The 56472-nt window shown below is 70.9% G+C and carries 54 protein-coding genes and 4 pseudogenes (1 of these 58 only partly in view); 27 read left to right on the top strand and 31 right to left on the bottom strand.

Annotated features, from left to right (window positions below; translation table 11 throughout):
* The 4 genes from DIZ27_RS12890 to DIZ27_RS12875 form a co-directional block, all read right to left on the bottom strand.
* Positions 1 to 58: the 5' end (the start) of an ABC transporter permease gene (locus tag DIZ27_RS12890; RefSeq protein ID WP_109378511.1), read on the bottom strand. Its footprint begins 908 nt before the window's first position; only the first 58 of its 966 coding nucleotides appear in the window; it begins with the start codon at positions 56 to 58; the stop codon falls past the left edge of the window.
* A complete protein-coding gene (locus DIZ27_RS12885) occupies positions 58 to 1578 on the bottom strand; it encodes an ABC transporter substrate-binding protein (RefSeq protein WP_109378510.1) in 1521 nt (506 codons plus the stop codon). The genes DIZ27_RS12890 and DIZ27_RS12885 overlap by 1 nt, the downstream gene beginning before the upstream one ends.
* Before the next feature lie 55 nt (positions 1579 to 1633).
* Positions 1634 to 2380 (bottom strand): DUF1684 domain-containing protein, encoded by a 747-nt coding sequence (locus tag DIZ27_RS12880; RefSeq protein WP_109378509.1) that lies wholly within the window; start codon positions 2378 to 2380, stop codon positions 1634 to 1636.
* A 249-nt stretch (positions 2381 to 2629) separates the two neighbouring features.
* Positions 2630 to 3025: a helix-turn-helix transcriptional regulator gene (locus tag DIZ27_RS12875; RefSeq protein WP_109378508.1), complete on the bottom strand. Its 396-nt coding sequence runs from the start codon at positions 3023 to 3025 to the stop codon at positions 2630 to 2632.
* Positions 3026 to 3212: 187 nt separating this feature from the next.
* Between DIZ27_RS12875 and DIZ27_RS12870 the strand changes: the two genes are divergently transcribed.
* Positions 3213 to 4337, top strand: a complete 1125-nt coding sequence (locus tag DIZ27_RS12870; protein ID WP_219933616.1) for an NADH:flavin oxidoreductase — start codon at positions 3213 to 3215, stop codon at positions 4335 to 4337.
* 60 nt (positions 4338 to 4397) lie between these two features.
* On the opposite strand, the gene DIZ27_RS12865 is transcribed toward DIZ27_RS12870, so the two are convergent.
* Complete coding sequence (locus DIZ27_RS12865; protein WP_109378506.1) at positions 4398 to 5324, bottom strand: LysR family transcriptional regulator; 927 nt, start codon at positions 5322 to 5324, stop codon at positions 4398 to 4400.
* 49 nt (positions 5325 to 5373) lie between these two features.
* Between DIZ27_RS12865 and DIZ27_RS12860 the strand changes: the two genes are divergently transcribed.
* Positions 5374 to 6333, top strand: coding sequence for a nitrilase-related carbon-nitrogen hydrolase (locus tag DIZ27_RS12860; RefSeq protein WP_109378745.1), 960 nt, complete (start codon positions 5374 to 5376; stop codon positions 6331 to 6333).
* A 142-nt stretch (positions 6334 to 6475) separates the two neighbouring features.
* Positions 6476 to 7681 (top strand): cysteine desulfurase-like protein, encoded by a 1206-nt coding sequence (locus DIZ27_RS12855; protein WP_109378505.1) that lies wholly within the window; start codon positions 6476 to 6478, stop codon positions 7679 to 7681.
* A gap of 161 nt (positions 7682 to 7842) precedes the next feature.
* Here the strand turns inward: DIZ27_RS12855 and DIZ27_RS48735 are convergent, their stop codons facing one another.
* The gene (locus tag DIZ27_RS48735) at positions 7843 to 8040 is read right to left on the bottom strand and encodes an ABATE domain-containing protein (protein ID WP_109378504.1); all 198 of its coding nucleotides are present in this window, start codon (positions 8038 to 8040) and stop codon (positions 7843 to 7845) included.
* On the opposite strand from DIZ27_RS48735, the gene DIZ27_RS48730 reads away from it, so the two are divergent.
* The 9 genes from DIZ27_RS48730 (at position 8004) to DIZ27_RS12800 (ending at position 17855) form a co-directional block, all read left to right on the top strand.
* Entirely contained in the window at positions 8004 to 8978 is a 975-nt protein-coding gene (locus DIZ27_RS48730) for a hypothetical protein (protein WP_375231964.1), read from the top strand. The two genes, DIZ27_RS48735 and DIZ27_RS48730, sit on opposite strands and share 37 nt — an antisense overlap.
* 141 nt (positions 8979 to 9119) lie before the next feature.
* Positions 9120 to 10121: a zinc-binding dehydrogenase gene (locus DIZ27_RS12835; RefSeq protein WP_109378743.1), complete on the top strand. Its 1002-nt coding sequence runs from the start codon at positions 9120 to 9122 to the stop codon at positions 10119 to 10121.
* A 220-nt stretch (positions 10122 to 10341) separates the two neighbouring features.
* On the top strand, positions 10342 to 11100 hold the full coding sequence (locus tag DIZ27_RS12830) for an ABC transporter ATP-binding protein (RefSeq protein ID WP_109378503.1): 759 nt from the start codon (positions 10342 to 10344) through the stop codon (positions 11098 to 11100).
* 1 nt (position 11101) lies between these two features.
* A complete protein-coding gene (locus tag DIZ27_RS12825; RefSeq protein ID WP_219933615.1) occupies positions 11102 to 11785 on the top strand; it encodes an ABC transporter ATP-binding protein in 684 nt (227 codons plus the stop codon).
* A gap of 113 nt (positions 11786 to 11898) precedes the next feature.
* Positions 11899 to 13146, top strand: a complete 1248-nt coding sequence (locus tag DIZ27_RS12820; protein ID WP_109378501.1) for an ABC transporter substrate-binding protein — start codon at positions 11899 to 11901, stop codon at positions 13144 to 13146.
* A 72-nt stretch (positions 13147 to 13218) separates the two neighbouring features.
* Positions 13219 to 14085 (top strand): branched-chain amino acid ABC transporter permease, encoded by an 867-nt coding sequence (locus DIZ27_RS12815; protein WP_109378500.1) that lies wholly within the window; start codon positions 13219 to 13221, stop codon positions 14083 to 14085.
* Complete coding sequence (locus tag DIZ27_RS12810; RefSeq protein ID WP_109378499.1) at positions 14082 to 15158, top strand: branched-chain amino acid ABC transporter permease; 1077 nt, start codon at positions 14082 to 14084, stop codon at positions 15156 to 15158. Before DIZ27_RS12815 ends, DIZ27_RS12810 begins: the two co-directional genes overlap by 4 nt.
* A 121-nt stretch (positions 15159 to 15279) precedes the next feature.
* Positions 15280 to 16767, top strand: coding sequence for an MFS transporter (locus DIZ27_RS12805; protein WP_375231963.1), 1488 nt, complete (start codon positions 15280 to 15282; stop codon positions 16765 to 16767).
* Positions 16768 to 16778: 11 nt separating this feature from the next.
* The gene (locus tag DIZ27_RS12800; protein ID WP_109378498.1) at positions 16779 to 17855 is read left to right on the top strand and encodes a P1 family peptidase; all 1077 of its coding nucleotides are present in this window, start codon (positions 16779 to 16781) and stop codon (positions 17853 to 17855) included.
* A gap of 72 nt (positions 17856 to 17927) precedes the next feature.
* On the opposite strand, the gene DIZ27_RS12795 is transcribed toward DIZ27_RS12800, so the two are convergent.
* The 4 genes from DIZ27_RS12795 to DIZ27_RS12780 all read right to left on the bottom strand — a co-directional run bounded on the left by DIZ27_RS12795 (position 17928) and on the right by DIZ27_RS12780 (position 20958).
* The gene (locus DIZ27_RS12795) at positions 17928 to 18212 is read right to left on the bottom strand and encodes an MGMT family protein (protein ID WP_109378497.1); all 285 of its coding nucleotides are present in this window, start codon (positions 18210 to 18212) and stop codon (positions 17928 to 17930) included.
* Positions 18213 to 18219: 7 nt separating this feature from the next.
* Positions 18220 to 18747 carry a DUF488 family protein gene (locus tag DIZ27_RS12790; protein WP_109378496.1) on the bottom strand — a complete coding sequence of 176 codons (528 nt, stop codon included), beginning with the start codon at positions 18745 to 18747 and terminating at the stop codon, positions 18220 to 18222.
* Between the two features lie 80 nt (positions 18748 to 18827).
* Positions 18828 to 19037 (bottom strand): DUF2945 domain-containing protein, encoded by a 210-nt coding sequence (locus tag DIZ27_RS12785; RefSeq protein WP_109378495.1) that lies wholly within the window; start codon positions 19035 to 19037, stop codon positions 18828 to 18830.
* 49 nt (positions 19038 to 19086) lie between these two features.
* Complete coding sequence (locus DIZ27_RS12780) at positions 19087 to 20958, bottom strand: SpoIIE family protein phosphatase (protein ID WP_109378494.1); 1872 nt, start codon at positions 20956 to 20958, stop codon at positions 19087 to 19089.
* Positions 20959 to 21234: 276 nt separating this feature from the next.
* On the opposite strand from DIZ27_RS12780, the gene DIZ27_RS12775 reads away from it, so the two are divergent.
* The gene (locus DIZ27_RS12775; protein WP_109378493.1) at positions 21235 to 21483 is read left to right on the top strand and encodes an STAS domain-containing protein; all 249 of its coding nucleotides are present in this window, start codon (positions 21235 to 21237) and stop codon (positions 21481 to 21483) included.
* Positions 21484 to 21832: 349 nt separating this feature from the next.
* Here DIZ27_RS12775 and DIZ27_RS12770 read toward each other — a convergent pair whose 3' ends face one another.
* The 3 genes and pseudogenes from DIZ27_RS12770 to DIZ27_RS12750 form a co-directional block, all read right to left on the bottom strand.
* Positions 21833 to 22306, bottom strand: coding sequence for an Asp23/Gls24 family envelope stress response protein (locus DIZ27_RS12770; RefSeq protein ID WP_109378741.1), 474 nt, complete (start codon positions 22304 to 22306; stop codon positions 21833 to 21835).
* Between the two features lie 450 nt (positions 22307 to 22756).
* Positions 22757 to 23113: pseudogene (locus DIZ27_RS12765) on the bottom strand (2-phosphosulfolactate phosphatase); the annotation flags it as partial.
* 830 nt (positions 23114 to 23943) lie between these two features.
* Positions 23944 to 25185: a SpoIIE family protein phosphatase gene (locus tag DIZ27_RS12750; protein ID WP_109378492.1), complete on the bottom strand. Its 1242-nt coding sequence runs from the start codon at positions 25183 to 25185 to the stop codon at positions 23944 to 23946.
* A 301-nt stretch (positions 25186 to 25486) separates the two neighbouring features.
* Here DIZ27_RS12750 and DIZ27_RS12745 point away from each other — a divergent pair, with 301 nt between their 5' ends.
* The 6 genes from DIZ27_RS12745 to DIZ27_RS12720 all read left to right on the top strand — a co-directional run bounded on the left by DIZ27_RS12745 (position 25487) and on the right by DIZ27_RS12720 (position 32465).
* Complete coding sequence (locus tag DIZ27_RS12745; RefSeq protein ID WP_109378491.1) at positions 25487 to 26581, top strand: glutamate--cysteine ligase; 1095 nt, start codon at positions 25487 to 25489, stop codon at positions 26579 to 26581.
* A 312-nt stretch (positions 26582 to 26893) separates the two neighbouring features.
* Positions 26894 to 28141 (top strand): NAD(P)/FAD-dependent oxidoreductase, encoded by a 1248-nt coding sequence (locus tag DIZ27_RS12740; protein ID WP_109378490.1) that lies wholly within the window; start codon positions 26894 to 26896, stop codon positions 28139 to 28141.
* 82 nt (positions 28142 to 28223) lie between these two features.
* Positions 28224 to 28949, top strand: coding sequence for an SDR family oxidoreductase (locus DIZ27_RS12735; protein WP_258308345.1), 726 nt, complete (start codon positions 28224 to 28226; stop codon positions 28947 to 28949).
* Positions 28946 to 30172 (top strand): lycopene cyclase family protein, encoded by a 1227-nt coding sequence (locus tag DIZ27_RS12730; RefSeq protein ID WP_109378489.1) that lies wholly within the window; start codon positions 28946 to 28948, stop codon positions 30170 to 30172. The genes DIZ27_RS12735 and DIZ27_RS12730 overlap by 4 nt, the downstream gene beginning before the upstream one ends.
* A complete protein-coding gene (locus DIZ27_RS12725) occupies positions 30169 to 30900 on the top strand; it encodes a methyltransferase domain-containing protein (protein WP_109378488.1) in 732 nt (243 codons plus the stop codon). Before DIZ27_RS12730 ends, DIZ27_RS12725 begins: the two co-directional genes overlap by 4 nt.
* A 56-nt stretch (positions 30901 to 30956) precedes the next feature.
* Positions 30957 to 32465, top strand: a complete 1509-nt coding sequence (locus DIZ27_RS12720) for an FAD-dependent oxidoreductase (RefSeq protein WP_109378739.1) — start codon at positions 30957 to 30959, stop codon at positions 32463 to 32465.
* Between the two features lie 9 nt (positions 32466 to 32474).
* On the opposite strand, the gene DIZ27_RS12715 is transcribed toward DIZ27_RS12720, so the two are convergent.
* The 5 genes from DIZ27_RS12715 to DIZ27_RS45680 all read right to left on the bottom strand — a co-directional run bounded on the left by DIZ27_RS12715 (position 32475) and on the right by DIZ27_RS45680 (position 37482).
* Entirely contained in the window at positions 32475 to 33479 is a 1005-nt protein-coding gene (locus tag DIZ27_RS12715) for a DUF5914 domain-containing protein (RefSeq protein ID WP_109378487.1), read from the bottom strand.
* Entirely contained in the window at positions 33472 to 34470 is a 999-nt protein-coding gene (locus DIZ27_RS12710) for a phytoene/squalene synthase family protein (protein WP_109378486.1), read from the bottom strand. The genes DIZ27_RS12715 and DIZ27_RS12710 overlap by 8 nt, the downstream gene beginning before the upstream one ends.
* Entirely contained in the window at positions 34457 to 36037 is a 1581-nt protein-coding gene (locus DIZ27_RS12705) for a phytoene desaturase (RefSeq protein WP_109378485.1), read from the bottom strand. Before DIZ27_RS12705 ends, DIZ27_RS12710 begins: the two co-directional genes overlap by 14 nt.
* The gene (locus tag DIZ27_RS12700) at positions 36034 to 37176 is read right to left on the bottom strand and encodes a polyprenyl synthetase family protein (protein WP_109378484.1); all 1143 of its coding nucleotides are present in this window, start codon (positions 37174 to 37176) and stop codon (positions 36034 to 36036) included. The genes DIZ27_RS12705 and DIZ27_RS12700 overlap by 4 nt, the downstream gene beginning before the upstream one ends.
* Before the next feature lie 138 nt (positions 37177 to 37314).
* Positions 37315 to 37482: a hypothetical protein gene (locus tag DIZ27_RS45680; RefSeq protein WP_181383504.1), complete on the bottom strand. Its 168-nt coding sequence runs from the start codon at positions 37480 to 37482 to the stop codon at positions 37315 to 37317.
* Positions 37483 to 37544: 62 nt separating this feature from the next.
* On the opposite strand from DIZ27_RS45680, the gene DIZ27_RS12695 reads away from it, so the two are divergent.
* From DIZ27_RS12695 to DIZ27_RS12685, 4 genes are all read left to right on the top strand, one after another.
* On the top strand, positions 37545 to 38960 hold the full coding sequence (locus DIZ27_RS12695) for an FAD-binding oxidoreductase (RefSeq protein WP_109378483.1): 1416 nt from the start codon (positions 37545 to 37547) through the stop codon (positions 38958 to 38960).
* Positions 38961 to 39053: 93 nt separating this feature from the next.
* Positions 39054 to 40466 carry an MFS transporter gene (locus tag DIZ27_RS12690; protein ID WP_109378482.1) on the top strand — a complete coding sequence of 471 codons (1413 nt, stop codon included), beginning with the start codon at positions 39054 to 39056 and terminating at the stop codon, positions 40464 to 40466.
* A 580-nt stretch (positions 40467 to 41046) separates the two neighbouring features.
* Positions 41047 to 41199 (top strand): hypothetical protein, encoded by a 153-nt coding sequence (locus DIZ27_RS45675; protein WP_181383503.1) that lies wholly within the window; start codon positions 41047 to 41049, stop codon positions 41197 to 41199.
* 40 nt (positions 41200 to 41239) lie between these two features.
* Positions 41240 to 41737, top strand: a complete 498-nt coding sequence (locus tag DIZ27_RS12685; protein ID WP_109378481.1) for an erythromycin esterase family protein — start codon at positions 41240 to 41242, stop codon at positions 41735 to 41737.
* Positions 41738 to 42010: 273 nt separating this feature from the next.
* On the opposite strand, the gene DIZ27_RS12680 is transcribed toward DIZ27_RS12685, so the two are convergent.
* The 4 genes and pseudogenes from DIZ27_RS12680 to DIZ27_RS12665 all read right to left on the bottom strand — a co-directional run bounded on the left by DIZ27_RS12680 (position 42011) and on the right by DIZ27_RS12665 (position 44437).
* On the bottom strand, positions 42011 to 42352 hold the full coding sequence (locus tag DIZ27_RS12680) for a hypothetical protein (protein WP_258308344.1): 342 nt from the start codon (positions 42350 to 42352) through the stop codon (positions 42011 to 42013).
* A gap of 246 nt (positions 42353 to 42598) precedes the next feature.
* Positions 42599 to 43216: pseudogene (locus tag DIZ27_RS12675) on the bottom strand (N-acetylmuramoyl-L-alanine amidase); the annotation flags it as partial.
* 160 nt (positions 43217 to 43376) lie between these two features.
* Positions 43377 to 43580, bottom strand: coding sequence for a hypothetical protein (locus DIZ27_RS12670; RefSeq protein WP_109378478.1), 204 nt, complete (start codon positions 43578 to 43580; stop codon positions 43377 to 43379).
* A 5-nt stretch (positions 43581 to 43585) separates the two neighbouring features.
* Positions 43586 to 44437, bottom strand: a complete 852-nt coding sequence (locus tag DIZ27_RS12665) for a BTAD domain-containing putative transcriptional regulator (protein WP_258308343.1) — start codon at positions 44435 to 44437, stop codon at positions 43586 to 43588.
* 875 nt (positions 44438 to 45312) lie between these two features.
* Between DIZ27_RS12665 and DIZ27_RS12660 the strand changes: the two genes are divergently transcribed.
* Positions 45313 to 46743 (top strand): hypothetical protein, encoded by a 1431-nt coding sequence (locus tag DIZ27_RS12660; protein ID WP_258308342.1) that lies wholly within the window; start codon positions 45313 to 45315, stop codon positions 46741 to 46743.
* A gap of 4 nt (positions 46744 to 46747) precedes the next feature.
* On the opposite strand, the gene DIZ27_RS12655 is transcribed toward DIZ27_RS12660, so the two are convergent.
* Positions 46748 to 46960, bottom strand: coding sequence for a hypothetical protein (locus DIZ27_RS12655; protein ID WP_109378477.1), 213 nt, complete (start codon positions 46958 to 46960; stop codon positions 46748 to 46750).
* 127 nt (positions 46961 to 47087) lie between these two features.
* A pseudogene (locus tag DIZ27_RS47000) lies at positions 47088 to 47378 on the bottom strand (transposase family protein); the annotation flags it as partial.
* Between the two features lie 172 nt (positions 47379 to 47550).
* Between DIZ27_RS47000 and DIZ27_RS12650 the strand changes: the two are divergent.
* A complete protein-coding gene (locus DIZ27_RS12650) occupies positions 47551 to 48792 on the top strand; it encodes an IS256 family transposase (RefSeq protein WP_109378404.1) in 1242 nt (413 codons plus the stop codon).
* Positions 48793 to 49438: 646 nt separating this feature from the next.
* Here DIZ27_RS12650 and DIZ27_RS12645 read toward each other — a convergent pair.
* From DIZ27_RS12645 to DIZ27_RS48725, 3 genes are all read right to left on the bottom strand, one after another.
* Positions 49439 to 49645, bottom strand: a complete 207-nt coding sequence (locus DIZ27_RS12645) for a cold-shock protein (protein WP_109378476.1) — start codon at positions 49643 to 49645, stop codon at positions 49439 to 49441.
* A 440-nt stretch (positions 49646 to 50085) separates the two neighbouring features.
* Positions 50086 to 50400: a hypothetical protein gene (locus tag DIZ27_RS12640; protein WP_109378475.1), complete on the bottom strand. Its 315-nt coding sequence runs from the start codon at positions 50398 to 50400 to the stop codon at positions 50086 to 50088.
* A gap of 127 nt (positions 50401 to 50527) precedes the next feature.
* A complete protein-coding gene (locus tag DIZ27_RS48725) occupies positions 50528 to 51190 on the bottom strand; it encodes a S8 family serine peptidase (protein ID WP_375231968.1) in 663 nt (220 codons plus the stop codon).
* Between DIZ27_RS48725 and DIZ27_RS45670 the strand changes: the two genes are divergently transcribed.
* Positions 51152 to 51421, top strand: coding sequence for a hypothetical protein (locus tag DIZ27_RS45670; protein ID WP_181383520.1), 270 nt, complete (start codon positions 51152 to 51154; stop codon positions 51419 to 51421). The genes DIZ27_RS48725 and DIZ27_RS45670 overlap by 39 nt on opposite strands.
* A gap of 430 nt (positions 51422 to 51851) precedes the next feature.
* Here the strand turns inward: DIZ27_RS45670 and DIZ27_RS12630 are convergent, their stop codons facing one another.
* Positions 51852 to 52907: a hypothetical protein gene (locus DIZ27_RS12630; RefSeq protein ID WP_109378473.1), complete on the bottom strand. Its 1056-nt coding sequence runs from the start codon at positions 52905 to 52907 to the stop codon at positions 51852 to 51854.
* 1090 nt (positions 52908 to 53997) lie between these two features.
* Here DIZ27_RS12630 and DIZ27_RS12625 point away from each other — a divergent pair.
* Complete coding sequence (locus DIZ27_RS12625; RefSeq protein ID WP_109378472.1) at positions 53998 to 54525, top strand: DUF6328 family protein; 528 nt, start codon at positions 53998 to 54000, stop codon at positions 54523 to 54525.
* A gap of 104 nt (positions 54526 to 54629) precedes the next feature.
* Here DIZ27_RS12625 and DIZ27_RS12620 read toward each other — a convergent pair.
* The 3 genes and pseudogenes from DIZ27_RS12620 to DIZ27_RS12610 form a co-directional block, all read right to left on the bottom strand.
* Positions 54630 to 54809, bottom strand: a pseudogene (locus DIZ27_RS12620) (XRE family transcriptional regulator); the annotation flags it as partial.
* A gap of 337 nt (positions 54810 to 55146) precedes the next feature.
* The gene (locus DIZ27_RS12615) at positions 55147 to 55716 is read right to left on the bottom strand and encodes a hypothetical protein (protein WP_109378471.1); all 570 of its coding nucleotides are present in this window, start codon (positions 55714 to 55716) and stop codon (positions 55147 to 55149) included.
* 138 nt (positions 55717 to 55854) lie between these two features.
* On the bottom strand, positions 55855 to 56472 hold a 618-nt coding region (locus DIZ27_RS12610), incomplete at its 5' end, for a transposase (protein ID WP_258308341.1).

Raw genomic sequence — 56472 nt, 5'->3', positions numbered from 1 at the left:
TCGCGAGCGCCAGCGACACCAGCAGGAAGCCGAAGCGACGCAGGAGGTACCGCGTCATCAGCTCTTCTTCTTGATGTCGTAGGCGAAGAACTGCGAGTTGAGACCGTTGAGCGGGTAGCCGGACAGCTTGGTGTTCGCCACGACGATCTGCGGGTAGAGGTAGAGCCAGTCGCTGGCCGCGTCCTCGGCGGTCTTGCGGTTGACCTTCTTCAGCAGCTCGGTCTGCTCCGCCTCGGTGGCGGCCGCCTCGGCCTCCTCGACCCAGCGGGTGACCTGCTTGTCGTCGTAGCCCCAGTAGAAGTCGGGGTTGCCGTACCAGACCAGGTCGCGGTCGTTGACGTGCTCCTGGAGCGTGGCCGTGAAATCGCGGTTCTGGTAGACCTTCGTGTACCACTCGTCCGACGTGATCGTGTTGATCTTGACGGTGATGCCGACCTTGGCCAGCTCCGACTTGATGAACGTCGCGGCGGTCGGGTGCGGGTCGTAGTTGGGGGTGTCGAGGGTGAAGCTGAAGCCGTCCGCGTGACCGGCCTCCTTCAGCAGCTTCTTGGCCCGTGCGGGGTCGTGGGTGTCGACGTCGGTGAGGTCCTCGTACCACGGGTCGGTGGGCGGCACCATCGAGCCGATGAGCTTGCCGTAGCCGCCCCAGACGGATTCCAGCAGCTTCTTGTCGTCGATCGCGGCGGAGACGGCCTGCCGCACCTTGACGTCGGTGAAGGGCTCGGCCTTGTCGTTGAAGGCGAGCAGCAGCTTGGTGGTGGAGTTGCCGTCGTTGACCTTGTAGTTCGGGTTCGACGTGAACTGGTCGAGGGCGTCGGGCGACTGCTCGCTGGTGACGATGTCGACGGCGTTGGTCAGGAGCGCGTTGTTCAGCGCGGTCGCGTCCTTGTAGTAGTGGAAGACGACCTGCTTGTTGGCCGCCGCCTCACCCCAGTACTCGGCGAACCGGTCCAGGCTCAGGGCCGATCCGCGCGTCCACTTCTTCAGCCGGTACGGCCCCGTGCCGTCCTCGCTCGTCTTCAGGTCCTTCGCCTCGGAGTTGATGATCCAGACGTAGGAGAGGTTGTAGACGAAGGAGATCGACCGCTTCGACAGCGTGACCTTCACCGTCCGGGCGTCGGGGGTGGCGATGTCCTCGATCACTTCGAGGTTGCTCTTGCGGGCGGACTGCGAGTCCTCGGCGAGCACCCGCTCCAGGCTGTACTTGACGTCCTTGCTGCTGAGCTGCTTGCCGCTGTGGAACGTCACACCCTCCTGGAGGGTGAAGGTGTAGGTGAGGCCGTCCTCGCTGACCTTGTGGTCCTCGGCGAGCAGCGGCTCGACCTCGCCGTCGTCGGCGAGCTTGAACAGCCCCTCGTAGACGTTGCCGTTGAGGGCCTCGGTGACGCCCTGGCCGCCGCCCGCGGTGTTGTCCAGGTTCTGCGGCTCGTAGAGGGAGCCGATGTTGACGGTGGCGTCCTTGTCGTACGTGCCGCCCGCCGCGCCACCGCCCCCCGAACCGCCGCCGCACGCGGAGAGGGCCAGGGCGAGCGTGACCGCGGTGGCGGTGCCGTACAGGGAGGACTTCTTGATGCTCATGACAGGGTGTGCCTTCGTGCTGCGAGGAGGGGGGGAGGAAAGACGGCGGAGACGATCAGCGCTGCGCCGGGAAGCCGTCGCGGAAGACGGGAAGCTTCTCGCCGGCCTCGACGGGCAGGTGGAAGCGGTTCTGCCGCGGCGGCATCGGACAGTTGTACTGGTCGGAGAAGCCGCAGGGCGGGACGAAGGCGCGGTTGAAGTCGAGCACGACCCGGCGGTCGTCGTCCGCCGCTCGCCGCACGAACAGGAAACGCCCCGCCCCGTAGGTGGTGGCGCCGTTGGTCGGGTCGCCGAAGACCAGCAGCAGGGTGCCGTCGTCGTCGAAGGCGCTGAGCGTGTACGTGTGTCCGTCCAGCGTGAGCTCGATGTCCCCCGGGACCACCAGGTCACGGGTGCCGCCGTTGTCGCGGATGTGCTCGAAGGGAACATGCCGGGCACCCGGCACCGGTGTGTAGGAGGCCTCCAGGACCCATGCCGGGTCGTGGGGAAAGGCGTCGGTGCCCTCGAAGTGGCGGAGGGCCGGTGCCGCGGAGTCCCAGAACCGGAGCCCGTACTCGGGCGCGCCGGTGACGCGGTCGGTGCGCTCCAGTGTGGTGACGGTCACCGTGTCCGGCTGTCCCGCCCGGGCCGCCTCGACGTCGGGACGCTCACCGGCCGGCAGCCAGCGGGTCTCGACGAGGGCGAGGTTTCCCGTCGGCGAGGTGAGCGCGCGGCGGCGTTCGGCACGCCAGGTGTCCCACTCCGCCGCGGAATCGGCGGCGGGCGCGGTGGGGACGGCGGGATGGGACACGGTCTGGCTCATTCACGTCGAGGTCGGGGGGCGATCACACCGCGTACGGCACGCCGTGTGAATAGATGCCCAAAGCATGGACTATATGATCCATAAGTCGACCTAATGTCAAATTCCAGCCAGGGGTGTGCGGTTTCCGGCCAGGAGTGTGCGGGCTGCTCGACGGCGGTTCATGCGCGGGGCGGTGCCGGTGGTGACGGTGCGGCGGCCGACGACCGGAGTTGTTCGATCACGTAGTCCAGGTGCGCGGCGGCGGTCCGCTCACCGGGCGGGCCGTGCCCCCGGCTGTGCCCGTTCCGGCCCGGGAGGTTCCGTGGTGGCGGGCTCCTCCGCGGTCAGGATGGCGGTCAGCAGTCCGGGGAAGCGCTGCTCCAGCTCCGTTTCGCGCAGTTCGCTGTAGCGCGAGGTGCCTTCCTCGAACTGCGAGATGACGCCGCTCTCCCGCAGGACCTTGAAGTGGTACGTCGAGGTCGACTTGGACACCGACAACCCGAACGCGCTGCAGTTCATGGGGTGGCCGGCCCGCGCGAGGGAGCGTGCGATGCCCAGCCGCAGCGGCTCGCCGAGGGCGCGCAGCACCAGGTCCACCGGGACCTCGCGCAGGTCGGGGTGGGGGAGGGCCTTCTTGGCGGGCGCACGCCTGACATGAGTGGACACATGAGGAGTCTACGCCCCGTGGTACGTTGAATCTCGTAGTACGAAAAAGTTCCGACAAAGGTCCGCCGACGGTCCGTCGATGATCCGCCGGCGGTCCATGGTCGTGCGACCCGCGCGCCCGTGTGCCGTACGAACCGGGCCGAGTCGAGAACTTCCGCACAGGACCCCAGGCGTAACGGAGAGATCCTTGACCGACCCCACCCCGCAGCACGGCGCGACCGACGACCTGCTGTACACGCCCGTCGACCTCGGCGGAGTCCGCCTGGACAACCGCACCGCCCTGGCCCCCATGACGCGGATCAGCGCCACCGAGGACGGCATGGTCACCGACCGCAACGCGCGCTACTACGCCGGATTCGCCCGCGGCGGTTTCGCACTGCTCATCACCGAGGGCATCTACACCGACACGGAGCACAGCCAGGGCTATCTGTACCAGCCGGGGCTCGCGACAGAGGCCCAGGGCGAGGCATGGCGACCGGTGGTCGAGGCCGTGCACGCGGCGGGCAGCGCCGTGTTCGCCCAGCTCATGCACGCAGGCGCACAGTCCCAGGGGAACAGCCTCCGCCAGGGGACGGTCGGCCCCTCCGCCGTGGCCCCACGCGGCGAGCAGCTCGCCTTCTACCGGGGCAGCGGCCCCTACGCCACGCCGAAGGCCCTGGACGCCCGTGAACTCGCGGACATCCGCCGGGGCTTCGCGGACGCGGCCCGCCGCGCGGCCGCAGCGGGCTTCGACGGCGTGGAGGTGCACGGCGCGAACGGCTATCTGCTCGACCAGTTCCTCACCGACTACCTCAACCGGCGCGAGGACGAATACGGCGGCAGCGTCGAGAACCGCGTGCGCCTGGCGGCCGAGGTCGTGGACGAGGTGCTCCAGGCCGTGGGATCCGAGATCGCGGTCGGCATCCGCATCTCCCAGTCCAAGGTCAGCGACTTCCACCACCGCTGGGCCGGCGGAGCCGAGGAGGCCGAGATCATCTTCACCACCCTGGCCCGTACCGGCGCGCACTTCCTGCACACCACCGAGCACAAGGCGCTCGAGCCCGCCTTCCCCACCGGTACGGAGACCCTGGCCGAGCTCGCGAAGAAGTACAGCGGGCTGCCGGTGATCGCCAACGGCGGTCTGGGAGACCCGGAGGCCGCCCGTGCCGTACTGGGTTCCGGGGCCGCCGACGTCGTCGCGCTCGGCAAGGGCGCCCTCGCACAGCGGGACTGGCCCCACCGGGTGCGTGACGGCCTCGAGTTCGCGACCGAGATGCGCCCCGACACCCTCGGGCCGCTCGCCGACGTCAAGGACTGGGAACTGGCCCCGTGAACACACCGGCCTGACCGTCGCCGTGGTCGTCGCGGCCCGCCCGTCATGACGGCACCCGGCTCAGGACTGCCGGTTCCCGCGGGCCGCGTCCTCGACGAGGCGGCGGAGCCACAGATGGGCGGGATCGTCGGTGAGGGTGCCGTGCCAGATCGAGCTGACCGTGTAGGTGGGCATCGGCAGGGGCGGCGGGGAGGTGGTCAGGCCCAGGGCCTCGGCGTAGACGGTGGCCGCGTGGGTGGGGAGCGTGACCAGGGCGGGCAGGGCGGGGAGGTGGAGAGCGGCTCCGGCGAAGTGGGTGGTGGAGGCGATCACCCGGCGCTCCAGTCCCCGTGCCTCCAGGATGTCGTCGACGATGCCGCGCCGGCCGTCGTAGGAGATCAGCAGGTGCGGGTGGGTCAGATAGTCGTCCAGGGTGATCGGGGTCCCAAGAGGCAGCAGGCGGTGGTCGAACAGGCAGGTGTAGCCGGAGTCGAACAGGCCGTGGCTGCGGTGATCGGCCCCGTGGGCGGGGGCGGCGGACACCCCGAGGTCGATCTCGCCCCGGTCGATCATGCCGGTGACGGTGTTCCGGTTGGCCTGCCGTACGGCGAGCCGGACGTCCCGCAGTCCGGCGGTCGCGGCCAGCAGCCGGGGCATGAGCGCCGCCTCCAGATCGTCGGACATGCCCAGGGTGAAGACGCGCCGGGCCGTGCGGGGGTCGAAGCGGTCCCGGTCGGTGACCACGCCGTGGATCAGCCCGAGGGCCGGCTCGATACGGCGGGCCAGTGCGACGGCGCGCGGTGTGGGCTCGACACCGCCACCGGTGCGGGTGAACAACTCGTCGTCGAACAGCCCGCGGAGCCGGCCCAGGGCGGCGCTGGTGGCGCTCTGGCTCAGATGCAGGGCTGCGGCGGCCCGGGTGACGCTGCGCTCCCGCATCAGAGCGGAGAAGACGACCAGCAGGTTCAGGTCGGCCTTCCGGAATTCGGTCTCATAGATGTCGATCATCGCAAAGATGAGTTTGCCGGACGAGGGCGAGGGTTCCTACGGTCGACGCATGATTGCTGCCGCCCCCGCCGCGCCTGCTCAGCCCCGTCGCACCGTGACCGTCGCCGTCGTCCAGGCGGCGGCCCCGCTGTTCGACACGCCGACCGCGCTGACCCGGGCGGAGGAACTCATCCGTGAGGCAGCCGGCCGGGGCGCCCGGGTGGTCGTGCTGCCCGAGGCGTACCTCGGCGGCTACCCCAAGGGGCTGGACTTCGGCATCACGGTCGGCAGCCGCACCCCGGAGGGCCGCGACCTCTTCCGCCGCTACCACGCCGCGGCCATCGAGGTTCCCGGCCCGGAGGCCGAGACACTGGCCGCCGTCACCCGGGAACTCGACTGCCACGCCGTGGTCGGCGCTGTCGAGCGCAGCGGCGGCACCCTCTACTGCGTCGCGCTCTTCTTCGGACCCGACGGCTACCTGGGCCTGCACCGCAAGCTGATGCCCACGGCGGGCGAACGCTACCTGTGGGGGCAGGGAGACGGCTCCACCCTCCCCGTCGTCGACACCGGCACGGCCCGCCTCGGTGCGGCCATCTGCTGGGAGAACTACATGCCGCTCCTGCGCACCGCCATGTACGCCAAGGGCGTCGACCTGTGGTGCGCGCCGACGGTGGACGACCGCGAGGCATGGCAGTCCACCATGCGGCATGTCGCCCTGGAGGGCCGCTGCTTCGTCCTCAGCGCCTGTCAGTACCTGCGTCGCGACGCCCTGCCGGCCGACCTCCACCCCGTCCAGGGCGACGCACCGGACACGGTCCTGATCGGTGGCGGCTCGGTCATCGTCTCCCCGCTCGGCGACGTCCTGGCCGGGCCGCTCCGCGACGGCGAGGGCATCCTGACGGCCGAACTCGACCTCGACGACCTCGCCCGGGCACGCTTCGACTTCGACCCCGTCGGCCACTACGCCCGCCCCGACGTCTTCACGCTCCACGTCGACGAGTCGCCCCGCCCGACCGTGACCGGAAGCTGATCGCGTCCGGCAGCCGCCGGATGAGACCCTCGTCAGCGTCCAAGAGGCTCTGACCCATCGATCCATCGATCCGTCGGTTCGTCGATCCGTCGACCACCGACGGCCGCACCACCTTCGCGCAAGTGACCGAACGGGAGTTCTCGTGACGTACGACATCGACGCCATCCGCGCGCAGTTCCCCGCGCTGGCCGCCGGGATCGCCCACTTCGACGGCCCCGGTGGTTCACAGACCCCCCGGCCCGTCATCCGGGCCATCACCGACGCCCTGTCCCTCCCGCTGTCGAACCGCGGCCACCGCGTGGCGGGGGAGTGCAACGCCGAGACCATCGTCACCGAAAGCCGCCGGGCCATGGCCGACCTGCTGGCCGCCGACCCGGCGGGGATCGTCTTCGGGCGCAGCGCCACACAGCTCGCCTACGACTTCTCCCGCGTCCTCGCCAGGACCTGGTCACCGGGGGACGAGGTGGTCGTGACCCGGCTGGACCACGACTCGAACATCCGGCCCTGGGTCCAGGCGGCAGCCCGGGCGGGTGTCACCGTCCGCTGGGCCGACTTCGACCCGGCCACCGGGGAACTGACCCCCGCCGACATCGCGGCCGTCCTGTCGGAGCGGACGCGGCTGGTCGCCGTGACCGCGGCCTCCAACCTGATCGGTACACGTCCCCGGATCGCGGAGATCTCCCGTCTGGCGCACGACGTCGGTGCGCTGACGTACGTCGACGGCGTGCACTACACGGCCCATTCCCTGGTCGACGTCGCGCAGTTGGGCGCGGACTTCTTCACCTGCTCGCCCTACAAGTTCCTGGGCCCGCACCACGGCGTTCTCGCCGCCCGCCCCGAACTGCTGGAGACCCTGCGTCCCGACAAGCTCCTGCCCTCCACGGACGCGGTGCCGGAACGCTTCGAACTCGGCACGCTGCCTTATGAGTTCCTCGCCGGCACGCGCGCCGCCGTCGACTTCCTCGCCGGATTCGACACGGACGCCGAGGGAACCCGGCGCGAGCGACTGGCCGCGGGGTTCGCGGCGCTGGAGGAGCACGAGGAAGCCCTGCGGGCCCGGATGGACAAGGCGCTGAGCACCCTCGACGGCATCACGGTCCACTCCAACGCCGCCGACCGCACCCCCACCCTGCTGCTGACCTTCGACGGCCGCAGCACGACGGACGCCTACGCGTTCCTGGCGGACCGCGGCGTCCACGCGCCGTCCGGCTCCTTCTACGCCCTCGAGGCCTCCCGGTGGCTGGGCCTGGGCGACGCCGGCGGCCTTCGCGTCGGCCTCGCGCCCTACACCCACGCCGGAGACGTCGACAGGCTGGTGGAGGGCCTGGCGGACTTCCTGCGCTCCTGAAGGCCGTCCCCGACGTGCTGACAGGGTCTGAAGTGACTCCGGGGTGGGTTCCGGAGTGAGCTGTCGCGAGGGATCAGCCACGGCCGGTCCGGTGCGGGGCGCGCAGGGTGTGTGGCGCAGGGCGGGATGATTTCGGGCCGGAACAGAACCCTTCGGCGGTGTCATGCGGGCGCGGTCGCCGCAACGGACGGAGCGCCGGCGGCGGTGAGGAGGCCCGGTACGTGCTCGCGCAGGGAGCGACTCCGTGCCGCGCAGATCTTCTGCGGTCCTGTGTCCGCCGGGGCCGAGCCGTGGTCGACCAGCCGCTGGGTCGCTGCGGACGGTGCGCCGAGGAGGTCGGCGGCGTGCCCGCCCGGCACGGCTCGGAGCGCGCGAGGACCTCGAACCGATCGTCGAGGAGGCCGTCGGCCTGGTCCTGACCGGTGACGGCCTGCCCACGGTCCACGTCAGCGGAGACAACGCCCGGCTCGGTCCGGTCCAGGAGACCGCCGACCGCTTCGGCCCCGTGGACACCGCCGTCCACCTCGGCAGCCAGGCCCACTTCACCGAGGGCCGCGAGCAGCTGGTGGACGCCTTCACCACCGCCGGACTGATGGATCGTGTCCAACTCACCTGGCGACACCGCCGCGGTGTACGAGCGAAACGTGACGGCTCCCCGGTGTTCTCCCGCGCCGGGGGCGATGTCAGTGGTGTGGGGGAAACTTGGCGCTCATGTCCTTCAGACAGGAGCCGCCAGATGCCGATCCGTGTTGCCGGCCGTCGCCGTGCGATGGCGTCGCTGACCGCCGCGTTCCCCGGTGCGGAGATCATCGATGTGACCTCCAGGGCGCCGCAGCCGTGGGTGCGGCTGAGTCCGTTCTACCCGCACGGCGGCATCCCGGTCCCCTTCAGCGACGGCGTGACCGGCCAGTCGGTGGAGGGGATCTGGCAGGCCCTCAAGGTTTTCCGGCAGTCCGACGTCGACCCGGCGAAGCTCGAGATCACGGCGATGAAGGGACTGAAGCGGACGGTGCGCCGGTACGGCCCCGTCCAGGGGCACCGCACCGGTCTGCACGGCGACCGGCTGCTGCCCTATGAGACGGCCCGGCGCCGGATCTACCTGCCGGCCTACCGATGGGTCCTCGAGCACCGCGTGGCGGATCTGGTCGAGCGACTCCGAGCCAAGCAGGATGTCGTACTGCTGGACTACACCACCAACGGCGACGTCGCCGATCCCGCCACCCCGCTCTCCCACGCCGCGCTCATCCAACTGCACATAGAGGGCCGCTGGCCCCGGGAAGCCACACCCGGACACTGAGGACAAGGAGGGCGAGACGGGACACCCGACATCGGCGACGAATGCCCACCGGGGGCTCGCCCCCCTCCTGCTGTCTCCGGAAATCCGGCAGGCGGCGTGGCCCGGACCGGCCCGCGGCCTCCGATCCGTAGCATGTGGGCCGTGATCGGCACAGTCCCCGACGCGATGCAGGCCGCATACATCGACTCCGTCGGCCCGGCCGACGCCATCCACTACGGCGACATCCCCGTCCCGCCGCTGGGCCCCACGGACGTGCTCGTCCGTGTCCGGGCCGTGGCCGTCAACCCGGTCGACACCTTCGTGCGGTCCGGTGCCTACGCCACGCCGCTCCCGTTCCCGTTCGTCCTCGGCCGTGACCTGGTGGGCGAGGTCGCCTCGGCCGGGACCGGCGCGGTGGGTTTCACCCTGGGGCAACGGGTGTGGTGCAACAGCCTGGGCCACGCCGGCCGGCAGGGAGCCGCCGCGCAGTACGCGACGGTCGCCGCCGAACGGCTCTACCCGGCACCCTCCGACATCACCACGGAACACCTCGTTGCCGCCGCCCACCCTGCGGCGTCGGCCTGGCTGGCGCTCTTCCGGCACGGGCGGCTGCGGCCCGGGGAGACCGTGTACATCGGCGGCGGAGCCGGCAATGTGGGCGGGGCCGCCGTGGCTCTGGCCGCCGCGGCCGGGACGCGTGTGGTCTGCACGGCGCGCGCCGAGGACGCCGCGGCGGCGCGCGCTCTGGGCGCCACCGAGGTTCTCGACTATCGGGCGTCCGACCTCGGCGAGCACCTGTGCCGGGTGGCGCCCGACGGCTACGACGTGCACCTGGACACGTCCGGACACGGAGCGCTCGCCGATGCCGTGGACCTGCTGGCTCGGGGCGGGCGCCTGGTCGCGATGGTCGGACGCGGCAGCGGTCCCGGCACGCTGCCGCTGGGCCGGTTGTACACCAAGGACGCGAGCATCGTGGGCTTCGCCATCAGCAATGCCACGGTGAGCGACCTCGTGGAGGCTGCAGAGGGGGTCGTGGGCCTCTTGCGCAGAACGCCATGGCGCCCGCGCATCGCCGACCGCCTGCCGCTGTCGATGACGGCGGAGGCCCACCGGAGGCTGGAGGCCGGCGAGGTGCGCGGCCGGCTGATCCTCTCGCCTCCCTGACTTTCCCCGATGCGGATCCGCAGGGTCTCGGCGACATCGGTGACGCAGGGAGTGGCCGCCGAGCGGCCGGTTGGCTGAAACGCGGTAGAGCGAGTGTGGATCGCCCACACTTGGCAAGGCCCCCTTATGGGGCGCCCCTACGTAGTCCGCTCTGCCGCGTCGACCCTACGGTCTGCCCACACCGACACTCGTCGGCCCCTCCACCACATCCGAGGTCGGCATGAGTCAACCACAGGTCATATTGTCCACGCAGGACCTGACCAAGGAGTTCCAGGGGTTCCGCGCCGTGGACGGGGTCGCGTTGAGCGTGACCGAGGGTACAGTACACGCCCTGGTCGGTCCCAACGGGGCCGGGAAAACCACCCTGTTCAACCTGCTCACCGGGTTCCTCGCCCCGACCGCCGGGCGGATCGTCGTGAACGGGCATGACGTCACGGGCCGGCCGCCGGAGTGGATCGCCGGGCGCGGAGTCGCCCGCTCCTTCCAGGTCACCAGCCTGTTCGCCGGGGTCTCCGCCCGCGAGCACGTGGAGTTGGCGCTCCAGGCGGGCACCGGCCTCGGCCGCCGCTTCTGGCGATCCGAGAAGCTGATGCGGAGGTTCTCCACCCGCGCGGAAGAACTCCTGGACGAAGTGGGACTCGGACCGCTCGCGAACCGCCCCGCCGGAAGCCTCCCCTACGGCCAGAAGCGTGCCCTGGAACTGGCCCTGGCGCTCGCGCTCGACCCGCGGATCCTGCTGCTCGACGAACCGACCGCCGGAATGGGTCTGGAGGACGTGGACCGCACGGTCGCACTCGTCAACCGGATTCGCGCCGGGCGCACCGTGGTGATGGTCGAGCACAACATGAGCGTCGTCGGCTCCCTCGCCGACGCCGTGACCGTGCTCCAGCGAGGCCGGGTACTGGTCGAGGGGCCCTACGACAGCGTCCGCAGCGACCCGAGGGTCGTCGAGGCCTATCTGGGGGCCGACGTTGCTTGAGGTGAAGGGCGTCAGCGCCCACTACGACGAGGCCAGGGTACTGACCGACGTGTCCCTGCGAGTCGGCGAGGGAGAGGTGGTCACCCTGGTGGGGCGCAACGGAGCGGGAAAGACGACGCTGCTGCGCTGCGTGATGGGACTGCACCGCCGGATGGCCGGCACCGTCACCGTCGCGGGACGTGATGTGTCCGCTGCGGCGCCGCACCACCGGGCACGGCTGGGGCTCGGGTTCGTCCCCGACGACCGCGGGATCTACGCGAGCCTGAACGTCGAGGAGAATCTGACGCTCCCCCCGGTCAAAAGCTCCTCCGCATGGCCGCTCAGCCGGATCTACGACACGTTCCCGGTGCTGGCGGACCGCCGCCGGGCTCCCGGGGCCAAGCTCTCCGGCGGCGAACAGCAGATGCTCGCGCTGGCCCGTGTCCTGCGTACCGGCGCACGGGTGCTGCTCTGCGACGAGCCGACGGAAGGGCTCGCGCCCCTCATCGTCCAGCAGATCGGCGAGATCCTGCTGGAGGCCAAGAAACACGGCGTCGGGGTGCTGCTGGTGGAGCAGAACCTGCGCTTCGCCACCCAGGTCGCCGACCGGCACTACCTCCTGGCCCAGGGCCGCATCGTCGAGACACTGGCCAACGCCGACGTACGCAGGCGTGAAGACGAACTCCTCCAGTACCTCGGCCTGTGACCGTCCGGTCCGCCGGACATTCCGCGGACCGCGGACGACGCACATCCCGTGCCCGCCGCTCGCACGACAAGCACCGCCTCCTCCTTCCCACGGCACCGAACCGAGGACTCCCGATGAGACGACGTATCCGGCCCACCGTCACCACCGGAATAGCCATCAGCGCACTGCTCGCCGGATGCGGCGGCGGCCCCTCCGCCGGCGGAGGGAAGATCAGCGACGACAGGATCACCCTCGGAGTGCTCACCGACCTGTCCGGTGTCTACGCGGACCTCGCGGGCGAGAACGCCGTGGAGGCCGTGAAGATGGCCGTCGACGACTTCGAGAAGAAGCACGGGGACAAGGCGGTCACCGAGAACATCGAGGTGGTGTCGGCGGACCACCAGAACAAGCCGGAGATCGCCAACACCCAGGCCCGGGAGATGTACGACCGCAAGAAAGTGGACGCGATCTTCGATGTGCCCACGTCCTCGGCCGCGCTCGCCGTGGCCACCGTCGCGCAGCAGTCCAAGCGGCTCTACTTCAACGTCGGTGCCGCCACGACCGAACTGTCGGGCAAGAACTGCAACAAGTACACCTACGCGTGGGCCTACGACAGCCACATGCTGGCCAACGGCACCGGCCGGAACGTGACCGCCCAGGGCGGCAAGAACTGGTACCTCCTCTACCCCGACTACGCGTTCGGCCAGGACATGCAGGCGAAGTTCGAGACGGCCATCACCGGCGCGGGCGGCACCGTGGTCGCCAAGGACCCCACCCCGTTCCCCAGCGACAACTTCTCCACCTTCCTGCTCAAGGCGCCCACGCTCAAGCCCAAGCCGCAGGTGCTCGGAGCCCTCCAGGCGGGCGGAGACCTGGTGAACGTCGCGAAGCAGTACCAGCAGTTCAAGCTCAGGGACAAGGACATCACGCTGGCCATCGGCTTGATGTTCGACACCGACATCAAGTCCATCGGCGCGAAGAACCTCGCCGGGACCCTGTTCACCTCGGCCTGGTTCTGGAACCTCGACGACACGTCCCGCGCCTGGGCCGACCGCTTCAAGGAACGCACCGGAGTCCGGCCGACCTTCGACCACGCGGCCAACTACTCGGCGGCCACGCAGTACCTGGAAGCCGCCCAGCGGGCCGGCACGGACAAGGCCGAAGCCGTGTCCGAGGAACTCGACGGGATGAAGTTCGACGACCCCTTCGCCCGCAACGCCGAGGTCCGGGCGGCCGACCACAGGGTCACCCATGACGCCTACCTCGTGAAGGTCAAGGACCCGGCCAAGGCCACGGAGGCCGAGGACTTCACCGAACCGGTCGAGACCATCCCCGCCGCGGAGGCCTTCGGAAAGCCCTCCGCCGACTGCCGGATGAGCTGACCAGGCGGTGCGGCGGCGCCGCACCGGCGGGCCGCCGCACCGCACCGCACGGCACAGACAGACGGGACCCCCATGACCTCGTTCCTCCAACAAGCGTTCAACGGCCTGGTCGGCGGCAGCTTCTACGCGCTCCTCGCACTCGGCCTCGCGGTGATCTTCGGCATGCTGCGGGTCGTGAACTTCGCCCACGGCGCGATCTACACCCTCGGAGCGTTCGGCGCGGTCATCCTCGCCGACACCTCGGGCCTCGGCTTCTGGTGGGCGCTGCTGCTGGTGCCGATCGTCCTCGCGGCCCTCGGCGTCGTCGTCGAGCGGCTGCTCGTACACCGGCTCATGGCCCTCGACCCGCTGTACAACTTCCTGCTGACCTTCGGCATCGCCCTGGTCTGCCAGGACCTGCTGCGAGCGCGGTACGGTTCGCACTCCCTGGAGTACGAGGGCACTCCGTTCACCGGCTCGCTCGACCTGGGCCTGTTCACCTTCCCCGCCTACCAGGTCTTCGTCCTCGCCGCGTCCGTCGTCCTGTGTCTCGCCGTCTGGCTGCTGCTCACCCGCACCCGCATCGGCACCGTGGTCCGGGCCGCGACCGAACGCCCCGAACTGACCCGGGCGTTCGGTATCGACACCGGACGGTGGGTCACTCCCGTCTTCGGTTTCGGCGTCGGCCTGGCCGGGCTCGCCGGTGTGCTGGCCGCCCCCATGCGGGCGGTCAACCCCGGCATGGGCGGCGACCTCATCGTCACCGTGTTCGCCGTCGTCGTCATCGGCGGCCTGGGGTCCATCACCGGCGCCGTCGCCGCCGGATTCACCACCGGCATGCTTCAGGCGCTCGGCAACCTGTACGTCCCCGTCCTCTCGCAGACCTCGGTCTACCTGCTCATGGCCGTCGTCCTGCTGGTACGCCCCGCCGGCCTGTTCGGCACAGAGGAGCAAGCGTGATCCTCACCGTTCTCGACCGACTGAGCGGCCGACCCGCCTGGCTCCGCCGGTTCCTGCTCGCCGTGGGACTGACCGCGGCCTTCGCCCTGCCCTGGATCCTGTACCCGCCGGTGGCCGCGGACATCCTGTGCTGGGGGCTGTTCGCCGTGGCGTTCGACCTGCTGCTCGGTCACGCCGGACTGCTCTCGTTCGGTCATGCCGCGTTCTGGGGCACCTCCGCCTATGCCACCGGCCTGATCGCCATCCACAGCGGGCTGCCCTTCCACGTCGCGGTACTCGGCGGAGGACTGGCCGCGGCCCTGATCGCCCTGCCCATCGGCTATCTCTCCGTGCGGTGCAGCGGAATCTACTTCGCCATGGTCACCCTGGCGTTCGCGCAGATGGTGTACTTCATCGCCAACCAGTGGGGCGATGTGACGGGCGGTGAGAACGGTCTGCAGGGCATTCCGCGCAGTATGCCGGGCATCGACCTGTCGGACTCGTTCGTCTTCTACTACGCGGCACTGCCCGTCGTGCTGCTCGGCCTCGCCGTCGCCTGGCGGATCGTCCACTCACCGTTCGGCCGCGTCGTCGGCGCCGTCCGGGACAACCCGGCCCGCGCCCGCGCACTCGGTTACCCCACCCACCGTTACAATCTCACCGTCTTCGTCATCTCCGCGTTCCTGGCCGGGATCGCGGGCGGGCTCTACGCCGTCAACCACGGATTCGCCTCGCTCCAGGAGGTCTACTGGACGACATCGGGCAAGGTCGTCGTGATGACCGTCCTCGGAGGCATCGGCACCCTGTGGGGCAGCCTCATCGGGGCCACGGCCATCGTGCGCCTGGAGGACTGGCTGGCCACATCGGGCTTCGAGGAGGTCGGACTGGTCACCGGAACGGTGTTCATCCTCGTCGTACTGCTCTTCCGCCGCGGTGTCTGGGGCACGGTCGCGTACGCCCTGAACAGCCGCGAACCCCGACCTTCCCCGGACCCCGCACCATCCGGGAAGACCGGCACACCGGGTGCGCCCGGGGCCGCGCCCGCCGAACCCCGAGCCGCAGGCGTCTCCTCCCACGGGGACACGGCACAGTGAGGGAGACCCTTACACCCCCGGGCCGGCCCGGTGAACTGCACGCTGTCACGGGCGCCGGAGGATAGCGCCACTTTTCCAGGGTATTCGGCGGAGACTGATTCGCTTCGCCGAGGAGACGCCCGTGCCCATTGCCCATCCCGAGACCGCCGGACGCACGATCACCACAGACGTCCCGGCGCGCCTGGACCGTCTCCCGTGGTCGCGGTGGCACTGGAGCGTCGTCATCGGCCTGGGCACGGTCTGGATCCTCGACGGTATGGAAGTCACGATCGTCGGCAACATCGCTGGCCGCCTGTCGGAGTCCGGCAGCGGTCTGCCCATCACCTCAGGTGAGGTCACCGGTGTCGCCGCCGCCCTCTATGTGGCCGGTGCCTGCTCGGGCGCTCTGTTCTGGGGCCGTCTGACCGACATCCACGGCCGCAAGAAGCTCTTCCTGATCACCCTCGCGGTCTATCTCGGCGCCACCGCCCTGACCTCGCTGGCCTTCGACACCTGGTGGTTCTTCCTCTTCCGCTTCCTCACCGGTTTCGGTATCGGCGGCGAGTACGCGGCCATCAACTCCGCGATCGATGAGCTGATCCCGGCGCACTACCGCGGACGCGTCAACCTGGTGATCAACGGCAGCTACTGGCTGGGTGCCGTCGGCGGCGCGCTGCTGTCGATCGTGGCGCTGAACACGTCGATCTTCCCGGCGAACGTCGGATGGCGGCTGACCTTCGCCCTGGGCGCCGTCCTCGCCCTGGTGATCCTCCTCGTACGCCGTCACGTCCCCGAAAGTCCCCGCTGGCTGCTGATCCACGGCCGTGACGCGGAGGCCGAACGGCTCGTGCGCGGCATCGAGCAACGAGTCGAGGCCGAGACCGGCAAGCCGCTGCCCCGCGCGGGGGACGAGATGACCATCCGTCAGCGCAGGCGGACCACCTTCACCGAGATCGCCCGAACGGTCTTCGCCGAGTACCGCAAGCGGTCGGCCCTCGGCTTCTCCCTCTTCATCGGCCAGGCGTTCCTCTACAACGCCATCACCTTCGGCTACGGCGCGATCCTCACACAGTTCTTCGACGTCCCGTCCGGCAGCACCGGCTATTACTTCGCCGTCATCGCCGTCGGCAACTTCCTGGGCCCGCTGCTGCTCGGCAAACTGTTCGACACCGTCGGCCGCCGGATCATGATCTCCGGGACGTATCTGCTCTCCGGTCTGCTGCTGTTCGGCACGGCCCGGCTGTTCGACCAGGGCTCGCTCAGCGCGACCACCCTTACGGCCTGCTGGTCCGCGGTCCTGTTCTTCGCCTCGGCCGGCGCCTCCAGCGCCTACCTCACGGTCTCCGAGGTCTTCCCGATGGAGACCCGTGCGATGGCCATCGCCTTCTTCTACGCCATCGGCACCGCCGCCGGAGGCATCACCGGCCCCCTGATCTTCGCCGGCCTCACGGGCAGCGGCAAGGTCGGCGACGCGGTCCTCGCCTTCCAGATCGGCGCCGGCCTGATGTGCGCGGCGGGCATCGTGGCTGTCTTCCTCGCGGTGAACGCGGAACGCCGCTCCCTGGAGGACATCGCCGCCCCGCTCTCCGCCGCGGCTTCCCGCGTACCCCTCGGCGGGCGGGACGCGTAGCGTCCGGCCGTATGGAACCATCGGCTCACCCACAGCCCGCGCCCGGCGCCCGGCACCGGGCCCGTGACCTCGGCATCGTCATCGGACGCGCCGCCACCGGGCCCTTCAACGCGATCACCGATGTGCCGGGCGTCCGCGTCGGTCACACCACCGTCCGCCGGCAGCCCGACGTGCACAGCGGGGTCACCGCCGTCGTCCCCGACACCGTCGGCCCCCGCACACCGCTGCCGGCAGGAGTGTTCACCGGCAACGGCTACGGCAAACTCATCGGTACGACCCAGCTCACCGAGCTCGGCACGCTGGAGACCCCGGTGCTGCTCACCTCCACCCTGTCGGCCTTCCGCGTCGCCGACGCCCTCGTCGGCTGGATGCTGCGGCGGCCCGGATGCGAAGAGGTGCAGAGCCTCAATCCCGTCGTGGGGGAGTGCAACGACGGCCTCCTGTCCGACATCCGCGCCCGGCCCGTCCACGAGGAGCACGTCCGGGCCGCCCTCGACGAAGCGTCCGGCGGGCCGGTGGCCGAGGGCTGTGTCGGTGCGGGAACCGGCACGGTCGCACCGGGCTTCAAGGCCGGCATCGACACCGCCTCGCGCACACCGGACGTGGGAGACCGACGCTTCACCGCGGGCGTCCTGGTGCAGGCGAACTTCGGCGGCACCCTGAGGGTGCTCGACCGCATCGTCACCCCGCGGTCCACGGGCATCGACGCCGACGGCCCGACGCTGGCCGAGGAGACCGGCTCCTGCATGATCGTGGTGGCCACCGACGCCCCCCTCGACGCCCGGCAGCTCACCCGTGTCGCACGACGTGCGGTGTTCGCCCTGGCCCGTACGGGCGCGGCCTACAGCCATGGCAGTGGCGACTACGCCGTGGCGTTCGGTACGCGGCCCGGCGCCGGCGCCCCAGTGGCGGACGCCGAACCGGGCCCGCTGTTCGAAGCGGTCCTCGACGGGGTCGAGGAGGCGGTACTCAACTCCCTGCTCGCCGCGACGACGACCACCGGCTTCAACGGCCGGACGGTACCGGCGCTCCCGGCGGACCGCCTGCTCACCGCCCTCGCGGCCCCCGCGCCACCGCGGGCGCGCTGACGACGGACAGCGGCCAGCGGGACGCGGCGCGGGACGGCGGCCCGGGACCTGCCGGGTACACGCATGAAGGCGTCACGCGGGCCGACGGTACCGTGCCCGCCGCATGTCCACGCGCCTCCCCCGCATCGGCGTTCCCTCGTCGCTGAGCAGTTCCGGTGCCGCCCCGTCATGGCAGGAGGCGGGTGTCCCGTCCGAGTGGACGACGCGCCACCACGGCACATTCTCGTCGAGCAGGCTCATGGCGTGCCCCACCTGACGTGGGCCGACCCCGATCCTCCTGCCGATGTCCCCGTAGGAGGCGACGGAGCCGGCCGGGATGGCAAGGACCGCCTCCCGGACGTCGTCGACGAAGCTCATGGCGGCCTCAGTCCGTCGGGGGGTAGATCAGGTGCCCGTCGCGGACCCGCGCATGCTCGTTCAGGACGGCCGGCCTCGACGTCGTGCCCGACAGGATGTGCACCACCTCCGCGCCGGCGACGATCAGCGCGTCGGAGACCAGCCTGCGGTGGCACCGCCAAGGCACCGCCTCGCTGCACATGATGGCCGGCCGTTCGTGTTCAGCCAGCTCGAGCAGTTCGCTCAGGCCTTCCGCGAATTCATCACCGGCCATATGGTCGGCGTAATCACGGAATGCTTTCGCTTGCCATGCACCGTTCTCGCTCGGTACGCCCTTGGGTGTGTACCGTCGGCCGCCGAGCCCGGCGATCCAGCGGTATGCGATATCGGACGGCAGAGCTTCGACGATCGCCGCCTGATTCCACTGCGGATACTTCCTCGAGGACGGGTACGAGCGAACATCGACCAAGCAGGTGACGCCGTTGTCACGCAGCATCTTCAGCACTTCGTCGAAGTCGCGTGTCGAGTGCCCGACCGTATGGATGCGGTTCGTCATCTCGAAATCTCACCCGGATCGCACAATTCTCCGATCGCTCCGCTGACTGTAGTGCGTCTCGAAGGCACGAACACCATTCCTTACCGCTTCGTCAGTGCTCCCCCCTTGTGCATGGCGACGTGGCCGGTTTTGTCGCTCTTGATCTCGTATTGCGGATCGTCTTCCGAGCAACGGCGCGTATGTCCCTTGTACTCCACGTCGTGCGTGTGTTTCTTGACGATGACGCCTTCCACGTGCCCGGCTTCCGAGTTCCACCGCACATGGTCTCCGACGTCGAACTGCTCGGCCATTCCGGTTCCCTTCGCTTCGTTCCTCTCCCTGCCGTCGGCGTCGACGCCCTCATTCCGTGGGGGAGTCATTCGGGAACTCCTCCCGGGCGCCGCGCGTGGGGTCCTCCACCGAGGCGTCCGACTGGACGGATCCGGGGGCGGCCCGGCTCGGTGCGGCGGGGCTGTACGGGGACTGCGGCGGCGGTGACGGTCGGCTGTCGCCGGGCGCGCCCGCACCGGCCGGAGGCAGCCGCAGGGCGAGCAGGGCGACGTCGTCGCCGCTCGGGTCGATGCGGGCCAACAGTTCGTCGCAGAAGCCGTCCACGGTGCGCCCGGTCAGCATGGAGGCGTGGTGGCGGAGCTTGGCCATGCCGAGATCGATCGGGCGGCCCCTGCTCTCCACGAGGCCGTCGGTGTAGAGCAGCAGTGTGGAGCCGGGGGGAAGTGCCGCATACGTGTCCGGCCACTCCAGCCCCAGGTGCAGGGCGGCGCTCATGCCGATCAGCGGTCCGTGGCTGGTCAGAAAGCGGGTGTCTCCCTCATCGGTGACCAGCAGCGGAGGCGGATGCCCCGCGTTGGCCCAGTGCAGTTGCCAGGGGCCGCCCTTCGGGCCTTCGACACGGGCGAAGACGAGCGTGGCCATGGGTGCGTCGCTGGTGTTCGTCACTGCCTCGTCCAGGTTCTGCACGATCGCGCTGGGCGGCTCCTGGTGGTTCCAGGCCAGGGCGCGCAGCATGTTGCGGACCTCGGCCATGTGGGAGGCCGCCTCGAGGTCGTGGCCGACCACGTCCCCGATCACCAGCGCCATGGCGCCGTCGGAGAGCAGGAAGGCGTCGTACCAGTCGCCGCCGATCTCCATGGCGCGCTGCGCCGGCAGATAGCGGGCGGCCATGCGCAGGTGGTCGACCTGGGGGAGCGGGGCGAGCAGTTGGCGCTGCATGGTCTCGGCGACGTTCCGTTGCTCGTGGTAGAGGCGGGCGTTGTCCAGCACCAGGGCCAGGCGCCGGCCGATGTCGGTGAGCAGCAGGATCTCGTTGTCCGTGAGGTCGGGGGAGTCCCCGGCGCGGGCCACGGTCAGCATTCCGTAGTGGCGCCGCCGGGCACGGAGTGGCACCACGAGGGCCGAGTGGCCCCCGAGCCGATCGAACAGCGGTCGGTGGGTGGCGGCGAGCGGGGCGCCCGGGTCGCCGAACAACTCGGCGGCGCTCAGCAGCACGGGATCGTCACCGCCCCTGGCGTGTGCCCCTGCCGGACGGGACCCGGACGGCAGCGGCGGCAGGGGACCCTCCAATCGCCGCGCCCGTCGAGGATGGGTGTGACTGCGCACGGCGACCCGCTCCAGCGCCCCGGCGGCTCTGTCCCGCTCGGGGCGCAGATCCACCGCGGCCCAGTCGCCGAACGCGGGGACCAGCAACCGCAGCAACTGGGCGATCCGGCGGGAAGCCGCCATGGTGGACATCAACACCGACGAGACGTCCGCCACCAGGTTCAGCCGGGTGGTCAGGGCCTCCAGAGCCGCGGTGTGCGCCGCCGCCTGCTCCTCCGCGTCGCGATGCAGGCTGAAGTCGTTGAAGACGATCACCAGCCCGGCTCGGCGGCCCGCCAGCAGCAGGGGAGTGGTCGCCCAGATGATCGGCACGGTCGTGCCGTCGTCCCGCAGGAAGTACTCGTCGCTGCCCTCCTCGGCGGACCGGTCACCGCGCAGAAGGGCCATGATCGAGCACTGGTCACGCGGCACCGGGCCACCGTCGGGGCGGCGGTGCAGCAGATCGTGCGCGTCCTGGCCGATCATCTGGGCCGCAGGCCGACCCAGCAGCCGCTCGGCCCATGGGTTGACGAACGTGATGCGTCCCGAGGCGTCCACGGTGAAGACGCCGGTGCCCAGGGCCTGCAGGACCGCGTGGGGGAAGCCCGGCACCAGAGCCTCATCAGGCGTGCTCATGACCTCTCCCTCGTCGTCCGGGCAGTTGTCCGAGGTGCGTCCACGGCGATCACCATTCCCCAAGCCGTCCCACACCTGGGTACCCCGTCATCCGGAACCGTGCGTTCTGAGCGGTTCCGGATGACGGGGAGCACGCGCCGTCGCAGCTCCGCGCCGACTCCCCACCGGCATGATCCATACGGTGACGCCGTGGCCGGTCGTTCGCACATGTGCAGAACGCGCGTGCGGCAGACACCGCCCGAAACCTCTCCCCAGGGCATGGCCGTTAGGTGAGCCATGCAGCCCGAATTCCACACCAGCCACCGTGAAGAGGACGACTGGACCGTCGTGGAGATCCACGGCGAGATCGACATCCCCACGGTGCCGCGCATCAGGGGCTACGTGGTCCACCGGCTTGAGGCAGGCCGCCGACGCCTCATCGTCGACCTGGCCGGGGTGACGCTCATGGACTCGACGGGCCCGGGGTTACTCGTCGGAATCCGGGAACGGATCCGGGGCTCAGTGGAATCCGCGATGACGGAGTGACATGAGAGGTGACCAGCACAGACGCCCGGAACCCTTCCCGCCACCCCTGGCTGCCCCCTGGCTGAACAGCTCTGACACCGACTGCCCGTGGTGCCGGCAACTCCTCGTGGCGGTCCCTGACCGTGCCGCGCACGACACGCACACCCCGGTGCCGAGCAAAATCGATTCCTCATGCCGAGGGTGCCGGACGGCGTCCTGGCTCGACCGGATTCGCGTGGTGATGGTGCCGGTGGCGGCGGTGGTCGCGGTGGTGGCCGCAGTCGTGACCGTGTGCTCGATCTGACCTGGTCCCCGGCGCGCGAGACGAGCGGCGACACGGCGTCTGCGTCCCTCCCACCCGCAGACCGCGTCACGCAACGCGCCGCTCGGGTTCTTCCTCCTCGTCCGGCAGCCGTACGTCGTCGACGGCGATGTTGACTTCCACGACCTCCAGACCGGTCATGCGTTCGATCGCGGTGATGACGTTGGTGCGCACGTCTGCGGCGGTGTCCGCGATGGCTGCGCCGTAATGGACGACGAGGTCCAGGTCCACGGCGGCCTGGCGCTCACCGACCTCCACCTTCACGCCTTGGGTGATGCTGCTCCCGCCGGGCACGCGTTCACGCATCGCTCCGAACGCTCGGGCCATACCCGCGCCGAGGTTGTAGACCTCGGGCACCTCCCGGGCGGCCATGCTCGCGATCTTCGCCACGACGGTGTCCGCGATGGTGGTGCTGCCGCGGTTCTCCGCGGGGACGTCGGTGCCCCTGCGGCCTTGCCGTGTTGTCTTCTCCTGCTCGTCCGGTGTGGCAGCGGTGCTGCTGTGCTGTGCGCTGACTGACATGACCGTCACCTCGATCAGTGCGGGACTCGACGAGCTGCCTCACATCCAACGTAGAGCAATGAGACCAATGGGGTGAAATGAAACAATTGGGATGAGGGTCTGTGATCGATCGGCCGACAAGATCACCACCAGTCGGCCGACTCACGCGCCCACCGGGATGCGGCAGGGTGCACCTCGTCGCGCGCACCGGGCCCGTGGCAGCCAGGGGTGCGCTGATCAGGATGCGGACCGCGCAGTCGAGTGCCCGCCGGGAGGCGCAGCCTGACCGTGTTCCTGTGGACTCCGGTGACGGGTCGGCCGGCCGGGACTCCGCTGCTGCTCGCCCCGGGGCCGGGACCCACCGGTCCGAGGACCCGGCCGGCCCGGATGTTCTCCACTGCCGCATCAGGCCAGCGAACATCGGGTGAGTTGTCGGACACCGCAACGGGACGCAGCACTGCCGGAGAGTCTTCCTGACGAAGTCGCCATCGCGAGGAGAACCTGCGGTGCGCTCGCGACGGCCGGCGCGCCGACTGCTCCCGCCGCCTTCTTCTGCGCCACCGTGCGACCCGCCAGATCGAACGACCTGATCGGAGCAGGTGAGTTCACCGCGTCGAAGCCTGCTTCCGGAGCGCCGTCCTTCAGTGCCGGCCAACCCGGAGGACTTTCCTTCAAAGCCAGTGCCTCATCCTCCGGCGCGGCCAGGACGATTCTCTCGGTGCCACGCGAGAAGGCCCAAGCGGCCACGGTGAAGGCGCGCATCACGTCGACGACTGCAACACGTGGAACGTCGGTCAGTTCCGGAATGCCGACGAAGCGATTGCTCATCTCGCCCTTCTTGCTGAGGCTCGCAACGCTCATGCCAAGGCAAGGAGTGATCCCAGCACCTGAGCCTGCTGCGTCGCGGCGGACTGGTCCTCTCCCGCAAGGAGAGCAAGCAGGTCTTCGGAGACGAACGTCAACCGACGACTCGTGATCGTCGAGCACGGCTGTGCGGTGGGGAGCGCGAAGCGTGCAGCGATCCTCGGCGACCGCAGGATCACCGGGCTGCCGGCCGAGTTGGTTGCTGAACTCGTGGCCGAGACAGGCTCGTTGTGGCACGAACGGCACCAAGCCGGGCTTGTGTCCCGCCCACGGTGCTGCGCGGTATCGCCTGTGACCGTCAGAAGTCCCTGGGCGCGTTCCTCGAGCGACTGGACATGACCCTGCACGCCCTTCACCCCGGCTCGACGGCCTCCTGTCTCTCCTGCGTTCCCAACCGGCCCGAGGGGTAAGCGGAAGTGGTGCTACTCCGCCGCGGGACACCTGCCGCTCCTGCCGATCAGCCCGGAGGGTGACATCCGTTTCATCGGAGACGACCGTGGCGTTCGCGATCGGGCCCTCACCTCCGTGGCCCGCCGTCCTGCTGCACACCGACGGGCTGATCGAACGCCGCGGGGCGAACGGTGGGTGCCTCGCCCGAGGATCCGCAGTACCGGGTTCGCAGCGAAGGGGCGGAACGGTGCGTGCGGCTCGGCAGCGCGGGTCAGCGCTGTGGACACAGAACTCGGGGGCGGCGGGCACTGCCCCGGTCGGGTGAGCGGGCTGTCGTGACCCTCTTCAGGGCGTGGCCTGAGCCGTCTCGATCACTGGATGGCATGTACCGGCCAGAGGGCCGGCTACAGGCGGATGACGATCAAGGCGACGTCGTCGCATCCGCCGTGGGCCACGCCGAGGCGGGTGAGCAGGGCGTCGGCCAGTCGGTCGGGGCTCAGATGGGCGTGGCGGGCGAGGGCGTCGGTGAGGCGGTGCAGCCCGGCGTCGATGTCCTCGCCGCGACGTTCGGTGAGCCCGTCGGTGTAGAGCACGAGGGTGTCGCCCGGGGTGTAGGCAACCGTGGCCTGGGCGCGCGGGTTCTGGCCGACCGGGACCCCCAACGGTGGTTCGGTGGCCTGGTCGAGCAGGACGATCGTGCCGTCCGTACGGGAGAGGACGGGCGGGGGGTGGCCGGCGCTGGTGTAGGTGATGTGCTGCCGGCGGGTGTCGATGACGGCTTTGACCGCGGTCGTCGCCAGTGCGCCTTCGAAGGTGCGGGCGTACCGGCTCAGGACGTCCATGGCTGCGCCGGGTTCGTGGATGGCACGCACGGCTGCGGACAGGGCGCTCCGGAGCATGCCCATGACGGCGGCGGCCTCCAGGCCGTGGCCGACCACGTCACCGACCGCCACGGTGTACGTGTCGTCGGACAGGTCCACCACGTCGTACCAGTCGCCGCAGACGTTGAGGGAGCGGGCGGCGGGCAGGTAGCGCACGGCGATCTCCCGGTGAGCGGCCAGGTCCGGGGAGTGCAGCATGGCCTCTTGCAGGGTGAGGGCGATGTGACGTTCCCGGGCATGTGCGTTGCGGAGTTCCTCGTTGAGGCGCTGGAGTTCCTGCGCCCGTGTGTACAGTTCGAACTCCAGTGCCTTGTGTTCACCCTCCGGATCCCCCGGGCGCGAGCGAAGGGGATGGGTCAGTACGAACTCGGTCATGTCCTCCACCCGGTGGAGGAGCCATTCCACCTGCCCGTCAGGTCCGAGGAGGGGTGTGTTGACGGACGACCACCACTTCTCCTGGAACACTCCGGGGTGTCCGGGCACCGGGACGTCGTACTTCTGCACCGCCATCGTGTCCGGTTCCTTCGACCGCAGGACCCGCTGCAGGGAAGCGTTCAGATTGCGCACCCCGTCGGAGTCCGGATCCGCCGGATTGTAGGGGTGAACCTCGAAGAGGTACCGACCGATCATCTCCTCGCGGGTCCGGCCTGTGACCCGAAGGTACGCCTCGTTGACGTCGGCGACCACCAGATCGGGATCCACTACCAGGTAGGGGCTGGGCGTTGCGGCGAACAGCGCCTGGTAATCGATCCGTGGTGTGGTCACACGTGCTCTCCTGTCACGTCCACCGGTCTCCGCCCCTCAGCTATCAACTATGCCTCGGGCCTGAAGCGGCGGCCTGTCGCCTCAGGGAGGCGGCGTCACCGATGGTTCTGCCCCGGCGGCACCCGGGAGGCGAGTCACCCGGAGCGGCAGGGCGGCACAGTCGTGTTTGGCGCGCGGCTTTCGTGGCACTTGGTACGGGCATCCTTCGGTGGATCGGGGCGTCGTCGGGCGAGGTGGACGAGGGCTGCAGCATGGGCCTTCCCTGCCGAAGCGGTTGGTGGTGGGAACGGAAGGATCGGCGATGGCGACCGTCGGCATCGAAGAGGAGTACCTGCTGGTCGACCCGATCACCGGTCGGCTGGCTCCGTACGCGGAAAGGGTCAGGGCCGCTGCAGGGCTGCAGCCCTTCGTCGCCGGGGAAGAGATCCAGTTGGAGATCTCGCAGGCGCAGATCGAGGTGGCGACGCCCGTATGCGCCACGCTGGAGGAGGTCGGTGGCCACCTCCTGCGGCTGCGGCATGCCGTGGCCGGTGCGGCGGAGAAGAGCGGCTCCCGCGTCATGGCCAGCGGCACGCCGCCCTTCCGCGAGGACACACCAGTGCCGATCACCGACCAGACCCGTTACAAAGCGATGCAGCGGCAGGCTCCGCAGCTGGTGGCGGAGCAGATGGTCAACGGCATGCATGTGCACGTGGGCGTCCCCAGCCGAGGTGTGGGGACGGAGGTCTTGAACCGGATCCGGGTGTGGTTGCCGTCCCTGACCGCCATGGCGGCGAACTCACCGCTGTGGGAGGGGCAGGACACCGGCTTCGCCAGCTGGCGCACCGTCGTCTTCGACCGATGGCCGGTCAGCGGCATCCCGCCGCGCTTCGCCGACGCGGCGGACTACGACGCACGAGTGCGTCGACTGCTGTCGACCGGGGTGATCAACGACACCGGTCAGTTGTACTGGCAGATCCGGCTGTCCGAGAGCTATCCCACGGTCGAGGTCCGTTGCCTGGACGTGCAGCTGCGCACGGAGGACGCGGTCATGCTCGCCGGCCTGACACGGGCGCTGGCCGATACCGCGCTGCGCGAAGTGGAGTCGGGCCGTCCGCCGGCGGAGCCCGCTCCGGAGATGATGCAGGCGGCGATGTGGCAAGCAGCACGTCACGGGCTGAACGGAGACCTGATCGACCCGACCGGCCGGCGGCGGCGCGCGGGCGACGTGGTGTACGGGCTGCTGGACCATGTGGGTCCTGCGCTGGACGCGGCCGGTGACACTCGCGAGGTGACCTCACTCGTCCACCGTCTGCTGCAACAGGGCACAGGCGCGGACAGGCAGCGCCAGGCCTTCGCCGAAGGCGGTCTCGACGCCGTCGTCGAGATGATCGTGGAAGTCGGCGGCACGCCATGACGGGCACTTCCGGTGCGCATGTCCGGTGCCGCCCTGCCCGTCGAGTCGCTCGTCGCGGCGGTGGTGTCGGAGTGACGTACCGCTGTCGTTGGCGCACTCGGCCGTGGTGGCGCCTGGCATCCGCCGACGCGACGTGATCCGCTGGACGCACGACCCCTTCGCCGGGACCGGCAACCGGTGCGTGGCGGACTGCGTGAGGCACCTGCGCGCTGCTCCACGAAGCCGTGCTCCGGGTACTGGCGTACGCGAGAGAGCCGGAGGACGAGTCCGGCCTCCCCGCCCGACCGGTGTCGGCATCGACAGAGGAGAACCATGAGCGACCGTCACCGCGGGGCACCGGACACCGTCGTGGTCGGTGCCGGCCTCGCCGGTCTCGCCTGCGCATCGGACCTGTGCCGTGTCGGACGCCGCGTGGTTCTGCTGGAGGCTTCCGACGGGCCGGGCGGCCGAATGCGAACAGACCGGCGGGACGGCTTCCTCCTGGATCGCGGCTTCCAGGTGTTCAACACTTCCTATCCTCAGGTGAAGCGGCGCCTGGACCTTCGGAGTCTTCGGCTGCGGCCGTTCACCCCCGGATTCGTGGCACACACCCCGACCGGGCCGGTTCGCCTGGCCGATCCGACCCGGAGGCCGAGCGCGGCGGGGGCCCTGCTGCCCGGGCGGGCCCTCACGGCTCGCGACCTGGCCGCGTCGGCGGCGCTCACCGCGCGGGACGCTCTGCTGCCCGTGGCCCTGCTCAAAAGACGTCCGGACCGCGCCACCTCGGCCGCCCTGTCCCGCGCGGGGCTGTCGGACGCGGCGGTGAACCACATTCTGCGGCCGTTCCTGTCCGGCGTGTTCCTGGAGGACGGTTTGGAGACCTCCGCCCGCTTCTTCCACCTGGTCTGGCGGAGCCTGGTCCGGGGCACCCTTTGCCTGCCCGCCGACGGCATCGGCGCGGTACCCGCGCAACTGGCCGGCGGTCTGCCCGACCACGTCCTACGGCTGGAGACGCCGGTTGCCGAGGTCACCGCTTCGGGAGTGCTGCTGACGGACGGCAGCGAGGTGTCGGCCACGACCGTAGTGGTCGCGACCGACGCCGTCACGGCGGCCCGACTGCTGCCGGGCCTGCCCGTGCCGGGCGGACGTGCGGTCACCACGTACTACCACGCGGTCGACAGCACGCCGATGCCGGAACCGACGCTGATGGTGGACAGCACCGGAACAGTCCTGAACACCTGTGTACTGACCGAAGTCGCAGCCACCTACGCACCACCCGGGACCGCGCTGGTCTCCAGCTCCGTGCTGGGCACGGACGAGCCCGGTACGAGCGACGTCGTGCTGCGACGCCTGGCCGATCTGTACGGCACCGACACGAGCGGCTGGCAGCAGATCACCGCGTACACCGTCGAGGGGGCGCTGCCCGCGATGCCTCCGCCCTGGCCGCTCAGTCTCACGACCCGCTTCGGACCGGGGAGGTACGTGTGCGGTGACCACCGCGCGACCGGCTCGGTCCAGGGGGCCCTGGCGTCGGGTACGCGAGCCGCCCGGGAGGTACTGGCCGACTCGGCGCCCGGTTGATGCCACACCGGCCGACAGCGACCGCGTCCAGGGGCAGTCGGAGCCCTGAAGAGATGCCGACCGGAAGAGACTCGTCGACCTGGTGCTCGGGGTGAACATGGACGTCAACGGTGCGCGTGTTCTGGTGGCCGGGGCCACCGGTGTTCTCGGTGGTGCGATCACCGTCGAACTGGCCGGCCGAGGGGCACGTCCGGCCCTCGCCGGGCGCGACCCGGCCCGGCTGGTCCGAGTCGCCCAGGCGTACTCCAGTGCTCCGACCATCCTGTTCGACGCCTACGACGCCGATTCCTGCGCCCGCGCCGTGCTGGATGCCTCGGCTGCCCTCGGCGGCCTGGACGCCGTGGTGACGGCGTTCGGCTCGGTGGCCTTCGGCCGGGCGTACGAGGTCGGTGACGAGGTCACGGAGTACCTGATGGCGGTCAACTTCCTCGCACCCGTCGCGTTCTGCCGGGCCGCGCTCGGCGTCATGCGACCCGGTTCGGTGCTCGCCGCCGTCACCGGAGCCGTTGCGGAGCGCCCACAGGCGGGAATGGCCGACTACAGCGCCTCCAAGGCCGCGCTGAGTGCCTGGCTCGACGCCGTACGCCGCGAGGCACGGGGCGCGGGCATCAAGGTGCTGGACATCCGGCCGGGGCACCTGGACACCGGTTTCGCCGACCGGCCCGTGGCAGGTGATGCGCCGCCGATGCCTGCGGGAGGGGACCCGCGCCAGATCGCCGTAGCCGTCGCGGAAGCGCTGGAGACAGAGGCCGAGCTCCTGCGCACGACGTCGGACGGCACCGCCGTCGTCGAACGGCGGGCCCGATGAGCCGGCACCCCGTACTTCCTGCCGGCACATCCGATGTGCTCATCGTCGGCGGCGGCGCGGCCGGCCTCAGCCTCGCGTACCGGCTGACCGAGGCCGGCACCACCACCGTGACCGTCGTCGAACCGCCGGACGGACCGATGCGCCCGCCCGAGCGGACCTGGTGCTACTGGGGCCAGGGCACCGGCGACTTCGACGAAGTGATCACCGCTTCCTGGTCTCGGCTGCGCGTCCGCGGTGCCGACGGCAGCGAGGTCACCGTCGACCCGGCCCCACTGCGCTATCGCATGCTGCGGTCCGCACCGTTCGAGCGTTGGGTGCACTCCCGACTTGCTCGCTCTCCCGGTGTGCACCTGCTGCGCGCGACGGCGGACACGGTGCACGAGGCGTCCGACGGGGCGGAAGTCCGGTGCACGGCACCCGACGGACGGACACTGACGCTACGCGCCCGCCAGGTGTTCGACTCCCGCCCGTTGCACACTCTGCCGCCGGCCCGGACGCACCTGCTGCAGCACTTCCGCGGTTGGTTCGTACGCACCGACGACAACCGGTTCGATCCCGAGGTCGCCGACCTGATGGACTTCCGGTTGCCGCAACCGCGTCACGGCCTCGCCTTCGGCTACGTCCTCCCGCTGGCGCCGGACCAGGCGCTCGTCGAGTACACCGAGTTCTCCCGGGCGCCGCTGTCCACCGCGGGGTACGAGGCGGCGCTCGACCACTACGGCCGCGAGATCCTGAAGCTCGGCGCGTTCACGGTGGACGCGGCGGAGCAGGGAGCGATCCCCATGACCGACGCGCGCTTCCCCCGGCGCGTCGGATCCGCCGTCTTCCGTATCGGGGCGGCGGGCGGCGCCACCCGCCCCGCCACGGGCTACACCTTCGCCGCGGTGCAGCGGCAGAGCAGGGCCATCGCCGCGGCCCTGCGTGACGGGCGCACGGCAGCAGTGCCCGCACCTCATGGACGCCGTGCGCTGGCCATGGACGCGGTCCTGCTGCGTGCCCTGGACACCGGACGCATCGACGGCCCCGACTTCTTCACCACCCTGTTCCGCCGTACGCCCCCGGAACGACTGCTGCGCTTCCTCGACGGTGCCACCTCACCCCTGGAGGAGTGGGGCATCGGACTGCGGACCCCGGTCGGCCCGATGCTCCGGACCGCCGTCGAACTGCCCTTCCTGCCGCGCCGCGCCCGCCCCGCCCCACGATCCGAAGAGAGCCACCGATGACACTGCTGCGCGACCACGACCTGGCACGCGCCTTCGACCACGCGTCGCACACCTACGACCGCCTCACGACTCTCAACCCCGGCTACCGCACCGATCTGCTCCGCTCGGCCCGGCGGCTCCGGCTGCCGGACGGCGGAGCGGGACTGCACGTCCTCGACCTCGGATGCGGCACCGGTACGTCCACCCGGGCCCTGCTGCGGGCCGCGCCCCGGGCCCGGATCACGGCCGTCGACGCCTCTTCGGGCATGCTGCGGCGCGCACGGGCCAAGCCCTGGCCCGCTCGCGTGCGCTTCCTGCACCTGACCGCCGAAGAAATGGCGAAGGCCGGGGAAGGCCCGCTCGACGCGGTGTTCGCCGCCTACCTGTTCCGCAACGTCACCGACCCGGACCGGGTCCTCACCGCGGTCCGGAGCCTGCTGCGACCGGGTGGGCGCCTCGCCGTCCATGAGTGCAGCCTCAGCGGCTCACCGGCGCACCGCGCCCTGTGGACGGCCGTGTGCCGGGGCGTGATCGTCCCGGCGGGCACGCTCACCCGCGACCGCGCCCTGTACCGCCACCTGTGGCACAGCGTCCTCGCCTTCGACACCGCACCCGCCTTCGCCGACCGCCTGGCACGGGCCGGCTTCACAGGCGTGCGCGCCGCGCCCGTCGCCGGCTGGCAGACCGGCATCGTGCACACCTTCCTCGCGCGCAACGGCTCCACCACCGCAGGGGAGCAGACCCGGTGAGCGCCCGCTCGCACGGTGGCGCCCGGCGGGGCCGCGACCGCAAGGCCGAGGTGCTGATGCCCGCACCCGGCCGGAGCAGGTTCGAGCGGGAGGACGCGCCGTCGGTCGCCGTGGTCGGGGGCGGAATCGCCGGTCTCGCCGCAGCCGTTCTGCTGACCGAGCGCGGCGCCCGTGTCACTCTCTACGAACGGGAGAAAGCACTCGGCGGCCGACTCGCCGGCCACCGGACCCGCCTGGCCGACGGCTCCGCTGTGACCATGAGCCGCGGCTTCCACGCCTTCTTCCGCCAGTACTACAACCTGCGGGGTCTGCTCCGGCGGACCGACCCCGATCTCGCACGGCTCACCCCACTGCCCGACTACCCCCTGCGGCACAGCGGCGGCCTGAGCGACAGTTTCGCCCGGGTCCCGAGAACCCCGCCGTTCAGCGCACTCGGATTCGTCGCCCTGAGCCCCGCCTTCGGCTGGCGGGACCTCGCCGCCATGGACGCACGGGCGGCGCTACCCCTCCTCGACGTCCGGGTGCCCGACGTCTACGAACGTTTCGACGGCACCAGCGCGACGACGTTCCTGAAGGGCGTCCGCTTCCCCGAGGCGGCGCACCACCTCGCGTTCGAGGTGTTCTCGCGCAGTTTCTTCGCCGATCCACGCGAACTGTCCGCCGCGGAACTGCTGCTGATGTTCCACATCTACTTCCTCGGCTCAGCGGAGGGACTGCTCTTCGACGTGCCGAACGCCCCCTTCCCGCAGGCGCTCTGGGAGCCGCTGGGCGACTATCTCCAGCGCCTCGGGGCCACCCTTCGCACCGGCACACCCGTGCACGGCGTCCAACCCCACGAGACCGGGGGAGTGAAAGTGCAGACCGACACCGCCGTACACCCCCACGAGGCAGTGGTGCTCGCCCTCGACCCCGGCGCTCTGCGCCGGCTCGTCGCGGCGTCACCCGGCCTGGGCACCGCCCCCTGGCGCGACGACGTCGCCGCCCTGCGTACGGCACCGCCGTTCCTCGTCTCCCGGCTCTGGCTCGACCGGCCGGTCCGCGCCGACCGCCCCGGCTTCCTCGGCACCAGCGGATACGGCGGCCTGGACAACATCAGCGTCCTGGAACGCTACGAGGACGAGGCGGCGCGCTGGGCCGCCCGGAGTCGGGGCTCAGTGGTGGAGCTGCACGCCTACGCCCTCGCTGCCGACGCCGAACCGGAGAAAGTGCGGAGCACGCTCGTCGACCGTCTCCACGAGGTGTACCCGGAGACCCGCGAGGCGCGCATCGTCGACACCCGGCACGAGTGGCGCTCGGACTGCCCGCTCTTCCCCGTCGGCTCCCACCACCGGCGCCCCACCGTGCGGACCCCCCACCCGCGGGTGACGCTGGCCGGCGACGCGATCCGCTGTGACCTCCCGGTCGCGCTCATGGAGCGCGCCGCCACCACCGGCTTCCTGGCGGCAGGCGCGCTGCTCGCCGGCTGGGGTGTCCGCGGCCAGGTGCTGTGGACGGTCCCCCGGGCGGGCCGTTCTCTCGCGCTGCGGGCCCTCGGCGCACTCGCGGGGCGTCGCGCGCACCCGTGACCGACGGGCTCACCCCGGGAACCGTCCGGTACTGCGCAGCGCCCAGCGACGCTCGGCGTACGCCATGTCGTCGCGCCACAGACGCCCGGCCGTACGACGCATCAGCGGGCGCAGCACCGGGGCGGCCACCCGGGCCAGCTCGAAGCCGCGCCGTCCGGAGGTGGCGACGACCGCCTCGACCACGGCGGTCCGCGGCTGTCGGCCGGCCTCGCCGGTGAGCGGCGTGGCATGGGTCTCCACCACGGACGTCGCCCCCTCGCCGTCGGTGACGCGCATGACGACCGTGCGCGGACCGGGCGCGGTGAACTCGGCCCGCACGGGCACCACCAGGCGCCCCGCCACCCGGAAGGAGACGTCGACGACGAAGGCGTCGTCCTCGTCACCCTGCGGCTCCCGCACCACCGTCAAGTCGACGAACGAGTACGGATGGAACCACGATCCGTGCCACGGGTCGAGCCGGTTGGCGACGACGTCCTGCGCTTCACACCGCCCGACCGCCGTGAAGACCGCGTCCACCGCGCTGTCCACGGCGGGACGCACCGGCACCACAGGACGCTCCGAAGGCGCCTCACCGCCCACTGTGTCCAGACGTACCCAGACCAACACCCCGTCATCGTGTGCGGGGTAGGGAGTCCAGCCGGCGAACGCACCACCCTCCAGGGCCAGTCCGTGCCAGTGGCACACCAGTGTGCCGCAGACCACCCGGCTGTCCCGCAGAGGTGCCCCGAGGTGCGGGCAGGCGCCCGGGCCCGCGTGCAGTGCTCCCGCCTCCGAGCGCCACAGCACGACCTCGACGCCACCCACCGTCCGGCCGCACGGGCGCCCACCGACGCGCACGTCCCGTGAGGCGCCGACCACGAACCAGTTGCCGGAGGGCCGTGCGGACGCCCGCTTGAGCGCTTCGGCGATCACGACCGGCCGCGCCTGCCGCCACGTCGGCGTCTGCGCCGCCCAGCCCGGGCCACGGCGCCGCCGCAACGGCGATGTCCAGCGCTTGCCCGCTCGGTCACCCACTGTCCTGCCCCTTCCACTCGTGTGACGTGCCGCCCGCCACCCGGGGCGGATGCGGCACGCGGTCGCGCCACCGGGCGCCCGCCACCTGGACGGCACCGGCTGCGGCGGTGGCCGCGCGCCTAGCACGGGACACCACCGCACGGTGATGCAGCACGCTGTAATCGTGGTCCGCGATCGCGTCGAGAATGCCGCCGTACAACGTGAAGGCGGTGCGGATGCAGGGACGCACCCGCGGGTCGAGCATGGCGATGCCCGGTTCCGCCGACCGGTACACGTCCCGGGTCATCGCCTCGGCGGCGACGAGCGCCGCTCGGATCCTCGGGTCGCGCCGTCCCGTGCGTCGGCTCCACTCCAGCAGCGGCCTGTCCACACCATGAGCGGCGAGCAGGTCCGCCGGCAGGTAGACGCGGCCCCGGTCCAGGTCCTCGCCCACGTCCCGCAGAAAGTTGGTGAGCTGGAACGCCACCCCGAGGGCCGCCGCGTGCGGCGCCGCCTCCTCGCGGGGTACGACCGTGCCCAGCACCGGGAGCATCTGCAGCCCGATCACCGCGGCCGAGCCGTGCATGTAGGCCCGCAGATCGGCGTAGCTCGGATAGTCGGTGACGGTCAGGTCGGCACGCATCGAGGCCAGGAAGTCGGCGAACAGCGCGGGCTCGATGCGGAACCGGTCGACGGTGTCGGCCAGGGCCCGCACCACGGGCTCGCCCCCGCCGCCGGTGCGCAGCCCGTGCGCGAGGTCGCTCTCCAGGCGCTTCAGCAACCGGTCGCGCTCGTCGTGGGTACGGCTCCGGTCCAGGTCGTCCACGATGTCGTCCGCCCAGCGGGCGAACCCGTACAGCGCGTGTACGGCCGAGCGGCGTTCCAGCGGCAACAGCCGAGTGGCCAGGAAATAGGTTCTGCCGTGGCGGGCGTTGAGCCGCCGGCACTGGTCGTAGGCCGCGCGGAGCGTGGGATCGGTGATCCCGGCGGCGTCCAGTTCACGACGGGTCATCGGAGCCTGCCGAGGACGGCACGGACGGGACAGCGGCCACAGCCGAGGCCGGCCGGCACCGGGAGGTGCGGCGGCTGATGTCCGCGGCGCCACCGGTGACGCGAGCGGCGGCGAGCTTGCCGCTGAGGAGCACCGTCGGGACGCCGACGCCGGGGGTGGTCCCGCAACCGGCGAGCACGACGTTGTCCAGCCCGCGTACAAGGTTGCGCGGACGGAAGGGGCCGGTCTGGGCGAACGTGTGGGAGACCGAGAAAGGGCTGCCCGCCGCATGACCTCGTGCCGTCCAGTCCAGGGGGGTCACCAGCGTCTCCTCGTCGACGCTGTCCGCGAAACCCTCCAGGCCCCGGCGCTCCAGCTCGGCGACCAGGCTGTCGCGGTAGCGCGGGCCCAGGTCCCGCCAGGCGGCGGCGGAAGGCCCGACGGTGGTGTTCGGACAGGGGGCCAGGACGTAGTGGAGGTGCCGGCCCGGCGGTGCCAGGGTGGCATCGTGTGCGGTCGGGCGGCTGATCAGCAAGGACGGGTCGCTCATCAGCCTCCCCGAGCGGGTGATTTCGTCGAACGTGCGCTCCCATGCCGTGCCGAAGGAGAGTGTGTGATGGGCGAGACCGGGCCAGGTGCGGTCGGTCCCGGCGTGCAGGACCACCGCGGACGGTGAGTGGCGCAGCCGTACCGGGCGCCGGGGTGCGCGCCCCAGGAGCCGGTGAGCGGTGGGCAGTTCGCAGGTCAGCACCACCGCGTCACAGGCGATTCGCTCACCCGACGTCAGGCGTACCGCCGTGACCCGGCCTGCCGACCGCTCCAGGGTGCTCGCCTCGGCCGACCAACGGAGGTCGGCGCCGACGCCGGCCGCCGCCTCGGCCATGGCGCGGGGCAGCGCGTACATACCCCCCTTGGGGAACCAGACGCCGGCCACGGTGTCCATGTAGGCGATCACCGCGTAGGCCGCGAGGGCCCGGGCGGGGGCGACTCCGGCGTACAGGGCCTGGAAGGAGAAGACACGGCGCAGGCGGGAATCGGAGAGGAAGCGGCCGATCCTGGCGTCCAGCCGTCCGAAGCCGCCGAGTGCCGCCAGACGCGCCAGGTCCGGATGCAGGAGCTGGAAGGGCGAGTCGAAGTTGGTGTCGATGAAGCGGTGCATCTGCGCCCGGTACAGCCGTTCCAGCCAGGTCCGCAGCCTGCGGTAGCCCGCCGCCTCCGCCGGTCCGGCGAAGCGCCGCACCTCCGCCTCCATCGCCTCACTGTCGGTGTGCACGTCGAGAGAGGTCCCGTCCGCGAAGCACGCCCGGTAGGCGGGGTGCAGGGCCACGAGCTCGACGCGCTGGTGGAGGCTGTCGCCGACGGCTGCGAAGGCCTCGTCGAGCAGCTGGGGCATGGTCAATACCGTGGGGCCGGTGTCCAACCGGTATGCGCCGAGTCGCATCCGGCCGGCCCGGCCGCCGGGGGCGGCATCCCGTTCGACGACGGTGACCCGCCTGCCTGCGCCCAGCAGGTGGAGGGCGCAGGCGAGGCCGGAGAGGCCTGCGCCCACCACGACGACATGGTCGGTCCGTCCGGTTACCGTCCTCACATGCTCTCCTTCCTGCGGTCCGGGCTGATGCCCGATGCCCGTTCGACCAGCGAGGCGAACTCCCCGCGTACCGCGGGTGCCGCACCGGTCCTCGCGAAGTGCCGCAGGCCGGCGGCCGCCAGGTCCTCGATCTTCGACTCCACCACGGCCCGGGCTCCGGTCCGCTCCAGTGCCGTCCGCATCCGCTCCACGGTGTCGTCGGACCGGGCTGCGGCGCCGGGGGCGAGCACGGCCGCGGCCTCCTCGTCCCCGTCGGCGTCGGCAAGCCTGAGGGCCATGGCGAGGAGATAGGTGAGCTTGCGCGAACGCAGATCGTCACCGGTCGGTTTGCCGGTCAGCTCGGGATCGCCGAAGGCACCGAGGAGATCGTCGCGGAGCTGGAAGGCCAGCCCCGCGCATCGGCCGGCGGAGCGCAGCGATTCGACGGTCCACTCGTCGGCGGCGGCCAGCGAGGCACCCAGCGCCAGGGGCCGCTCGACCGTGTACAGAGCGCTCTTGAGCGTGGCGATGGTCAACGCGTCGTCGACGCCGGAGGCGCCGGTCGCCTGCGCGTGGATGTCGCGGTACTGACCGGCGACCATCTCACTGCGCATCGCCTGCCACTCGCGGTACAGCCGCGGGCCGTGCGGTGAGCCGAGCGCCGTCTCCGTCAGCAGATCGTCGGCCCACGCCAACGCCAGATCACCGGCGAGCACCGCGGCGGACGTCGCGAAGGACTCCGGCGAGCCGGTCATCCGTGCCGTGCGGTGCATACGGACCAGGTCCACGTGCATCGCTGGCCCGCCCCGGCGCAGCGGCGATCCGTCCATCACATCGTCGTGAATGAGAGCGCACGCCTGCAACAGTTCAAGCGCGGCTCCCGTCCGCAGGAGCGCCGCGGCGTTGCCCGCGCCGCCCGCGGCCCGCCAGCCGCACCACGCGAACGCCGTGCGCAGCCGCTTACCGCCACGTCGGACGAACGCGGTGACAGGACCGGCCACGTCACGGGCGAACACCGCGTCCACGTCACCGGCCCGACGCAGTCGCGCGTCGAGGACAGCTCCGAGGACCGTCTCGACGGCCCCGGTGGCCTCCGCGGCGGTGAGCGGGTCGTCGGCGCGCCCTGCAGGCTCGGCCGCCGTCGGTCGTGGTCCAGACATGTTCCACCCCTTTCTCACTCTCGGTCACCTGCACACCAGTGCTTGCGCCGAGTGCCCCGGTGTGGATGCGTGTGATCCATGCCCGGCGCGGGGCCCACCCGTGGAACCGCTCACTCCACCGGCCCATCGGCGTGTGGCTCATGGCCGTGTGTCCCCGGGTGCCCGTCCCCGGCGCCCGATCTCGTCGGGGACCACCACCCAGCCGTAGCCGTCCACGAAACAGCGGTGCAACCGGTCCACCGGCCTGAGCCCGCTGCTGCCGGTGCTCGCCGTGGAGTCGTCGGGCCGGTATGCGGGCCAGACCACTCCGGACCAGCGTGAGAAGCCACAGTGGCGACAAGCAGCGCACCCCGAGGAAGGTGACGCAGATGCCGGGCTGTCAGGGGGCCGTCCTGACAGCCGCTGCGGAGCAGATGCTGACGGACGAGCTTCGCTCCTCGCTCCGAGGTGAGGTGATCGATCGCGGGCACCGTGGCTACGACGAGGCCCGGACCGTGTGGAACGGGCTGATCGACCGCCGCCCCGCGCTCATCGCCCGGTGCTCCGGTACGGCGGACGTGGTCGAGACGGTGCGAGCCGCCCGCAAGCACCGTCCCCTCGTCAGCATCCGCGGTGGCGGCCACCAGGTGGCGGGCAGCGGGGTGTGCGACGACGGGCTGGTGATCGACCTGTCGCGCATGAAGGGCGTGCACGTCGACCCCGCCGCCCGCACCGCGCGGGCCCAGGCGGGCGCGACCTGGGGTGAGCTCGACCGCGAGACCCAGCTGCACGCTCTGGCCACACCGGGCGGGGAGATCTCGGCCACCGGGATCGCCGGTCTCACGCTCGGCGGCGGCTTCGATTTTGTGATGCGGACGTTCGGCCTGAGCTGCGACAGCGTCCGCTCGCTCGAGATCGTCACGGCGGACGGCGCGGTGCGCACAGTGAGCCGGGAGGAAGAACCCGAGCTGTTCTGGGCGGCGCGCGGCGGGGGCCGGGGTCTCGGAGTCGTCACGTCCTTCGAGTTCGGCCTCCACCCACTCGGGCCCGAGGTGGCCTGGGTGCTGGTTCTCCACCCCTACGACCGCGCCGAGGAAATGCTGCGGGCCTGGCGGGACGCGACGTACTCCGCGCCGGATACGGTCACGCCGGAACTCCTGCTCTGGAGCGTCCCCGCGGACCCCGCGATCCCGCCGGAACTGCACCGGTCGAACTGCGTGACGGTGGGCGCCGTGTACGGGGGCCCGCCGGGCGACGCCGCCACCGCCGCGCTGGCGCCACAACGCGAACTGGGCCCGCCACTCATCGATGTGAGCGGAACCCTTCCCTACGTCGTGCTGCAGAGCGCGAACACCTGGCGGTTCCCCGACGGCGAACGCTACTTCATGAAGTCGCACTTCATGGACGAGCTGAGCGACGAGGCCATCAGGACCCTGGTGGACCACTACTCCCGGCGACCGACCCCGGAGAGCCTGATCGTTGTGCGCACCCTGGGCGGCGCCGTGGCACGCGTCGGCCCCGACGACAGCGCGTTCGCGCACCGGTCCGCGCGCTACAACGTGAGCATCGACGCGGGCTGGCGGGACCCGGCGCTCGACGAGACCGCGATCGAGTGGGCACGCTCGGCGTGGGACGCGATGAAGCCGTTCTCGAGCGGCGGGACGTACGTCAACCTCGCCGGGCTGGGTGAGGACGCGAGCCGGCTGCGGGGCGCGGTCTTCGGCTCACACGAGGAGCGGCTCGCCCGCACCCGCGCCGCGTACGACCCGGAGGGCCTCTTCGGACCGGCCGCGGCAAGGCCGTGAACATGTGAGCGGCACGGTCCTTCGATATGGAAGACGTGCCCCTTATCGTGGATCTTTGCGTAGATCGCCCGCGAACGGGATGGAGTTGGGGCCGTGGCGTTCGCGGAGCCGGCCGGTGGCGGTGAGTCCGCGCCCTCTCCCGAGTCGACCCCGGGGTCCGGGCGACGGTCCTGGGCACCGCTGCTGGCAGTGTGCGCCGGGTATTTCATGGTGATCCTGGATGTGACGGTCATCAACGTCGCCGTGCCGGTGATCGGCCGGGAACTGTCCGCCTCGCTCACCGGCATCCAGTGGATCACCGATGGGTACACCCTGGTCTTCGCCGGGTTCCTGCTGACCGGTGGCGCGCTGGGCGACCGGCTGGGCAACCGGCGGATCTTCTGCTCGGGCGTAGCGGTGTTCACCGTGTCCTCGGCCGCGTGCGCGGCCGCGCCGAGCGCCCCCTTCCTGGTTGTGGCCCGGCTGGTGGAGGGGCTCGGCGCGGCGCTGATCGTGCCCGGTTCCCTGGCCCTGCTCCAGCAGGCCTACCCGGCGCCGGCCGCACGCTCGCGGGCCTTCGGGCTGTGGGGTTCGATGGCGGGCATCGCGGCCTCTGCCGGGCCACTGCTGGGCGGGCTCCTCGTCTCCACGGGGGGTTGGCGCTGGGTGTTCCTCATCAACCTGCCCGTCGGTGCGGCCTGCCTGATGCTGACGCTGCGGCATGTGGCACGCTCGCCCCGGCGTGCCGCTCGGTCCCTGGACTGGCCGGCGCAGTGCGCGGTCGTGGCGGCGGTGGCGCTGCTGATCGCGGCGCTCAACGAGGCCGGACGGCGGGGCTGGTCCGACCCGGCTGTTCTCGCCGGGGTGGGCCTGGCCGTGCTGGCCGCCGCGGCATTCGCGGTGCGCGAGCGGCTGGCCCGGTCTCCTGCCCTTCCGCTGAGCCTGCTGCGGTCTCGTACGATGAGCGGCGGAGCCGTCATCGGTCTTCTGTTCAATTTCGGTTTCTACGGCATGGTGTTCACCGCCAGCCTGGAATTCCAGCACCAGCGCGGCTTCAGCGCCTTGGAAACCGGGCTGGCGCTTTTCCCGGCGGTGGCGATGACCATGTTCGCCTCCGTTCTGTCCGGGCGGCTGACCCGCCGCACCGGCGATCGTCCGCTGGTGATCTCCGGCATGCTCCTGGCCGCCTTGGGACTGGCCGGCTGGGCCTCGGCGGGAGCCGACCCCGCCTACCCGCTGCTGGTGGTCCCGATGATGGCTGCGGGGTTCGGTACCTCCTTCGCCCTCACCGGCTCAACCGCCACCGTGATGGGTGCCGCACCTCAGGCGTACTCGGGGGCGGCTTCCGCCCTGTTCAACACCACCCGCCAGATCGGCAGCGCCACCGGCGTGGCGCTCGGCGGCAGTCTGCTCGCCACAGCCACCAACTACGACACCGGGCTGCGCACCAGCATGGCCGTCGGCGCGCTCGCCTACCTGACCGCCGCAGGCCTCGCGTGGCTGTGCGTGCCGGCGAAGCCGAGGTGACGGCCCGTTACAAGGGGGCGGCCGGCTGCCGGGACCGGGCGGTTCCCGGCCGGCCCTGCTCCGGGGGAGTACGGGCGGATGCGGAGGCCGCGCGGAAGCGTCCGGTGCCCGGCACCATCACTGCTCGCAGTACTGCTCCGGCCGGGTGACAAGCGGAGCGCGGTCCGACGCCAGGGCAGGGACGCTGAGAGGTCATGGCGCCCTCCATGACAAGGCGGCTCGCCGCCGTCCCCGGAGCGGTCGCGGCCTCCCCGGCCGGTGGGGACCCGGCACTTCGGATGGGCCTCTCACGGCCGTCGACGACCCGCTGCCGGCCCTCCAGACGGCCGCCCGCCCCCTGCACACCACCGAGCCCTCGGGCCCCTCGAGGACTTGCGTCCCTTCGGGAAAGCGGTCGGCGACGCCGTGATGGTCGGTATCGGCGAGGCCGCCCACGGTTCCCACGCCTACGCTGGCCCGAGCCGTACGACCGGGTCGTCGGCCATGCCCGGCGCCCCCACCCCGACCTGCTGCCCGACGTCACCGACCTGTACCGGGACTGCGTCCCACCCTGCCCGCCGGCGAGCGGATCCGCACCGCCATGACCGCGCTCCTGGACAAACGGTGTGCGCGATCCGAGCGCACCGGCCGCGTCCTCACGCTGCTCCGCGCCCACGAGCCTGCCAGGACGGACGACGAGGACGCTTGGGCGGTCCAGCACGCCACCGCCGTCGACCAGATGGCGCGCATGTAGGCCTTCGACTTCACGGACCCCCGGGCCGTGCCGGCGGCCCATGGCTTACCGAGACACCGTCACGGCGGAGAAGACCCCGTGGTGGCACCGCCGAACCGGCCACCGGCTGGTGCTCGGCGGGCACAACAGCCACCTGTACACCAGCAGTTCCACTCCCGTCCTGCCCCTCACCCGGGGAGCAGTGCTCCGGCGGCGACTGGGCGGCGGTTACCTGACGGTGGGGCTCTCCGTCGGCCGGGGTGCCGTGCACACCACCGAACAGGGCTTGCAGAGCCCGGCCGACGAGGACGTCAAGCGGTTCGAGGCAGAGCCCGCCATTCCCGGCTCGGTCGAGCACACCCTGGACCGGGTGAGACACCGGAACCGGTACCCCGACCTGTACACCGCACCACCCGCCTGGCCGGACGCCCCCCGGCCCAAACGAGAGATCGGCACGGACTTCCCTCCGCCCGGCGACCGGGTCAACCTGCTGAGATCGACGGACCTGGTGGTGCACCTGCACGAGATCCGGCCGAGCCGCCCGCTGCCGCGCGGCTGAACGGCCCCGGGACAGCGCCCCGGGGGCGCTCAACGGCCGGACGCGCACAGCGGAGTTCACATCGCCGCCCCCCTGGACGCCCGACCTGTTTCAAGGGCAGTTGGGGAAACGCTCGCGTTGAATTCACCCATCGCGCGGTTCTGTCGCTCGACTTCCTCCGCGATGGTCGGGACGACGCGCCGCGCGTGCGCAGTCTCCCGGGCGGCGAGCGCGCGGCGGTAACCCTCGGCGCCGTCTCCCTCGTTCTCACCGGGCCCGTGACACGGGCGGCGTTCAGGTGGGGTTCAGCGGCCTGATACCGGTTCCGGCGTACGGCTCGGGCTCAAGCGACAACACCCTCATGAGCTCGCCCTCCTTGACTGCCTGCCAGGCGATCGCCGCTGCGTGAGCCACCGGCCGGTCCACGCTCGGCCGGCCCATCGCATCCACGGCGTGCGCGGTGCTGAATGAAACGTTCTCCGCGAACCACAGCGATGCGGCGTGCTTGCCTGCACCGGCACCCTGACGCTCGGCAGCGAAAACGGACAGTGACGGGGTCAGGACGCGGCCGGTGCCACGTGAGGCTTCGATGTACAGGCCGGTGACGAACGGGTCCGTCCGGTACAGGGCGGTCAAAGCGGGGTGGTCCAGTACGGCCGTCAGATTCATGCGGCGGCGGCGCCCGGGTGAGCGAGGACTTTCGCCCAGGCGTCCTGGCCGACCTGCTCGACCTGCCTGGTGCACTCGATGCCGAGCTCCTGGGCAGCCTCCACTGCCCGACGCTCCCGCTCAGCCGCTGTGAGCTCGCGGGTAACGGGTTCCCCCTGCAGAACTGCCGCTGCGGAACACCAGGGGGGTGCCGTCGGAGCAGTCGAAACCCTATGGAGAAACAGAGGTTCCTGCCAGGGCGGCGCTCAGGCGGTCCTTGATCCGGCGGCGCATCGAGGCCATGGTGAAGCCCTTGGGGTCGATCTTGCCGGGCTGCCACTCCAGATGGCCGATCACGCTGCACTCGGTCCAGCCGTGAGCCCGGCAGACGGCAGCAGCCGCCTTCTCGATCGCCTCCAGTTGCGCCTCGGGCCAGAGGTCGATGCCGTCGCCGAGGTTGATCGCCTCGAAGCCGTAGAAGTGCCGGTTGCCGTCGGTGTTGGCCTCGTTGTCGGGCGGCAGGGCGGCCTCGTCGATCACCGCGCGCAGGACGTCGTCGTCACCGAGCCCCGCGTGGTTGGCCCGGCCGTTGCCCACCAGGTGCACGGTGCCGTCCTTGGCGACGACGCCGTGGCACAGCGGGCCGGGCAGGGCGGAGTGGCCGTCGTAGCACAGCTGGACGCTGCTCATGGTTCCGGAGGTGACCGTGTGATGGATCATCACACCATGCACGGGACCCCAGGGACCCTTGTGGTTGCGGTTGTGGGTGCGCCACGAACGGTGCTCGACGACGGTGAGCCCTTCGGCACGCAGCGCATCGAGGAACTGGTCTGCTGACAGTGGGGTAGCCATGACTCTCCTCGTTGGGATACGACTGCACGAGAGGTCCCTCGACGGACAGCCTTCCGTCAGAAGGCCCCCGAGGAGTCCCGGACCGGTTCTGTCGGCCCGGTGGAATGCCAGTGTTCCGGCCGGTGCGTCACCGCCGCGTGACGGCCGTGTGGCCCCGCCCTCACCCTCCGTCGGGGTCGGTGAGCACCTCCTCCAGCCACTCCTGAACCACCCGACACACGGCATTGACCCGGGTGAGCGTCATGCTGCGCTCGACACCGGAGGCGACGTCATCGGTCAGGCGGATGTGGGCCCGCAGAGGTTGGGCGGAACCCTCTTCGACCCAGACCCGGATGATCATCACGCCGGTGCCCGATGCTGCCATGCCCCTCACCGTCCGGGACGGCCGTCACCGCGGCGTGACGGGGCAAGGCCCGCGAGCAGCCGGTGCAGCCGCTCGGTCGGTTCCAGCCCCAGTTCGTCGTGCAGGCGCCGGGCGTAGCGGGCGAAGGCGTGCAGGGCTTCGGAGGGGTTGCCCTCCGCCAAGTGGGCCCGGACCAGGCACACCTGGCCGGTCTCGCGCAGCGGGTCAGCGTGCACGGCCGTCTGCGCCGCGGTGACGGCCTCGGCGTACCGCTGTGCCGTGATCAGCCGCCCGGCCAGCGTCTCCAGGGCGTGCAGTCGCAGCTGCCGCCAGCCCTCCGCCTCCAGCAGCGCCCAGTCGTCGTACCACCCGGGCAGCAGGTCGGCGGAGAGGGCGTCGACCGCGTCCGGGACGGAATCGGGGAGCCGGGCAGCCTCGGCGGGGTCGAGGACGCGGTGGGCGGTCAGGCGGGCGTGGTGGAGGTCGACGGTGGTGCCGCGGGCCAGGCGCACCTCGGCCGGGCCGATCTCCAAGGCCCGGCGACCGGCGTGGTGCAGGCGCGCGAGAGCGGAACGGAGGTTGGCGTACGCGCGGTCCTCGGGGGCTTCCGGCCACAGGGTTCCCGCGATCAGGGGACGGGGCACTGCGGCCCGGCAGCGCAGGGCGACGAACGCCAGCACCCGCTCCGACCCCCCGGGAACGGCCGTCGGTTCCCCGCCCACCCACAGGCCGAAGCCTCCCAGGACACCGATGCGCATCCCGACCCCGCCCCGTCCGGAGACCGCCGAAGCGGGAACGGAGGTGGTCGGGACCGGGACGGCCTCCCGCGGCGCCCGCCGACCGACCGCGCCGTGACCACCCCGATGTCCGTTCTCCATGCCCCCTGCCCATCCCTGCAGAGACGCAAATCCGGTCACAGGTGCCCCGTGTGCCCTCACCCACCATGCTCCGCCCCTCACCACGTGCTGTCGAGCCGCTTCCACGTCCGGGACGGTGTTGAGCCGCTCAGAGCCGGCGAGGCGCTCGCAGAGCGTTTCCAGGACCTCGACCTGAGGGCACGACCGCACCGGTTCCGCAGGCGCGGGCGGCGGTTGTCCGACGTGGAAAACGAGCACTGTGCCGCCGGGGCGGACTCCACGGTGCTCATCATTGCGCACCTTGATTCCACCGCCTCCCACAGCGGATTCGTCGACGAGAACGGCGACCCGTGCTCTTGCATCCCGCCGTGCCCCCGGCACCGGGCGCCGGTGACGCCGACGGAACCGCTACCGCGGCGGACGAGCACATCGCCGACCTCTTCCAGATCGACTGGATCGCGGGCCGCCAGCGGGGCAGCACGCCCACCGTCGAGGGACGCCGGTTCCTCGGTGCCGGGTCCAGCCGTGGGCACGTCCGACGCGTTGGGCGTTCTCGTCGCGGACGCCGTCCCTGTCATCGACCCCGCGGTGACGGTTCAGCGGTTCACGGGCCCGTCCGATCTGACGACAGGGCGCGCACGTGCAGGCCATACCCGGCGCCGACACCCTGGAGCACCTCGCCGAGGAGCACGGCAATGGGAGCCCTTGCGTCCCCACAGGCGACGAGAAGGCCCGCCCGAACGCCGCTCACCGGATGATGCCCGGACAAACCCGCCACCCATCGCGTTCGAATTGACACCAGGAGTCACTAGATGCGTACTGGGTGTAAGGGGGCCTTTGGCTGGAAGCCCCCTTGGTGCACTTCACCACCTTCTCTCTCCCTTCATGGAGCCGCGATGACGGTGCAACAGCAGCAGGCGATGGACCAGACAGTCCTGGTGTACGAGGACGATCCCGGATCTCCTCCGGGAGCCGTGCCGGTACGGCATCCCGTGCCGCAGCTCGAGACGCAGCCCTTTCCGACGGCCATCGCGCAGCCCGCGCCTCAGCCGGACAGCGCCGGGCCGGGCACGGCGGCATTCCGCTACTGGGTGGCGGCCGATGCGCTCAGCAGCGCCAGTCGGATGTGGGGCCCACTGGTTCCTTCGGGAACGCAGTGGGTCCCGTCGGTCGGACGGGTGCTCACCGCGCACCTCGACGAGGGAGTCGACCTCAACGCCTTCTACACCCGCAGGTCCCTGGAGTTTTTCCATCAGACTGTGGCAGGTGTGGAGGTCTTCTCGGCCCAGAGCCCCGAGATCGTCCGGCACGAGTTGGGCCATGCGGTCCTCGACGCCCTGCGTCCTCAGCTGTTCCATGCGGCGATGCACGAGGGGGACGGTCTGCACGAGGCGTTCGGTGACATCAGCGCCCTGCTGACCGCACTCCAGATGGAGTCGCTGCGGATCACCGTCCTGACCGAGACGCAGGGCAACCTGGAGCTGTCTTCACGGGTGTCGCGGATGGCCGAACAATTGGGCTGGGCGATCCGCCAGCTCAAACCGGACCGGGTCGATCCGGACTGCCTGCGCAACATGTCGAACACCTTTTTCTACCGCGACCCGGTGGGGTTGCCGCCACTCGGGCCCGCGAACACGCTGACCAGCGAGCCGCACTCGTTCTCCCGGGTGTTCAGCGGCGCGTTCCTGAAGATCGTGGCCGGGATCTTCAGGCAGCAGGCCGCTCAGGACCAGGCCGGTCTGGCGAAGGCGGCGGAGATCGCGGGCCGGCTTCTCGTGGACGCCGTCGTGGCCGCGCCCGTGGTGTCGGCCTATTACGCGCAGGTCGCGGGGCACATGATCGCCGCCGACCAGCGTCGGTTCGGCGGTGTTCACGGCCAGTCCCTGCGCTCGGCGTTCATTAGGCACGGAATCCTCTCCCTGGAGGCCGCCACGTCCATCACCGCGGCGGAGGTGGCGCGCCGGGGCGCCGGAATCGCCGAGGCGACGCCGGGCGGCAGTGACGATCAGGGCCTGACGACCGTCACGATCCAGGGAATGGCGTATGGCGTCAAGGGGCCGCTCACCCTCAGTGCCCCAGGGGAGGTGAGGCGGTTCGGCATCGCCGGCTCCGCCCCGGCCGGGGGCTCGCTGCGGCCCACCGACCCTGAGCAGGTCGCCACGTCGTACTTGGAAGACCTCCTGCGACGCGGTCGGGTCGCCGTACCCGAGGAGCACCGCTCCGACACGGCGGTCGTCGACGACAACCCCTCCCGGCTCAAGACCCACGAGATCACCCGCAGCGAGACCACCGAAGGCCTCACTCTGGTCCGGCGCTGCTTCGACTGAGAGGTCAGCTGGAAAAGCGCAGGCGGCGGACGGTGAGCCGTCCGTCGTCCTCGCGCTTGACGACGTGCGTCGTGCTGGACGTCGGCTCCTCGCCCTCGAACACCGCCTGGCCCCGTGCGAACAGGTCGCTGATGTACTTCTCGGCTGCCCGGCGCTCGGCGTCGTCGCCCCGCCCGCCCCCGCCCGAGTCCGGATGCCTTTCTTTGCCTGTGCTCATAGGGTGAATTTTATGCCGTCGGTACTCGCAGTTGCGATCTGACGGTGAGGTATCAGCGAGGTGGCGTCGATGACGGCGTTCCAGTCCGGGGGTGGATCCGAGCGTTTGGATTGCTCACGGTGGTGCAGGACTTCAACTGTGCCATTCCGCGTTCGACGGGTGCCTGGGCCAGGGCTTGGGCGATGGTGTGCTGGATGGGAGTGAGTTCGCCGCCGGGCGTTCGGGACTGGTGGTCCCCCAGGGGCGGCGCCCTGCCAGGCGCGGTCGGCGAGCGCGGGAACCCCCTGGTTTCGCAGGTCCGGATCATCCGGTGGGTCCGTGCTGCGGTCAGGCCGTGACACCGGCTTGGCAGAGCGGGCGAGATCCACAGCACCTGGCCGGTCGGGTCTGTGACGAGGCGTGTGTTCATGCCGTGGCGTCAATGCCGCGGCGGGGAGCTCCTCGGGATGGCGTCCCGCGACGTGGTGTAGGCGATCAACGTTGGGGCGTACGCCGGGGCGTGCGGTCACCTGGATTTCGCTCCCTGCCCGACAGGTGGGCCACCATGCAACTCTCCCTGGTAAACGGCCAGTTCAACCAGGAGGTGCAGGGTGGCCCTGTCCCAGCATGACTTACTCCGGCTGCTGGAGTCACTGCGTTCGGCAGACGGGCTCGAACTCGTCCGTTCCGTGGCCGAGCGGATGCTGCAGGAGCTGATCGAGGCCGAAGCGACGGCGAGGATCGGCGCGGAGTGGAACGAACACACCGAGACACGTACCGCGTTGCGCAACGGGCACCGCGACAAGACGCTGACCACGCAGGCCGGCGACCTGGACCTTGCGATCCCCAAGCTGCGCTCGGGCAGCTTCTTCCCGAGCCTGCTGGAGCGGCGCCGCCGCATCGACCAGGCCCTGTTCGCCGTCATCATGGAGGCCTACGTCCACGGCGTGTCCACCCGCTCGGTCGACGACCTGGTCAAGGCACTGGGCGCGGACAACGGGATCTCCAAGAGCGAGGTCTCGCGGATCTGCGCGGGCCTGGACACGCAGCTGACCGCGTTCCGTACCCGGCCCCTGGACCACATCCGCTTCCCCTACGTCTATCTCGATGCGACCTACTGCAAGGCGCGGGTCGCGCATCAGATCGTCTCGCGGGCCGTGGTGATCGCCACCGGCATCACCGAGGACGGCGGTCGGGAGGTGCTGGGAGTGATGGTCGGCGACAGCGAGACCGAAGTGTTCTGGACCCAGTTCCTCCGTCACCTGCGCGAACGCGGCCTGAACGGGGTCCGGCTTGTCATCGGCGACCACCACTCGGGGCTGGTCAAGGCGATCCGCAAGGTCATGATCGGGGCTGCCTACCAGCGCTGCCGAGTTCATTTCCTGCGCAATGTCTTCGGCGTGATCCCCAAGGACGCCGCGGAAATGGTCGCCGCGACGATCCGCACCATCTTCGCCCAGCCCACCGCCGACGCGGTCCGCACCCAGCTCGACACCGTCGCCGACATGCTCGGCAAGCAGTTCCCCAAGGTCAAGGCAATGCTGCTGGAAGCGAAGGACGACCTGACCGCCTTCGCGGCGTTCCCCGAGCGACATTGGAAGAAGATCCAGTCCACCAACCCGCTGGAGCGGATCAACCGCGAGGTCAAGCGCCGCACCGACGTCGTCCAGGTCTTCCCCAACGACGCCGCGCTCCTGCGGCTGGTCACCGCCGTGCTCTTCGAACTGCACGACGAATGGATCGCCTTCCCCCGCCGCTACCTGCCCGAGGGAAGCATGGACCAGCTCTACCCCGCCGAGCGCCCCGAAAGCGCCCCCGCGCTACCCAACACCACCAACACGACCGCCGGATGATCGGCTACACCACGAGAAGGGGCACGATCTCGTTCGTCGTGCTGGGGTCTCGGTGCGGTGGCTGCGTGGATCTGCGGCCTCGGTTCCCGGGCCGTCGTGGGCGGCGTGGGATGGGGAGGGGGCGTCAGGCTGTTCGCGGTGGGGCATGCGGGACCTCGAAGAGGTGTCGCCAGCAGCACACCGCCCTCCGTCCCACAGGAAAAGCAGGAACTGCAGCGCTCCGCAGAGGGTGTAACTGGGCGTTTCCTTCGCCGTCGTCTCGCTCTCGTCGCCCACGCGGCGAGGACATCCCAGAGGTGGCCGACTGGAGCTGGCCCGCTTGATGCAGCGGGTGTGTCAACTTAACGGCCCTGTCTCACATTCGGGGGTGGCAGAGCGTCACCTTTGATGTGCCTGGTCCGAGCTCCGAGGAGAGCGGTCGCAGACGCGCCGTCGAGCGGGACGAGCACAGTGTCGACGGTCGCGTCACCCGTGCTGGCCTGGGAGTGTYACTACCRGCCACGGCAACTACTTACCGTCACCATCGCATGTGAGACAGGGCCGTTGATTAGCCACTCCCCTCACAGGGGACATGACCTCCGGCAAAGCCAGGCCGGTCAGAACGGGATCCTCGTAGGCCCGCCTGATTGCGGAGTGCGTCAGYCGGCTACGGCTCGACGACGACGTTCTCCGCCTGAGGGCCCTTCGGMCCCTGGGTGACGTCGTAGGAGACACGGTCGTCTTCGTGCAGTTCCTTGAATCCGGTGCTCTGGATGGCGGAGAAGTGGACGAACACGTCCGGACCGCCGCCGTCCTGCTGGATGAAGCCGAAGCCCTTGTCCGGGTTGAACCACTTCACCTTGCCAGTCGCCATGCTGCTCTCCTCCAATGGGTTCCGGGTACGTGGGAGCGCTTTCGGTAGCGCCCTGAACAGCATTCGCAGCACACAGTATGCATTCAGCAACGCTGTGCGACGTCAAGATCGAGTCGTCATTGCCCCCGGGTCGCCTTCAAGCAGGGTGCTGCACCATGGCGATCACGCAGCAAGCAGCGCCCGGAAGGCGAAGAAGGCGCCGCAGTCGGCCACGACTCCCCCAGGCCGCCGCCGGGTGACGCGCTTCAAACCCTCGCGGACCACGGCCCGCCCGCAACCACCAGCGCCTCCACTCCTGCGCGCACGCAGCGGCCAGACGACGAGGGACGAGAACGCGGCCGGAGGAGAAACCCGCTGGCGCGTTCTCCTCCGGCCGCACGGAAGGGGCATCATCCGTCGATGTCCGTGACGGTTATCGCCGTGCAGGGGCGGGACCGCCCTTACGCGCCCTCGGACGACTCCTCGCCCTCGGCCGCCGGTGCCTCTGCCTCCTCCGTCTCCGGTTCGGCCGCCGGCTCCTCACCTTCGGACGGGGTCGCTTCGGCTTCCGCGGTCTCGCCGGCCGCGGGCGCCTCTGCCTCCTCCGTCTCCGGTTCGGCCGCCGGCTCCTCACCTTCGGACGGGGTCGCTTCGGCTTCCGCGGTCTCGCCGGCCGCGGGCGCCTCTGCCTCCTCCGTCTCCGGTTCGGCCGCCGGCTCCTCACCTTCCGTCGGGGTCACCGCGGGTTCCTGGGGCGCCTGTTCGGTGTCGTTCATGTGTTCACCTCCTTTTTGCGGTGCGCAGTTGGGGAGTGCTGGCGTGGGCCGCCTGGAGTCACCGAGATCAGGCAACATGCATTTTTGCGCTTTACAGCTTTTGTCCTATTCCTTGAGGGTGTGGATGTCAACGGGCCCCGGGGTGAGAGGTCCAGGCTCGAACACGAGGCGATGGCGGCGTACCGCGTGGCTCCCTGTTCGCGTCGGTTGAACTCGGCCGCCGGCGAGACCCCTTGGCTGGTGGGAACGGGTCAGCGCGGCGGACTCTTGCGCAATGTGGGGGCTCGCTGAATTCCGCAAGTGCCGGCGCCTCGGTGTGGGCGTTCGTCCGCCGCCCTGTCGGCGGCCGTGGCACGCGGTTCTGATCCACTCCTGGTGGCCCCGCAGGGGGAGTCTCGCTTGYCCCCGCGTGGAGCYGGTCAGAGGCCGGTGTCTTGCCCTGCGGTGCGCAGGGTCGGCGRTGTCGRTGTCRTGGGTGGTGCGGTAGGCCAGGGTGCGCAGCAGGTCGCTGACGCGGCCGCCGGGGTGGAAGCTTGCRGGCGGGCAGTTCGGCCTCCGGGGCGGCGCCGACGATGCCGGCGGGGTTGTCGGCGGCGGCGRTGACTCCGGTGCACCAGGTGCCGTGGCCGGTGGTGTCGGCGTTCCAAGTGCGCTCGGAGCCGGKGGTGAAGTCGTATCCGGTGCTGACGGCGGACTTGAGGTCCGGGTGGCTGATGTCGACGCCCGAGTCGAACAGCGCGATCTTGGTGCCGTGGCCGCGGTAGGTCGGCGGGAGCCGGTTCAGGCGCATGCTCTGCTGGCCCCAGCCGGTCATCAGCCGGTCGGGGGAGCCCTCGAAGGTCTCCGACAGTGGCCGCATGGCGTCGTCACCGCCACCGGGCAGCTGCTGAACGCCCTGGCAGACGTGGAGAACACCGCGCGCCTGGAGGCCGCCCTGGAGACGTTCGGCCAGGCCGTCAACGCGGCCACCGCGCCGCGGCTGTCCTGGTGGGCGCGTCGGCGTGCTGTCCCGGCAGGGTGACTGCCGCTCCAGGCTGCCGATGTGCTGACGGTGCGGGCCCGCGTGTCGGCGTACGGAGTCTGATGTCGTGATCCGTACGGACTGATATGTAGGTCTTCTTCGGAGTGTCGAGGCGGACACGGGCCGGTTGCGATCTCTCACCTTCGTGTCAGTACGCCACCTGCGCGTAGACCGCCCGGTGACCGTACCGGCACCCCTGATCTCTCCTCTCCTGACAGGGGCMACGCCCGCGGCAAGGCCGATTCCCCGTTCGCTGCCCAGCGCGTCCGGACACCATCACGGGAACCCGCCACCGACACGCCATCCACCGACACCGAACCGAGAGATCGCACTCCAGGGCTGGTCATGAGTTCCTCCGGGCGCCGGGAGCGCGAGCGCGCCGCGCTGTCCTGCCCTCACCCGTCTACCGGCAGACGCCCGCCCGTSGGCGTCAGGGGGTGGTGCGTGCTTCGGCGGCAAAGATGACCTYCTGGCGCTGCCGGTGGCGCCGTTCGTACTCCTGGACCTGGCGGGCGATGCCGGCGGGGACGTTCCGCAACCGGGCGGTGAGCTTGTCCGGGGCCATGGTGTCGTAGCCGGGCCAGGGTTCGCTGCCGCGCAGCTGCTCGATGGCGTCCAGGACTCCGGGCCGSTTGGCGTGGGTGCGTTCGTATCCCTCGATGACCGTCAGGTCCGACTGGGAGAGTGTGCGCAGTTGCTGCTGGATTTCGTCGACGCCGAGYTGGCTGAAGCGGGGGATCGGCAATTCCTCCTCCCGGGTCACCGCACCCTGGACTCCTTCGGCCATCCGGGTCGGCTCGGGCATCTCGCGCACCGCGCCCGCGGCGGCATCCCGGGCCCGCCGGCCGCCGCTCTGGGCGACGTCGTGCACCCGGTGGGCGGCGGTCCGCAGCGTGCGGGCGGCCGCGTCGGCCCAGTTGCCGCCGTTCTCCTGGACGAAGCCGTTGGCCGCGGCCGCCACGGCCCGGGCGTTCTGGGTGATGCTGTCCTCCAGTTGTTCGAGCAGTTCCTCGTCCTGGCGGCGCAGTGCGGCGAGCAGGYCGGCGGTGGSCTGGTCGTGGGCCTCTTCGGCGATGCTCTGCCCGGCCCGGCAGGCCGCCAGCGCCCGGGCGGTGACCGCGTACTCGTCCTGGGCGTTTTTCAGCAGCCGCCGCTCGTCGGTGGGCCGCCGGCCGCGCAGCATGTCCGTCACGAGCGTGGACCCGATGGTCAGCGGCAGCAGGACGGTGCGCACGGCGCCGTGCGAGAGGAACCGCGCGATATCGACGCGGTCSCCGACCAGCCCGCTGSGGGGCCGCAGCTCGCGCGCGTGGTGCTCGATGCGCCGGAGGCYGTCCTGGACGTGGTCCGCCTGGCGCTCGAGCAGCTGCCGGTACGGGCCGGGCGGCGTGATGGTCGCATCCGCCCGCAATCGGTCGRCGAGCGCCGCATGCGCCTGGCGGGTGTCCTCCAGCGCCGGTACGAGCGCGTCCGTCATCACTGCCATGGGGTGCTCCCTGGGGGTGGGGGTCAGGCGGCCGGCCCATGCCCGCCGCGCCTCGRRAATCGGCTGCCTGCCGGGCAGTGCCGAGGCCGGGCAGCCAGGGACCATCCTGGGGCACCCCCGGCAAGACTGCCCGGCGGCCGGTTCGCGTCCGGCACGGCCCAGGCCGGCCGGGACGCTTCCCGCGTGCCGCCTGCCCCCCCGGTGGGGYCCACGGCAGCAGGCGGGGAAGACCTTCCGGGGCGGTTCGGCCCCGCGGCCCCGGGTGGGCGCCGCGGTGAGGGCAGCGTGGGCCGAACGGGTGAGGGCGGCGGTGGCGCTGTGTCGAAAATCCTGATCACGCGTTGGTCCGGGCGTGAACCCTCGTGTCGATGACGCGGTGCCCCATCCGGCACCGCTCGGGCTGACCGGCGCCCGGCCCGATCGCGCCGGCCTGGGCACCGGCGTCCGGCGGGACGGCGGGGGCCGGGCCGTGMTGGTCATCGGCTCAGCGGTGCTCGTTGCCRCTGCTGGGGTGCTTGCCGTTGCGGACCGGCTCGCTTGAGAGACTCCGAACCGGGTGGCCGGGGTCAGCCGGACGGCCCGGACTCGACCGCGGCGGCAGCCTGGAGGGATGCGGGTGTGTGCCTGCGTGACCGGCCGGCCGGGGCGAGCGCCTCCCTCCGCTCRCAGACAGCGGTGATGCTGTCGCACGCCCCCGGCCCTGTCGGTGAAGCCGGTGCCACCGGGCCGGACAGCCAGTCGTCACCCGGCCCGCAGCCCTGATCAGAACCTGGGCAAGCCCGGGTGGCAACCAGGGCGTGTTGTCGGCCGACGATGCCGCCACCGGAGCTGCCCTCGCTGTGCGGCGGTTCACTCGTTGGGGTCGGCGGTGCGAACCCGCTGCACGGTGACCTCTCACAAGGGCCGTCCACGTCAAGGTGGAAGCGGTGAGTGCGGGACACGGCACACCTGCCAGGTTCCCGAGGACGGCKCGTGTCTCCGGCATGAGCGGCGCCTCACGGCAGCGCGGGCTCGTAACGCCGAAAAMAGTTCACTCTTCGCAAGTRGGGGAAAATATCTCMTGCGGGGACTCCGGCGAGGGAGTGTTCCCATGGTGAGGAAGTCCACCGAAGGCCGCKGGGAGACCGCYCCTGGTCTTCCCGTCCAGCGGCGGGGGCGCGACGAGACGGCCGAAGAGCGTGCGGACCGGATGTGGGCCGATCTGCTGCAAGAGCTACGGGTGGCTCAGACCGGTGTGCAAATCCTCTTCGGTTTCCTGCTCATCACCGTCTTCCAGCCCGCCTTCACCGGCCTCGGCGGCACCGACCGGGCCCTCTACGTCGCCGCGGTCACCCTGGGGGCGGCCAGTGCCGGGGCTCTCATCGGCCCGGCCTCCCTGCACCGGATCGTCGTCGGCCGCCGCATCAAGCCCCAGACCGTAAGGCTCGCCTCCCGCATGGCCAAGGCCGGCCTRATGCTGCTCGCGGTGACCACCGTCCTGACCCTGCTCCTGKTGCTGCGGGTGGCTCTCGASGACACGCTCGCCGCCTGGCTGACCGCCGCCATCGGCGTCTGGCTGATCGCCATATGGTTCGTMCTTCCCGCCTGGGCCGGGCACCACTACACCAGCCGCCGGTAGTCCTGGCCGTCCGCCCYGGGYGCCGGCCCCGGCGGTRATCCGCAGCCCCCACAGCCCAATGCACAGCTGCGCAGCCTCCCACGGTCTGCTGGCGCAGCCCGGCTCTACAGGTCGAACTCCAGGTGCTCCCCATCGGTGAACTCCACTTCCAGGCCGTGGGCGCGGCGGCCGCCGTCGCGGAAGCAGACCTCGCCCAGGCCTTCGGCGGCGATGTCGCGTAGCTGCTGCTCACTGGCGCCGACGTCGTGGGCGTCGAAGAGGCGGGCCGCGTGCTGCGGGGGCACTTCAGGCGGGCCCCGACCCCCACAACCACGTCCTGACTGACCGTCGACCCGTATCCGTCCCGCCCGGCAAGCACCCGGGCCGCAGGGCGGCCTGTCAGGGCCGGTAACACTTCCCGAGAACTGGGAAGGTCCGCATGGTGCGGCAGGCCCCGAGCGCCCCCTCTCGGRGCGGGTTCCGGCGCACCTCGGCGGTGAACGGGCTGCTGCAGACGTGCTGCCGGACGGGCCCGGCGGCGCGGAGATCATCACCGTCGCCGACAGGGCGAGCACCCTTCACCCACTCCGCATGTGCGGCCGCCTCACCCGAGGGAGGCGGCCTGCCGGCGTTTCACGATCTTCACGGGAGGAACGGGGTGGCGGAGCGGGCCCGCCTCCACATGCCGTGCAGCTGTTCCTTGGGACGCTGCTGCTCCCCGTGCAGGGCGTTGAGGATCACCAGGCATCCGGTCAGGGCCGGCACCGCCCACTGTGCGTAGGCCAGTTGCCGCCGGGCCTTGGTGGTGTCGATGGGATGCCGCTCTGCCTTCTCGGCGTCCTGCGGGTCGGGGGAGGAGGCCAGCTCGATCTTCTTGCCCAGGGTGCGGGCGTAGGCGGTGGCGGCCAGGGCCGCGGCGGTGATGACGGTCTTGGCCGTGGTGGAGGCGGCCACGCCCTGCTGCGTGGCGACCCGGTGGGCGTTTGCGGCGAGCAGCCCGCCGCCGCCGAACAGGTGCGCGCCGAGGGCGGCGGCGTTGACCGGCGTCCACTTCGCCCAGCCCGACGAGGCGATGCGTGCACCGGTCTCGTCGGTTCCGCCTATGTCCTTGGCCGCGCCGTTGAGGCCGACCGCGCCCATGAGTGAGCCGCCGAACCAGGCTGCCAGGCCCAGATCGTGCAGGCTGCGGATCCAGGTGTGGTGTCCGGACACGAGTGTGCTCCTTCGAAAGGGGGGTGAGCCGATGGGGACATCGAGTACTCCTCCACCCTCACCGGGCCCTGTTCTCGCCGCCATCACTGCTGACCCGGGCGGGTGCTCCTATGGGGCTCGTAAAGTCATCGCTGCGGCTCAAGCCGTGTATCGGTACTCGTTGATGGCCCCGCCGACGACGCGGGTGCGCAGCAGCCCACGGGGCACGCGATCGTGCCATACCGCCGGCTGTTCTTGGGCTTCGGGTGGTCGGCGGTCTCGTGAGCGGTGTGGCCGATGCGTGGTGCAGTGCTCCCGGTACTTGGTGAGGACCTGGTGGGCGGGGGCTTCGTTCACGCTCAGGATGTGGTCGAGGACCTCGCGCCGGATCGGGCCGCTCACCCGCTCGCAGTGGGCGTTCCTGCGCGGCGCCGGTGGCGCGCTGAGCAGCAGGTCCCTGGCCTCGGCCGCGAAGACGGCGTCGCAGGAGTCGGCGTCCTGGTGGTCGCGGTCGCGGAGAACCAGGCGGAGCGACCCGACGCGCACGCCGGGGCCGGCGGTCGGATGGCGGGCCTGCCGGGTCGCCCACCGCGCGGTGGGGCGGGCGGTGATGCTGGTGATCGTGTCGACGGGGAAGAAGTCCACCGCGAGGATCCCCTCGGCCCGAGTGGTGAGGAATGCGCGCCGGCTCGGGCCGGTGCGGCGCGAGGCCGCGGCCCGGCCGCGTGCGGGATTGCCCGGACCGGGGACGGTGCGCTCGGCTGCCCCGGCCGGGCC

The organism is Streptomyces sp. NWU339 (assembly GCF_003143855.1).
GTDB lineage: Bacteria > Actinomycetota > Actinomycetes > Streptomycetales > Streptomycetaceae > Streptomyces.
The sequence above is the reverse complement of the archived record's forward strand: the minus strand, read 5'-3'. Positions and strand labels throughout refer to the sequence as shown.

Coding starts and splice junctions, on each gene's coding strand:
- DIZ27_RS12885 (WP_109378510.1), bottom strand. CDS start 1,578: ATGAGCATCAAGAAGTCCTCCCTGTACGGCACCGCCACCGCGGTCACG.
- DIZ27_RS12880 (WP_109378509.1), bottom strand. CDS start 2,380: ATGAGCCAGACCGTGTCCCATCCCGCCGTCCCCACCGCGCCCGCCGCC.
- DIZ27_RS12865 (WP_109378506.1), bottom strand. CDS start 5,324: ATGATCGACATCTATGAGACCGAATTCCGGAAGGCCGACCTGAACCTG.
- DIZ27_RS12860 (WP_109378745.1), top strand. CDS start 5,374: ATGATTGCTGCCGCCCCCGCCGCGCCTGCTCAGCCCCGTCGCACCGTG.
- DIZ27_RS12830 (WP_109378503.1), top strand. CDS start 10,342: ATGAGTCAACCACAGGTCATATTGTCCACGCAGGACCTGACCAAGGAG.
- DIZ27_RS12820 (WP_109378501.1), top strand. CDS start 11,899: ATGAGACGACGTATCCGGCCCACCGTCACCACCGGAATAGCCATCAGC.
- DIZ27_RS12815 (WP_109378500.1), top strand. CDS start 13,219: ATGACCTCGTTCCTCCAACAAGCGTTCAACGGCCTGGTCGGCGGCAGC.
- DIZ27_RS12800 (WP_109378498.1), top strand. CDS start 16,779: ATGGAACCATCGGCTCACCCACAGCCCGCGCCCGGCGCCCGGCACCGG.
- DIZ27_RS12795 (WP_109378497.1), bottom strand. CDS start 18,212: ATGAGCTTCGTCGACGACGTCCGGGAGGCGGTCCTTGCCATCCCGGCC.
- DIZ27_RS12790 (WP_109378496.1), bottom strand. CDS start 18,747: ATGACGAACCGCATCCATACGGTCGGGCACTCGACACGCGACTTCGAC.
- DIZ27_RS12785 (WP_109378495.1), bottom strand. CDS start 19,037: ATGGCCGAGCAGTTCGACGTCGGAGACCATGTGCGGTGGAACTCGGAA.
- DIZ27_RS12780 (WP_109378494.1), bottom strand. CDS start 20,958: ATGAGCACGCCTGATGAGGCTCTGGTGCCGGGCTTCCCCCACGCGGTC.
- DIZ27_RS12775 (WP_109378493.1), top strand. CDS start 21,235: ATGCAGCCCGAATTCCACACCAGCCACCGTGAAGAGGACGACTGGACC.
- DIZ27_RS12770 (WP_109378741.1), bottom strand. CDS start 22,306: ATGTCAGTCAGCGCACAGCACAGCAGCACCGCTGCCACACCGGACGAG.
- DIZ27_RS12745 (WP_109378491.1), top strand. CDS start 25,487: ATGGCGACCGTCGGCATCGAAGAGGAGTACCTGCTGGTCGACCCGATC.
- DIZ27_RS12740 (WP_109378490.1), top strand. CDS start 26,894: ATGAGCGACCGTCACCGCGGGGCACCGGACACCGTCGTGGTCGGTGCC.
- DIZ27_RS12730 (WP_109378489.1), top strand. CDS start 28,946: ATGAGCCGGCACCCCGTACTTCCTGCCGGCACATCCGATGTGCTCATC.
- DIZ27_RS12725 (WP_109378488.1), top strand. CDS start 30,169: ATGACACTGCTGCGCGACCACGACCTGGCACGCGCCTTCGACCACGCG.
- DIZ27_RS12720 (WP_109378739.1), top strand. CDS start 30,957: ATGCCCGCACCCGGCCGGAGCAGGTTCGAGCGGGAGGACGCGCCGTCG.
- DIZ27_RS12710 (WP_109378486.1), bottom strand. CDS start 34,470: ATGACCCGTCGTGAACTGGACGCCGCCGGGATCACCGATCCCACGCTC.
- DIZ27_RS12700 (WP_109378484.1), bottom strand. CDS start 37,176: ATGTCTGGACCACGACCGACGGCGGCCGAGCCTGCAGGGCGCGCCGAC.
- DIZ27_RS12695 (WP_109378483.1), top strand. CDS start 37,545: ATGCCGGGCTGTCAGGGGGCCGTCCTGACAGCCGCTGCGGAGCAGATG.
- DIZ27_RS45675 (WP_181383503.1), top strand. CDS start 41,047: ATGACCGCGCTCCTGGACAAACGGTGTGCGCGATCCGAGCGCACCGGC.
- DIZ27_RS12685 (WP_109378481.1), top strand. CDS start 41,240: ATGGCTTACCGAGACACCGTCACGGCGGAGAAGACCCCGTGGTGGCAC.
- DIZ27_RS12670 (WP_109378478.1), bottom strand. CDS start 43,580: ATGGCAGCATCGGGCACCGGCGTGATGATCATCCGGGTCTGGGTCGAA.
- DIZ27_RS12665 (WP_258308343.1), bottom strand. CDS start 44,437: ATGGAGAACGGACATCGGGGTGGTCACGGCGCGGTCGGTCGGCGGGCG.
- DIZ27_RS12660 (WP_258308342.1), top strand. CDS start 45,313: ATGACGGTGCAACAGCAGCAGGCGATGGACCAGACAGTCCTGGTGTAC.
- DIZ27_RS12655 (WP_109378477.1), bottom strand. CDS start 46,960: ATGAGCACAGGCAAAGAAAGGCATCCGGACTCGGGCGGGGGCGGGCGG.
- DIZ27_RS12640 (WP_109378475.1), bottom strand. CDS start 50,400: ATGAACGACACCGAACAGGCGCCCCAGGAACCCGCGGTGACCCCGACG.